This is a genomic window from Pseudoalteromonas byunsanensis (assembly GCF_001854475.1).
Lineage (GTDB): Bacteria > Pseudomonadota > Gammaproteobacteria > Enterobacterales > Alteromonadaceae > Pseudoalteromonas > Pseudoalteromonas byunsanensis.
The window spans coordinates 57,672-115,342 of the sequence record NZ_MNAN01000026.1; the positions used below are offsets into that span (position 1 = coordinate 57,672).

Here is a 57,671-nt window from a genome sequence, read left to right on the forward strand (position 1 = left end):
CATGGTTTTACACTTAATCATGTATTGCAGGCTGTCTGGGGATACTGGCTCAGCGTATGTTGTGACAAAGACTACGCATTGTTTGGACAAACTATTTCGGGTAGACCCAGCGACCTTACTAATGTCGAACAAAAGGTTGGTCTGTATATCAATACTCAAGCGGTGAAACTGGACATCCCAGCCACTGGCACGGTTGTTGACTATATAAATTCGGTTAAGCAAAATCATTTACAGCTTGCGCAATACAGCCATAGCGCTCTAACTCTGGTACATGATTGCAGCGAGATTGAAAATGGCACCGAACTTTTTGATGCGCTATATGTTTTTGAAAACTATCCAACGGATCCATTAGATAGTACTGAGCATACACCGTTCAAGGTTACTCAGCAGTCCCATAAAGATGAGACACATTACCCAATTACCTTTGTAGTGGGCACAGGGCAACGTCTATCTCTGACGCTCGGATATGACATAAGCTTATTTAGCCATAGTACGGCCAAACAAAGCTTAGAAACAATACAATGGCTGCTAAGTGCCTTTGTTAGTTCACCACAAAGCCAGTTAAGCACGTTGCCACTCGTTGCTAATCATGATTGCTTTTTAGAGATAGATACGTTCAACCTAGGGACTGAGAATAGCTCAGACTTTATGCCGTTCAGTACAGCAAAAACCTTACAACAAAGGTTTGCTGATATTGTTCAGCGCTACCCACATGCAAAAGCTTTAGAATTTTATCGTGATGATCAATTACAGAGCATAAGTTACAAAATGCTTGATCAAGAGGCGACAAACCTGGCTTGTTATCTCAAAGCACAATTGGTAAATAGCAAATCTCATCAGCCAATTTTAGGGGTGTGTTTAGCGCCAAGTTTTGATTTGGTCACGGCTATATTGGCATGTTTAAAGTTGGGGGCAGCATATTTACCCATTTCACCGCAGCTGCCATCTGAACGTCGCCATTATATGATTTCAGATGCCAATGTGTCTGCCCTCATTACCGATAAAAACGGCTGGCAAGGGGCACTGCCTGAATGTCAGTGCTTTGATATGCAGGCTATAAATACAGAGAATTTAGCGAGCGCAGAGTTGCTTGAGGCAACACATCACAATCAGCAACTGTGTTATGTCATTTATACCTCGGGTACTACAGGTGTGCCCAAGGGAGTGATGGTAGAGCAGCGAAGTGTGATTAATTACGTGTCATTTTTAAGTCAATGTTATGACATTACAGCGCAGGATAACTATCTGCAATTCGCCAGTTGTAGCTTTGACGTATTTGCCGAAGAAGTATTTTGTACGCTCCTTAATGGGGCCACTTTGGTTATGAGTGACTCTAATCAATTGCTATCTGCCAGAGGTTTGGCACAGGTAGCCAAACGCTGTGCTTTGACGCTTATGAGTTTGCCTACTGCATATTGGCATCAACTTGCACTTGAACAGGTTGAATTCGGACCACAACTGCGGATGATCACCATCGGTGGGGAGCAAATGCAATTATCTGCTTTGTCATCTTGGCAACGCAATTATGGCAGTCAAATTCGGTTGATTAATGCTTATGGCCCGACGGAAGCGACAATATCAGCGACTTTACAAGATGTAACTCATCACCACGAAGGAGACATCTGTATTGGCAGACCGGTTGCCCAAGTGCAGTTGGCGGTACTAGATAGGCATTTGAGAGCCTTACCTGATTACATTGCGGGCGAACTTCACATCAGTGGCCATGCATTGGCTCGTGGTTATTTGGGGGATACTGAAAAAACAAATCGTGCTTTTGTTGTTCTACCTTATTCTAACAAAAGGCTATATAAAACTGGCGATAAAGTGCGTTTAAACGAAAGGCGTGAGATTGTCTTTATTGGCCGGTTGGATGAACAGGTTAAGATCAGGGGTTATCGTGTCGAACTGGCTGAGGTAGAGAGAAATCTGCTGTTGGATGACAAAGTGACAGCGTGCGCCGTGGTGATACGTGAGGATGTGTCAGACTCTAAGCAATTAGTGGCGTTTTTGGTAACCCATGTGCCCGTAAGTGACGCGCAGATCTGTTCTGCACTGGCTTGTAAGGTGCCAGATTACATGGTGCCCCAACACATTATTTTCGTGAATGAGTTGCCTTTAACGACCAATGGTAAAGTTGATCGTAAGTCCTTGGTCGCACAGGCCAGCAAATTACAGCTACATCAAGAAGCTACCGGCGCTGAAGTACATACTCCGCTACAAAGTGCATTATCAAGCCAGCTTAAAGCTTTGCTAAATCTAGATCATATCGCCTTAGACGATGATATATTCACTCTAGGTGTCCATTCTTTGCTGGCGATGCGTTTGGTGGGTCAGCTAAGTCATAGTCTCAACTTGTCCGTGCCAATTGATTTTGTGTTCCAACATCGCAGTATCAGAGCACTTAGTGAGGCAATTGAGTTACTTTCGCAGACAAAAGCTCAAGGCAATGAGCCATTACCACTCACATCATTACTATGTTTACAAACAGGGCAAGCGGGATATGCGCCTATCGTATTAATAGCTGGTGCTGGTGGCTTACTCATCGCATTTCAAGCGTTGGTACAAAATATCGATGAACGGATCCCCGTTTATGGGCTACAGCCTGATGAGATAGCCTATGAACATCGCATTACAGCTTCAATTTACGCCACTGCCGAGCACTATTTAGAAGCGATCAATCAAGCCGGACTATCAGAGCAGATACATTTGGTCGGGCATTCATTTGGTAGCTTTATTGCTTATGAAATGGCGAAAAGTCTACATCGAAATCACGCTCAGAGCGTCACTCTAACTGTTTTGGATACTCCCGTGCCCAGACAACAGCCAGAGCTGGTTGATGATAAACAGTGTGCGCTGTTTATCCTTGAAAACTTTAGTCAATTCTTTTCGCTACAGGTAACGCAAGAGCAGTTTTTGCACTACCAGTCGTTAGACTCACAGCAACAACTCCAATGGCTTAGCGATTATTTATCTCAATATGGTTATCGGTTTTCAGTTGAACAATTAGATAGATTCAAATGTGTGTTTAACGCTCAGGTAAACGCGCCAGTACAGTTGGGCAATTTGCCTTGCGATATACCGACATTGGTTATCAAGGCCAGCCAAACATCAAGCTTTGACGGAGAGCCATTAAGCTCTGACTTGGGGTGGGCTCGACTTTGTAATCAATTGCAAGGGGTTGAATTGTCAGGTAATCATTTAACAATACTTCAACACGGCAATGCCCGTGAGGTTGCTCTGCTATTGGAAAAGAATTATGTACTCAATTAACAAGTGTAAAAATTATGTTCTACAGTGTAGGCCTTATCTAACAAAAGGATGGGATTAAAATGGATCAATTACTATCAGTAAAGATGGGTAGAAGCTCTGGGGTTATCGATCATCGGATCCATGACCTATCGTCACAAAAGCAAAGTGGTTTAGCTTGGGTTAAGGACCATGTTGAACAGATTAATCAATGGGTAAACTCGGATGGTTTTGCGCTGCTAAGAGGGTTGAACATTGTTAGTAGCAACCAATTTAGTACCATATTAGAGACTATTTTTGGTGAGCCTTTGAGTCAGTATGTGTATCGCTCATCACCTCGTACTGCAATGAGAAACAATATTTACACTACGACTGAGTATCACGCCGATCAGGTGATCTTGCAGCACAATGAAAATGCCTATTCTAATCGTTGGCCAATGCGAATGGGGTTTTTCTGTGTTGTACCAGCGAAAACAGGGGGTGACACACCTTTGGCAGATAGCCGAGTCGTATATCAAAACATTCCTAAGACCATCCGTGACAAGTTCGAGCAATTGGGTGTGATGTATGTTCGAAACTATGGAGAGATTGACTTGCCCTGGCAGGAGGTTTTTCAGACACAAAGCAAGGTGGAAGTAGAAGCTTACTGCAAGGAAAATGAAATAGAGTTTGAATGGGATGGAGAAAGATTACAAACACGCCAACTTCGCCCTGCTGTAGCGATTCACCCTCAAACCGGTGAAAAGGTCTGGTTCAATCAGGCGCATCTATTTCACAGCTCTAGCATTGATGGCCAAATGCCCGACTTAATGCGCTCAAGTATAGGTGAGCACAAGCTACCTAGAAATGCCTATTACGGAGATGGTAGCCCAATCGCTGATGAAGACATCCAAGTGATTAACCAAGTTTATAAAGAAGCTACATTCTCATATTCATGGCAAAGAAATGACATCTTACTGTTAGATAACATGTTGTATACGCATGGTAGGCAGGCATACAGCGGTGTGAGAAAGGTACTAGTAGGTATGGCAAAAATTGTTGGTTAAATATTCGCGCATAGATTTAACGCGTGTTCTGCTTGTTCACTCAAGCTAGGTTAGGTTTTGTTAGTAGTTTTGTGGTTAGCAAAGAATAAATATTCATTGAAGGAAACTAAAGAAATGAAACGGCTAATGCATTCACGATTTAAAATTATGGTTCTGTGTTTTATCAGCTTGATCCTGGCATCTTGTTTACAAAAAAAGAGTGTGGCAAAAAACACCACAATTACAGCCAGTCAGATAGAAATGATTGAGACAACCGTAAATGATTATTGTAATAAGATGGTCTTTTTCGGAACCATCTATGTTACCGCAGCTGATCAAGTTGTCTATGAGGCAAATTGTGGACCACAAAACATGCAGTATGAGGTTGATAACACAATAAAATCTAAATACCGCATAGGCTCTAATACCAAAGCTTTCGCCGCAGCAATTTTGATGCGGATGCTCGAAGGCAAAGATTTACGTACACAGACGATTGGTGATTATTTACCTTGGTTTCCTAAAAACCAATGTGCTGACGTATCTGTACATCACTTGCTGACGATGTCATCAGGCATTGATAACTACAGTGACAATGAACAGGTTTATGACAACTATGGTTGGCGACCATTTCTATATGATAAAACCACTGATTTAAATGGCCCTGAAGGCTTTAGTAACCGCTTTTGTACATGTACAGAGCAAGGTGATGCGCCTTCATTTACACCCGGTTCTCAGTATCAGTACAGCAACTGTAATTATTATTTGATAGGGAACATCATTGAACAGTTGGCTGCAGGTCAACAAGGTGACATCAATCGCGAGTTCTGGTTCGAGAACATCCTTAAGGAGCAGATCCTAGACCCTTTAAATATGACTGACAGTGGCTCATTCAGCGCGATAGGTATCTACAAAAACATGACGACGGGTTATATCTATAAAGGTAATCAATACTTGCCATTGGCAAATGGTCGACCCCCAGAAATTGGAGGACCTGCGCCGTATGAAGATATTTTAGTTAACCCTTACAGTAATCCGCTGGTGTTGTATTCAGCTGGTGAGATGTATTCAACGGTTGAAGATATGCATAAGTGGGATCAGGGCTTGTATGGTACCCAAGTCTTGGACGATGTACAAAAGCTAGCTGCATTCGCGCCTTATTCAAATACTGGTAGTACAGAGTCGTGTGAATACTACGGTTATGGCTGGTTTGTCACTTTTATCGACCCGAATCAATACGGAAAGGTATCGGATTGTCCACAAAATCCAACTGATACCAACTTAAGAAAATACGAAAAATTCTTACAGTATTCAGGAAGCTACCCATATTCATGGGTGACTAGTTTTAATCGACTGTTAGAGCGCGACCAATCAGTCATGGTATTTAGCAATTATGTTAAAACCGGTACTGAGTCAGACTGTATTTCAAGTGAGATCAGAAACATCATTTTCTACAGCGATAGTCACCGTACCACGGCCTGTCAGGGCGTATTAGATGAAGCATGATTTTTAATATTTTATGAAAAGGGAATAGCGCAGTTGTATTTCGTTTTCAAAACATGTGCTCAGAAGTTTTTAGTACATACAAAGGATTACTGTTCATATCTTGCTGGTATGAACAGTGAAAAAGGGCAAGCTAAAGACTAAGCTTAAACGGCTTTGACGTAGTTTGGTAAGTTTAACAACTGTTTAATTCTAACTCATAGAGGACTTAATATGACAGCGACAAAAACAGCAAAGGAAGAAAAGGCAAACGAGGTGAAGACCGAGCAGGACGCCAATCATGTCGAGGTTGAAAATCGTGAAGCCATTGCACAGCTAATTGTCGATAAGTATACCAAGTGGTCGTTTGGCAGCGGATTGATCCCAATTCCAGCGGTCGACTTAGTCGCGTTGACAGGTATACAAATTAAGATGATCGGTGAAATAGCTAAGGTATATGGTCAATCGTATAGTGATAACAAGCTACGCGGTACGATCAGTGCGGTTATTGGCGGTTCATTTCCACAAACACTCGGCGGCGCAGGTTTGAGCAGCTTTTTGAAAGCTGTACCAGTACTTGGCACTTTGAGTGCGTTGGCGTTTATGCCAGTCGTTTCAGCGGCATCTTCACATGCTGTTGGTACTACTTTTATTAGACACTTTGAACATGGCGGAACTTTGTTAGACCTTAATCTTTCGAGCATTAAAGGCGACATTTCTGATATGGCAGCGAAGTATCGTAAAGATAAAGGTAATGATGACGCTCAAGTGAATGCTGCTAGTTAGTAGTAACTTGATAAGCCAGCAGGTTTCTGCTGGTTTATTTCTTATACACTTGTTAATTTAAGGAATTGAAGATGCTGGTAATACTGTATTTGGGTTTGTGCATTTTATCTGGTTACTGGGGGCGAAACACGTTTGCAGGACCTGTCGGGTTCTTTTTGATCTCGTTGGTATTTACCCCTTTAGCTGGTTTGTTGATCCTATTTTTGGCCAAACGAAGAGACCCCATCCAAGAGGAGGAAGAAGAATAGCCAAACGGTGTGTACATAGTTTGTAGTTATGAAACGCCAAAGCGTAACACCTACATAAATTACATGGAATTTAGACTTAGTCTCAAGCACTTAATAATTTGCTGAGTACAAAAACAAGAAAAGATAATGAGATGGTATTATACGATTTAATTAGTCGAAATATAAAAATAAAGAGAAGGACCTTTGTTGCTTTAGGCTGTATCTCTGGCCTTGCGAACGCTTTGGTTCTTGCTTTAATCAATAACGTAGCTGAGAACATTTCTGATATAAATCGCGAAAACCACATACTTTACTATCTGGTTTTATTCAGCTTAACAATCACAATTTATGGACTTACCCAGCAACGCCTCATGACTAAAGCAGCAAGAACGGTAGAGCGGGCCATTGCAGGTTTACGTGTTGAGTTATTTGAGTGCGTACGTTACACCGAGCTATCAACGCTGGAAAAAATCGGTAAAGAACGTATTTTTAATACACTTAGCAAAGAATTGCAGACTATCTCTCAGTCTGCTCAGTTGTTTGTGATCATCGGTCAATCCATCACGCTGGTATTTTTTACTTCATTGTATATTGCTTATCACTCTTTCGTAGCATTTTTGGTCATTTCAGTGTTGATCATGCTTGGTGCAAGTATTCACCGGTTGCGTGCTAATGAAATCCAAAAAAATATGCAGCTGTCTTTTGAAAGTGAAAATATGCTGATCCAGAGACTGTCTGATTTATTAGATGGCTTTAAAGAGGTGAAATTAAGTGTTCCTCGGGCGGATGATTTGGAGCATGAGTTTATCGCTGATTCTACCCGAGCTAAAAAAGCAAAAACGACCACACAAACACTGTTTGCGACGGACTTTGTGTTGTCACAAATCACTTTTTTTGCTGCGACAGGGGCTATGGTGTTCATAGTGCCTATGTTATCGAACATTTATACCGAGGTGGTGATTAAGGTGACTACTGCGTCGCTATTTTTAATAGGCCCGATCACCAGTATTGTGGGTGGCATTCCAATTTATACCACAGCCACGGAAGCGGCCAATAACGTATTAGCGCTTGAAAATGAGCTAAAACAAGCGACGCAACGCACTAAGCAAAAAGGGGCGCGCGGTGGCTCAACCGATATGCGAGCATTTGAAGAAATACGTCTAGAAGGGGCGTATTATCAACATAACCGTCCAGCAGGAGATAGGCCCTTTTTTGTTGGTCCCGTAGATTTATCCATTAAGCCTGGGCAAATCACGTTTATTACAGGTGGTAATGGTAGTGGCAAAACGACCTTTATTCGTATGCTAACAGGTTTGTACGAACTTCAAGGTGGTCAGATTTTACTCAATGGTAGAAGTGTTACAAGTGGTGAGTTAGATACCTATCGCAGTTTGTTTACAGCTGTGTTTTCAGATTTTCATTTATTTAAGCAGCTATATGGGATCAAAGTAAGCTCTGAGCAGGAAATTGATGACTGGTTAGTCTTTTTAGAGATGAACAATAAGGTCAGTGTGGAAAATTCTCAGTTTAGTACCACTGATTTGTCAACGGGCCAGCGCAAGCGATTGGCGCTGTTGAGTACCATCTTGGAAAATCGACCAGTGTATATTTTTGATGAATGGGCAGCCGATCAGGATCCAATCTTTAGACGTAAGTTTTACGAGCAAGTATTACCTAAGCTTAAAGCCAGAGGCAATACTGTAATAGCCATTACCCATGATGACGCATACTTCCATTTGGCAGATGTACATTTAAAAATGGTAGAAGGACAATTAATGGAACACCATACCGTTGAAAATGAGGGGTCGCCCTCATGAACATAATTATTCCACCGGATATTGGTTTATTGGTACTAGGCGGCGTATGTCTGGTAATTGTTATTTCAAATTTAATAATGCGTGTGTTGAAGCGTTACTACCCCAAGTTACGCAAGCGCATTCTATCTTGGCGTTTTAGAGCAGGTGTTACATTATTGATCATGCTGTTCTTGATTATTGCTTTGGTACCTGTGGTATTTATCAAAGTTGATTCAGGGGAAGTCGGGGTATTGTGGAAGCGACTAGGCGGCGGTACATACCTAAATAAACCCTTTACTGAAGGTACAGTACTTGTGATGCCATGGGATAAACTCACTATTTATTCCAGCCGTTTCCAAACCGCGGATAGGCAAATACATGCTATCACCAACCAAGGCTTGAAAATCACTTTGGATGTCACAGTGCGTTATCGTCCTGTGGTTGATCATATGCCTTTTCTTCATCAGCTCGTTGGGCCTGATTATGTGAATGAGATGGTGATCCCAGAGGTAAGTTCTGCAGTGCGTGTAATTGTTTCAAATTACACTGCCGAAGAGGTGTATGGTCAACAGCGAATGGATGTTCAAGGGCAGTTGCTTGGCAAAGTATTGGAAGAGTTAAAATTACAGGAGCAAACCATACTCAAAGAGGTTGCTGGCGAAATGAAAGGCCATGCCTTGGTTAACTTGGATGACGTACTGATCCGCAGAGTTAATGTACCAGATAAAGTGCACAATGCGATTATTGCTAAAGTGAATCAGCATTATCTCCAGCAGGAGTATGACATGCGTCTAGAAGTGGCCCAAAAAGAAGCGCAACGTAAAGAAATGGAAGCTCAGGGTATCGCTGCATTTCAGAAAACAGTGGCAGGTGGTATCTCCGAAACTTATCTAAGGTGGCGAGGTATAGAGGCGACCATTGAGCTTGCAAAGTCTAACAATAGTAAAGTGGTAGTGATCGGTGGTGGAAAAGATGGTTTACCGCTTATTCTAAATACCGAAAACAGCCTTGCTGCTCCCCCCGTAGCCCCTAGCTCAGAACATGATGCATCACACTCACATGCTATTAAGCAAACCAAAGACAAAGAGGCCGATCCTGAGAAAATGAATGAATCAGATGGGCGCATAAAGACGAGCGCAAAAGAGAGTTTGTATCGTAGTCCTACCGCGAGTGTTCATATTCCGCTTGAAGAAGTTAGCGAACCCCACTAAACGTCAACAGCCACCGGGCATTATGTCTCGGTGGCTTTGAATAGTTTTTTCATAAGCTGCCTAACACATGGAACTGTTCAAACAAATCATATAATTAAATAAAAAACAATTTAATTATAAATCCTTCCCTTGTAAATGTAAGCGCTTACATGTTACATTTTTGTAAGTTGACTGGTCGGTTTCGTTACAGTTTTGCCTAAAGTAGCCAGTTTGGCGATGTATCAACAATATGCGTTGGCAGTAAGGTGTGGTTTGCCTAGGCGCGAAATTTACAACATGTTAAGGAATCAAAGAATGAACAAGTTTGTTTTACGAAACATTCACCTTGTAGCTATCTCAAGCGTTGCTATGACGCTGTGTGTGGTTACACCAACGTCTGCATCTGTGGGAAAGTTGTTGTGGCAAGACAATTTTGATTCGTTTAATAACGAAATCTGGAATGTCGATATTGGTGATGGGTGTGATCAGGGAATTTGTGGCTGGGGTAATCAGGAGCTACAGTGGTACCACTCAGACAATGTGTCAATTACCGATATCGTAGGTGAACCGGGTAACCGAGGGTTACTAATTGAAGCACGCAAAGAAAGTATTGGCGGCAAAGGGTTCTCATCAGGGAAGGTTCATAGCAAAAACAAAGTATCTATCCAATATGGCATGATAGAAACGCGCATGAAAGTATCGAGTGTAGACACGGGCTTATGGCCAGCCATTTGGATGTTGGGTACTAGCACCGCATCTTGGCCTGCAAAGGGTGAGATAGATATCATGGAAATGGGCCAGTCTGAACAAGCCAGAACAGATGCGGGTTTCCCAAATTCAGATATAGACAGCTACACTGGTTCTAATTTGATTTTTTACAGTGATGATGCGTGTAACAGCGGCAATCCGACCTGTGCAGCAAGTGTGGCATGGCAAACTGACAACGCACACTTGTCTACAACTGTGCTAACAGACCGTTTTGTGACTTACCGTTTATATTGGACCGACACCACAATTCGTTTCACGGTTGAAGATCAAGGCGTAGAATACTCTATGTTTGATCAGCCATTTAGCATTAGTGAAGAGTCTGATGAGTTTAACGCTCCGTTTTATTTACTGATGAATCTAGCCGTAGGTGGCAACTTCACAGATGCTAAAATGAATCACCAAGTCTCAGCTCCATTACCTGGTAAAATGGTGGTCGATTATGTGAGAGTGTATGAATACAACGGGCAAGGAGAAGTAAAAGTAGGTAATAGCACTGAGCCAGAGCAGGGCACATTTGGGGTATATACAGATTTAACACAAACAAACAACAAACTCACTGTAGGTGTCGATTCGGATATTTATGTTTGGAATCAGAACTCACTGTCTTTGGGGAACATTACGCCGTTTGAAGGAGAGCAGGTAATAGCGTGGGATTACAGGCCAAATCAATGGTTTGGTGGTGGCATTCAAGCACGTCAGCCAACTAACATGAGCGAATTTGCTGATGGTGAACTGCGCTTTAGAATCAAGATCCCTAAAAATGTCGCTTTTAAAGTCGGTATAAGTGATACCTACTCTAATGAAAACTGGCTTACCTTTGCTGCAAATGAAACTCGCTATGGATTGACCAGAGATGGTGATTGGGCACAAGCAGTTGTACCTATTGATGAACTCGCGGGGCCGTTAATAGCGCTCCAATCACTGAAAAGCCACTTTAGTATAGCTTCGGTTGATGGACAAATTCCCAGAGCGCCGTTTTCGATGGCTATTGACGACATCATTTGGACAGGTGGTGGAGTAAGCACAGCACCTGATAGCGATAATGATGGTATAGCCGACGAGGTAGATCTGTGTCCAAATACACCAGCCAATACCCAAGTAGATGAAAATGGCTGTGCTATCGTGGCCGGTGAATTTGGTATCTCGCAACTTAGCACGAAAAGTATTCGGTTTTATGTCAACAGCAACCAGTGGGCAGACGTTCACTATCAAATCAATGGTGGTGTACAACAAAATGTGCGGATGAACATGAATTCTGGGCAAAATGAGTTGGTGATTAATGGTTTGAATATTGGAGATGAAATTAGTTACTGGTTCACCTATTTAAAACCTAACGGCGCTGTTGATACAAAAGAGCAAAGGTTTATGATTTCTCCCGCAACTTGGATGTAATCCTTCTGTAACTCCCCAAGGCAGCACAGTGAGCTGCCTTTTTCTATCCGCATCAAGATGTTAAAAACGACCATAAATGGTACATTAAGTCTGTGTGCCTATTTACTAGGCAACTATCTTCAGTCTATGCTTAACGCAACAAGGACAAATTATTTGGTAAAGAGTGGGAGTGCTTTGATTTAGGTATGAAATATGGTTTGTTGTTAATATTACTTTTTGCCAGTAACTATTCGTTCTCAGAACAAATGCTTGAGCGCAAAGAATTTGTGATCAGTTATGTAGAGCATGAAGGTATTATCAAATACTATGTGCCGCTACTCAATCGTGCTTACCAAAAGATTGGCATTAAACCTAAGTTTGAGCTTATCAATGATAAAAGGGCGCTAAAACTACTCGATAGTGGGGTCATTGATGCTGATACGGCCAAGTCTTTAGAGTTTATCGACGATTATAAAAATATAATCGTGGTGCCTACCCCAATAAGTCAAATTGATGTGGTCTTGCTATGCCAAAAGGCGCTGCCATGTGATTTGTCAGTATTAAAAAATGCGAACCGCTCTTTAGGGATTATCGCGGCGGATGAGTTTTATGCGCCGTTGCTCGCTGATAGCGAAATTAATATTGTAGAATTGACCAGTTTTGAAACGCTTCTAAAAATCTTTGACCAAAATAAAGTGGATTATGCCATTGCTGTATTTGATGATTACACCAAAAGTACCCAAATCAAATATCACAATCGGTTCTTGATTCAGAAGAAAATTGGCTATCACTTGCTCAGCAAAAAACATCAAGATTTAGTACAGAAGCTGGATCAGGCAATTATACAAGCTCGCGCGCAGGGAGACTTTTTAACTCCGAAGTAATGTGTTTAGAAAATACAGTTAAAACTGCTACAATGTTGCGCTTTATTATCGTTTGAGGTTGTGGTTTATTCATGGAATGTCGTTTACATTGTGGTGCCTGTTGTATCGCGCCAAGTATTAGCTCAAGTTTTCCTAATCATCCAAACGGTAAAGCAGCGGGTGAGCGTTGTAAAAACCTCACTGAGGATAATCTTTGTAAGTTGTTTGGTAAGCCAGAGCGACCTAAAGTATGCCACGACTTTAAAGCGACCGAGTGGGTGTGTGCTAACAGTTCACAAGAAGCGCTTAACATACTTACTGAGCTAGAAAATCTTACCAACTAGATGCAATCACTGCCATTGCACCCATCAGTTCAAACTATAACTTATTAGTTTACCATTACGTAAAAGCATGAGAGCTATATAAATCATAACGTTTACGTAAAAGAAATTGGCTGTAAGCGTGAATTTTATTTTGCTGTTTCATAGTGCTTTGCTCACAACTAAGAGCATTCTCTACAGCTAAAATCATCCGTTATGCAGTACAAAAGATCACCATTAGTGAACTCTTAAACGGTGACAGGTTTTTATACCCACTGATTTTGTTAATATGTCCCGTGACAACAACCTTGTCTGACTGAGTCGCGAGCATGCTTATGCTTAGCAACTCAGTACAGATAGTCATCATAACCCGCTAAGCGCTATGGCTTATTTTTATCACGACGGATAAACCATATAAATATGATTGCAAAGAGCAGTAAGCAGAACAGCAAAATAGCGGTGGTATAATGGGTGTCTTGCTGCGGCTGTTCTGGTACTTGGTATTCAGGTTTAAAGTCAAATAATAGAGCTGGTCCTAGCGCAAACTCCTTAAGTTGACCAGATTTTGTGCCGAATTGCGCTGAAGCAATGGTAATATGCGCCAAACCAGTTCGGTTGATTGACTTTAATTTCACTCCAGCGATACGGCCACTGCCTTTAACCTCATTAGCCGGTGCTACTTGGCTCACAACATAAGCGGCCGTTCCTGTCACTGTCTCAGCTGAGTTATGAAGTACAAATATGCTGTCGTTGTCAAAAAAGTTACCATGTTCAATTTGAACGCCTTCTTTATTTGGGTTTTGGTCAATGAATTCAAATTTGTTGGCGTCAAACTCAAGCTTTAAATCTACGCCATATAAGGCTGGCAAATTATCACCCTGTATATCGACATAGAACTCGCTACCCAATTTAACCTGTTCACTTGGTGTCACTAAGTACACTCGGCCTTTTTCAGTTGCCCACGCATTAACCGCTGTTATTAGTGATAAAATAAATATTATGCTTTTCATAAGATTCTCGTTCTGAAAATATGGGCTTTTGCACGTATGCGCAAAAACCCAAATTCAGATTTATAGTTTGAAGTTACAACTGTTGAGGGCCAGACTTACCGTAATTGTTACCCAGAATGGTTAAATCCTGAATATTTATTTGCTCGTCGCGGTTATAGTCAGCTTCTAAGACATAATTTGGACCGTCGGCTTTTGTACTGCGATATGAGGCTAACAGCAAGGTTAGGTCTGCAATATTTATTTGTTTATCTTTGGTTATATCTCCGCCAATCAGACTTATAGTACCTAACTCGGTTGTCAAATCACTTTCAGCCAACTGCAAGGTTTTTTCAGCGGGTAAAAAACCATTAACTTCTATGCGAATGATTGCTTCGCCAGGTCTAGTATGTGCTTCAAAACTCCCATCAGCGTTTATCTGTACAAGTACGTCATTCATATAAACACGAATACCGTCATAATTGCCGTCAATAGCTAAATGTGAGACATTTCCCATAACTCGCAATGCTTCTTTGTCTTCATAATGTGAACGTATAATAGTTATTAGCGTTTGTTGTCTTATCGCTGAAGTACGCCTGTTGTATAGAAAACTATTTGAGTCATGTTGTGATTGGCTGGTGTACAGGCATTGGACGCAGTCCATTGTTTAGGCTATTTTTTCGTGCCACACTGCTAGGCAGTATAAAGAACATAAAGGAAGTCGTTATGCATCAGATCAAAGCATTACTTTGGTGTTGTACAGTGTTGTTGTGTGTGGGTGAGGCGCTAAACAACACGGCATTTGCTGATGAATCACCGATTTATAGCTCAATGGCGACCGCACAGCCTGTTTGGGCTGAACATGGCATGGTGTCGAGTCAAGAAGCATTGGCCAGTCAGGTTGGTGTTGAAATACTTAAGCAAGGCGGTAACGCCGTGGATGCAGCGGTTGCTGTTGGCTTTAGTTTGGCTGTAACGCTACCTAGAGCAGGGAATATAGGTGGCGGAGGCTTTATGTTGGTTCACTTGGCTAAAGAGAATAAAACTATTGCTATTGACTACCGAGAAATGGCGCCAAGTTCTGCACATAAAGACATTTTCGTAGACGAAGAAGGTAATGTAGACCCTCAGCTTAGCTTAGCTCATGGCCTAGCAGTCGGAGTGCCCGGTACAGTGATGGGCATGGAATTGGCCCTCAAAAAGTATGGCACTATGACACTTAGTCAGGTTATTCAACCTGCTATCCGTCAAGCTAAAAAGGGGATAAAAGTTACTTCCAGTCTCGCTAACTCCCTTTCACATCCGTTTATTAAAAAGCGCATGCTAGAAGTCCCAGCTTCAAAGGCGATATTCTACAAGCAAGATGGTAGTAGTTATCAGCCAAACGAATGGCTGGTTCAAAGGGATTTGGCCCATTCGTTGGAGCTTATTGCCAAACAAGGCAGTGCAGGTTTCTATCAAGGAGAAACGGCAAAAAAAATCGTTGCAGCAGTCAAGGCTGCGGGTGGCATAATGACTTTGGAAGATCTAAAAAACTACCGAGTGGTTGAGCGCAAGCCAGTAACAGGCAGTTATCGTGGTTATGATGTCGTTTCTATGCCACCACCATCATCGGGTGGGGTGCATATCATAGAGATGCTTAATATGCTTGAGTTCTACCCTGTGAGTAAGCTTGGTCATAACAGCGCGGCCAGCATTCATTTATTGGCCGAAGTGATGAAACGCGCTTATGCCGATAGAAGTGAATACCTTGGCGACCCAGACTTTTATGATGTGCCCTTAAAAGCACTCACAGATAAAAGTTATGCAAAGAGCCTAACTAAACAGATTAAGGCCGATAGAGCTACTCCTAGTAGTAAAATAAAGCCCGGCAAATTACAGCCTTATGAGAGCGATCAAACTACACATTATTCGGTCGTTGATAAGTGGGGGAACGCTGTAAGCAATACATACACACTCAATTTTAGCTATGGCTCTGGTATCGTTGCCGATGGAACTGGGATTTTATTAAATAATGAGATGGATGACTTTTCTGCCATGCCGGGCGTCCCCAACGGCTTTGGCCTTATTGGTGGAGAAGCTAACGCAGTTGAAGGCAACAAGCGTCCACTTAGTTCAATGACACCAACTATCGTGATGAAAAACGGCAAACCGTTTTTAGTTACAGGTAGCCCCGGTGGTTCACGGATAATTACCACAACCTTGCAAATAATTAGCAATGTGATTGATCACGGATTAAATGTTGCTGAAGCAACAGCGGCACCTCGTATTCATCACCAGTGGTTACCGGATGAAATACGGATTGAAAAGAGTCTAAATGTTGATACACGTAGATTACTGGAAGCAAAAGGCCATCAATTGGCCGAGAAAAGCTCCATGGGTTCAACGCAAACCATAATGCTCACTGATAAAGGCCTATTTGGCGCGTCTGACCCAAGGCGAGCAGACAGTGCTGTTGTGGGTTACTAATTGCTGAAATATTGGCATGACTAGTTTGCCTGAAGTTCACTGTTTATTATTGAGTATTTTACATTTGTTATTATAATAGGGCGCTTCAAATAATAGGGAATATCAAACAGTGAAAAAGCTATCGATAATGTTGGTGTCAACACTAATGCTTGGATGCGCGTCATCTGGCAATGAGCCAATGGAATTAACAACAACAAATTATGATGATGACAGTTATGCAAGACGCATCATGCGTGGCATAAATATCAACAACCTTGATGATAAAGAAGTCCCCAAGGATGCGATGCAACAAGTGATAGGTCACGGCGGAAGTTGGGCGCTTTTCTCTTACGCAAATGGTTCGTCAGGCTCAAGTGCTGCATTGACGGGGATAGCTGGGTACTTATTAGAGCCAGAAGACCGCGCCAGTAGAATTTCTATGATTGGTTTGGCGGAAGTTGACAAAGGTCAGCCAGCTACTCAAAAAGATGTGGCAGGTATGTTTGATGAAGAATTACGTCAGCTATATATCGCGATGTATGATTTGCCAAGTGAAAAAATATCGGCAATCGAGCCAACGAGCTTTAATGAATATTTTAGTTTTCAAGGACGTACGTTTCTAGTCAAAGACAATGAATACTGTGAAAATCGCCTAGATATCGCCATTAAGGGTAAAACCTTGAAAGGTCCTGGGATCTGGATTAAAAAGACGGCAGATGAGCGTTATCAAAAACTCAAAGAGGATTATGACGCGTATTACAAAAAAGAGATGGAAAAATATGGCGGATGTCTAATCTCGATTTTAGTTTCGACTAAGAATTCAACCAGAGTGAGTGGTGAACAATACCCTTGGCTAAACAAAGATAAAGATTACATTACAGCTCATTTTGACTACTTGATGATGCCTAACGAGATTCTTACAAAGGCAATAATAGACTCTAAAGTAAAGAGCCTATATATATACACACCAGCGGTTTCATATTCTGTCGGTAAAGAGTTTGAAAAGATGGAATCTCTTGCATACCCAACAGTAACTTCAAACTATGGCCAGTTCTTATTTGTAAAACCAAAACTATAAATATTTGCTCGCTTTTATCTGAGCTTTGCCGCAATTGCGAATAGCTCAGATGGTAAAATTCGTCGCGCAGAGATATATTCTGCGTGACTTTAATTTAGATGTTTAACTAGTTATATATTTTTGGCGGGTTACCTGGAGTTGGAAAAACTCAGTTGGCGAGATATTTAGCCAGTGAGATTGGTGCTGTCTATCTGCGCATCGATACCTTAGAGCAAACGATAAAAAATATCGGTTTTGACGTCAATTGTGACGAGGGTTATCAGGTCACTTTTGCGCTGGCTGCTGATAATCTCAAAAATGGTGTATCGGTCGTGGCAGATTCTATCAACCCAGTAGATGAATCCAGAAGAGCGTGGTGCGACGTTGCCTCAAAGGCCCATAGCGCATACAAAGAAATTGAAGTATTCTGCTCAAATCAAAGTGAACAACGAGCAAGAATCGAAACTCGCAAATCCGATATACCGCATTTAAGGCTCCCGGATTGGCAAAGTGTGCTCGATAGAGATTATCAACCTTGGATAACCGCTCAATATCGAATAGACACCGCAAATCAAACCCCTGTGCAAAGTAAAGCTCAGTTATTACGTTTGCTTAATATCAATACTCAGTAATTAGTTATGGATCATCTGCGCGTGAGCCATCTGTAGCGCTTCTTTTAGCTTATTTACTGTACTCTTTGGTGTACTTAAGCTTGCAACCACATACAACTCTTGATGCCTAACAACTTTATTGTGGCGAAAGTAACTTATTTTACTTGCTGTATGTTGATGATCTGGGATGTGAGAGGCATAGATGGTTTGAACTCTTCGCTTGTCTAGCATTTGCCATGCGCTGCTCATGTCCGTAACCAGTACTAAATTAATACCGGTAACAAACCCCATGGATTTTAAAATCGTTTCTTCGTAACTGCCTCTAATGGCAACAGTGGTGTAATTAAGGGCTTCTTTTGTTGAACTAATTTCAATGTCATTATCTCGGTTTGAATAAAAGCTATACTCCAGTGTCGTGAATTTATACAGCCAGTTAAACAAAGGGGCACGCTGAGTGGTTTTAGCCATCGAAAAAAGTACAGTATTGGGTTGAGTGAGTGTGAGCTCGTAGGCGCGTGCCCAAGGGATCACATCTATTGAGCTATTAATGTTCGCTATATCTAACGCATTTTTTACCAACTCATAAGCAATACCTGAATGGGCTTTACCATCGGTAACGACTGTGTAGGGTGGAAAATGTTCAGTAAACACGCTCACTGTTGCGTTAGCAAAACAACAAGGAAAAATGCTGAAACTAAGCAGTAGAGCACTGATAAATCTGCACATAATGAACTCACAATGTTTAACATCAACAAGTGTAGCGTGCGGTTTTTAAGTTGGCGAGTTTATCTCTCGTTCCTACAATGTGCAGTAAGCGCTTTCAGGTAAATTAGTTTGGTACATGTGGATAGTTTTGACTTGTAGGTAGGTCAGCCAGACCAAATGGACTGACTGACGTTACTATTTAATATTGTGTTTTTGGCGGGAAGTTCTCTAGTATTTCAGCAACCGTTTTGTTAATTTCAGCTTCTCGTTGTTCAGGCGTTTGTTTTGTACGTAATCGACCTTCTTTAGCCCCGCGCCACACTAACTGTTGTGAGGCGTTGTCAATTACGTCAATGATCAGAGTACCAACATCATACTCTCTGGTTGTAGTATGTGTTTGTACACCCCAGCCCCAATAGTTCCAACGAACGCCATAGGTGGTATTAAGGGTGTTGGCCTCCAATTTGCTTTCAACGGATGCATGGTAATTCACTAGCATATCTGCTTTGTCGCCCTCAACCAGAGTAATCCCTTGCGCTGAAAGGTTTTGGGAGATAGCGCTACGCACTCGTTTTTCCATCAAATCATTTATTTGATAGTCATTAATTGAGCCTTTCAAATCAGCATTAGGCGCCCAAGCAAAGGTTTTGTAATTGGCAAACTCGACTGATTTGTCATAGTCCCAGTCGGGTACGCTGGTACAGGCACTGAGTAGTAACAATGCCGACGTCATAAATAATTTTTTAATCATAATGATATCTCCTTGGGTCAGCGCAACATTTGAAAGCTGACCAAAATAACCTTGCCTTGTATGATCAGACTGCTTGCGCGGTGCTATGTTCCACTTCAATCCAGTCTTTTTCGTCGACCCAGTTTTGGCTGCCATTTTTAACGCTACGAATAGGCACAATATAATCGCAACTGATCTGCGGTTTAACGGACGCAAAAATGGGCACAAACCCAAAGCTCAACGCCGTTTCAATAATGGCTTTTTGGTTTTGTGGGTCAATATCAGCGGCCTCATCAATATAAATCGGTATACGATAAAGTGCTTGTTCTTGGTCAGATAACAAATATCGTATGAACAACATACCACATAACAACTTGATTGTAATACGTGTACCATTAGAACCCGCGGAATCAATCTTGTCGAAATGTTCCGTTTCGCCTGCGCGGTTAACCACCTCAAAGCGAATATCAAACAAATCAGTAAGTGTTAGACCTGCTTTATCACTAGCAAGCTTAATCAAATGATCTTTAGCTTCATTGACCGCCTTCTCATCACTTGGCTGCGAAGATAACAGATCAAAGTTATCACCTTGCTCGTAGTTATCAGAAGTACTTATGATGGTATCTATACTGTCTACCAGCATCTTACGAGGGATAACATTAATTTTAAATGACTGTAAATTTGAGATGCGATGTTGGCTGATCCCACGGTTGAAGCTGTTCATTTCGCGTCGCAATCGATCTAAGTCTTCACGCAGCCCTTTGATTGTTGCTGCGACCTCTGTCAAAGCGACTCGCGCTTGCCTGTCTACCGCATCACGTTCATTATCAAGATTGTGATAGGCGCTTATCAGTTTTGCGTACTTACTGGTGTCATCAGTTTCATTATCAAATTTGGTTATCCCAGCGTTATAAATGTGCAAATATGTGTTGCGTACATTAACGCTTAAGTTTCTCAACTCATTGCAGTCTTTGTTAAATTGATGAACCACCTCGGCCAAATTATCAAAATCGAGTGTCACATCGACAGGATAGAGTGCTTGTTTACCGCTGAAAATATCTAATGTATGGTCAATACGCTCCGACTTAACCTGTCGTAAACGGTCGCTCTGGCGCGATAACAGATCTTGCTTACTCTTAATGATTGAGCGTCTATCAGAGATTGACCCAGCGTTGCGTTGAACATCATGTAAATACTCATCAACTTGTTCTCGCTCTGCATTGAGTTGCTCACGCAACAATTCCTGTGCCTCAACAGATTGCAGCATAGTTTGATACTGTTCAAAACGTTTGAGTGCGCTTTCTAGGCCCATTAACTCTTCGTACAATGCATCGCGTTCTTGTTGTTTTTGAGCCACGTTCGCTGCCACATCACGCTGTTGCTTGAACTCAATAAGCGATTGTTGCAACGCATCAAGCTGCGCCTTAAGCTGCTCTTTGTTTTCGCCACTTTGCATCTGAACGGGGCTGAGCTTTTTGAGCTTGATGGTTGCACCAGGAACCGTCAGTTCGCCACCTTTTACATTGGCAGAAAGCTTTTCTAAGAATTCGCCAAACGCGTCATCATCTGTGATGGTGATATCACCTTGGTTGGTGGTTGCGAAAGACAAAAGATCGGGATTTAGAATGCGAGAGATTTCTTCAACTTCTTTTAAAGACAAGTCTTCACGCATGCGTGTAAACAGATTGAACTCAAGGTTTTTAAGTTGTAGCTTTAGGCTTTTAATCTGTTTTTGAGTTTCATTGATACGGTAATCAAGCGTATGAAGACTCTGTCCCTGTGCGCTATTTATTGAAAACGATAGTTGCTCATATTCTTTTTTCAATAACTGCAGGTTAGTTTTTAATGTTGCATGATTAGTTAGTTCAAACTCTGACTTTAGCGCATGGTAGTCAATGAACCACTGCTCAATTTGGGTCTGTCGACGCTCAATGTCGCGTGATTGCTGTAAATAAAGTTGCTGCTTTTGCTCAAAATCATGCTTTTCTTGTTCAATATCTTCTAATTGTGCATTTAGTTCAGCCATATGCTCTTGTTGATAGTGATCATATTCGACTAACGCTATGTCAATTTTTGGTGCATAGGCAGCAAGTTTGCCCTTAATTGTGGCTTCACTTTCTAGCATGGTTTCAAGCGCGCTGATGGGCTCTTGCATTGACTCTAGGGCAGCCAGTTCTCGACGGGAACGATTTACTTTATCAAACGCTCGTCGCCAAACCTCATAAAAGTCGACGCGAGAATTAGACATATGGCGCTCAAAAACCCTTAACATAAAGCGTTTTACATCGCTTGCACCAAGTTTATGCAGATTCAGGATACGGCGGAAGATTTCTTTATAGATAGCCGCATCTTGAACGTTGTTAAGTGGGATCATTTTAAGGTTTACATCACCATCGAATGGCGTTGCGCCTCCAGTTAAAAGCGCGTTTAGCTCTTGAGCTTTGAGCTCTATTGGTTTTTTGCCTTGTGCTTCTAAGTGCTTAAACAGTTTTGTGTATTTAATGATGCTTTTGCCTTCGGTAAAGTCATCAAGAGATAGTTTACCAGGGAAGCAAAAGAATTGATGGGCAAATCCGGCAATTTTGCCAAGTCCAGCAACACCTATCACCACATCGCCATGAGGGAGATTAGCTTCTAGCAAAATATAGGATTGGTCGGTAGAGAAATAGAACTTTCTGGTTTCTTCTAAGTCATGTCCATCCCATTCAGTTAATCGTAAGTCGTTAATTAAAGGAAACTGTAGGGCATTGATGACAGAACTCTTACCCGTATTATTTGGTGCGCAAATTGAAGCACTTTTGTCCAGTGGGATAACGCATTTGGCATAACCTGCTGTATTTAGCAACGCTAATTTACTTAGCCCATATAACTTACTCATACTTCATCCTCGAGTCCGTCAAAACTATCTTCATTTACTTCCATTAGTGCATCTATGTAGCGATAGATAGGCGCTAAATGCATAAAACCTTGTTCAACCTCTTTTGCAAGACCCAACCTCACCATTCTCAAATACACGTCTTTGCGTAAGTCTGAGCCAGAGAAGATTTCTAGCTGATCAAACAAGTGTTTATTTAACTGTACTAAGGTCTGCATCAATTCCAGATCTGCTGTTTCGTCAAATAAGGCGCGTAATGGGTCTTTACCCTGATTCGCATAGTATTCAATAAGAATAAAAACAGTCAACGCAATGGCGCGCGAAATTTTACCCATATTCGGGGTGCTCTCATCACTTGCGAGATAATAAAATCCGCGTCCGTCGTGTTGTAAGTCGTGACCTAAGGCACTGAATAGTGCTTGGTAAGCATCTATATTTTGGTCGAGTTGTTGCCAAAGAGTGGTGTCTTGTTCGCTGATATGATAACCGCTCACTAATTTCTTATTAATAGCTTGCAATTCAGTCAGCTCTGATAAGTTAATCTGCGTCATAATGTGTTTCTTGTACTGTATTTGCGTTGAACGGATAAAGTGCAAAGGTATGCTCGTTGATTGTTACCTTAGAGCGTTCGTTATCTTGTTGTAATTCAAAGTCAGAGTCGCTAACGAGTTTTTGATACAAAAACAGCATTTCGTCTGCGTCTAGGCTAGGGTATTGTGTTGTTAAAAATCCGAGTAAGGCCTGACGCTTGCTGCCGTTATCAGCAAATGTACGAGCAAATGCTGTGCGCACATCTTGATAATCTGGAATGTTAGGGCTTTGATACGCGGGCACGTCGGTTTGGTCGGGTAGCTGATAGTCGTCGTGTTCGAACTGGGCTAAGCTTGCCATATAAGCAACCATATGACGCTTTTGCCCAAGAGAAAAGCGTTGTATATCGGAGACAAACTCAGGTTGAACGGAGGTGAGCATACGATCGACGCCGTTTTTACGGATTAGCCCTAATACTTTGGCTGCCTGTCTGGTTATTAAGGTGTTACGGCGTAGTTCTTCACGTAGTGGCATCAACATATCGGCACTTTTACGCAAGCTTTCACGTCCGATCAGATGCATATCAAGAATACGTGTGCGCAACTGTTCAAGCATACGCTTATCGTGAGCACCGCGACCAAACAGCTCGATACTTTCTATTTGTTTACTTATTTGCGACTCGATCACCGCAAAGCAAGCGTGAAACTCGCCACGAATATCCACCATTTCTAACATAGGTTCAATGTATTCATCAAACGCTTCCATCACCGCACGGTAGCGTTTTTGTAGGGATAGATTGCTATTATCAGACTTAGCTTGCTCAACAATATTGAAAATGGCGCTTTCGTTATGCTGAAATAATTTCACTATCTTGCGTACACGTTCATCCATAATACGGCTAAAACGACGTAATTCACTAAAATCACCTTCGTCTCCGGCCTGCTGTAAACGAGTACCAAGGCGCTCTAGATCTTTGACCAATACGGTAATTTCTTCGGCTAATCCAAGATCTTCTTCTTGTAACAAAAAGCTGGCAAAATCAGCGATTGCACGGTTGATTTCTAGTTGAGAGGACTTCGCTAAAGGTATAATTATTTCTTGATTTAACAAGCGATTAGTTTCTCTGAAAATACGCTCACTGGTCCACTGTGGATTTTTATGCTTTATGATGTTTTGAACATCTTTTAAGCTGAAATCGGTCATTTTAAACCGTTTAAAAAGCAGCTCTAAAACACCCCAATGTTCGTTGAGCGTGTTTAATACTTTTTTTGCTGGGATCATAACTTTCCAGTTTGTATCTATTTTGTGACATGCAGGGTAAATTAATTACGACTTGCCGTAGCGCATACACGCAGCAAATGCTATTCTTCGCGCCGATTTACACGTTACCTTCAAACTTATTTACTTTTACTTACAGGTTGTTTACGCAATATGGTTACGCCCATTATCCTTACCCTGATAGCGATTGCGTTCTTGCTTATCGTTATAGAGGATATCATCCATGTAAACAAGGCCAAAACTACCCTTTTTTTTGGTACTTTATGTTGGATTATCGCTTTTATCTCCCCAATTCATGGTCAAAGCCCAGAAACTGTACAACATCAGCTAGATCATAACATTCTTGAAATCGCTACTCTATGGCTTTTCTTGATGGCAGCAATGACATTTGTAGCCTATTTGAACTCCAAAGGTTTTATTCAAAACATCGTACATCGTGTAATGCCCGCACAGATAAGCGAAAGAAAGTTGATGTTTTTGGTGGGGATCTCTGCGTTTGTGTTTTCGTCTATTTCAGACAACATTACTGCAACGCTAATTTCATTGGCAGTGGTGATGTCGTTAAAGCTAGACCCTAAGAAGTTGATCAAATATGCAACATTGATCATTTTTAGTGTCAATAGTGGGGGCGTGTCGCTCATTACCGGTGATGTAACTACGCTGATGATATTCTTAGCTGATAAAGTAACTATTCCAGACCTGCTGCTATTGATAGCCCCTGCATTGGTCAGTGTCATCGCACTTGCTGCAATGTTATCAGTGGGCATGAATAAAACCCTAGAGTTTGAGAAGAGTGAATTAAGGCGCATTGAAAAAACCGACATTACAATTGCTGTGATCTTTATGTCGACCATTTTTGCGACCTTATTTCTAAGCGTCCAATATCAAGTACCACCTTTACTTACATTTTTATTCGGTCTATCGCTGATGTTTTTGGTAGCGCAGTTCTTGATGCGCAAAAAAGACGTAAATAAAAAAATCATTGATTACATCCGAGAAATTGAGTACGACACGTTACTGTTCTTCGTAGGGGTATTGCTATTAGTTGGAGCGTTAAAAGAAGTGGGCGTCCTTGCTATGTTCACTGACTTGTATGTTTATATGAGCCCAGAATATGCAAACTATTTGATGGGATTACTCTCAGCTGCCGTTGATAACGTGCCACTTACTGCAGCGTTGTTAAAAGCTGATATCACCATGACCGCGCAACAATGGTTGATGTTTACCTATGCGACGGGGGTAGGTGGTTCTATGCTCGTGATCGGATCAGCTGCAGGTATTATCGCGATGAGTAAAGTTAAAGCATTGACATTTATGAGTTATTTACGAATGTCTCTATACTTGTTGGTTGCTTACAGTATTGGCTATGTTGGTGCTTATCTATCAGGCCAATTTATTTGATGTTTTTTAGATGTCTCGATAATTAAAACTTGACACCTAGACGGCTAAAAGATATTTTCTACAAGCCCGCTCTTTGAGTGGGCTTTTATTTTGCTGTTATTCAGGTTTGATAACGCAAAATAAACAGAAGAGGTGCGATGCTTAGGTATTTAACGGGAGGTGACGAAAACCTGTGACCGTTAAAGAGGGAAGTACTCGCCGAGGAAAGTTGTAGTACGTCGCTATGGCTTTTCGGTTTACGAGGCTGAATCCTCGGAACTGTCACCGTTTTAATGGTGGAGAGCTTCTGGCAAAGGTCATGTCACTTATTTTTTGTACCTTCAATTGCCAAGTTCTCCTTTTTTAATTGACCCATGATAGATGTGGTCACAAGGAGATATAATGAACTCGCAGTACACAGTCGCAAAGTTTGGCGGAACCAGTGTAGCCGATTATTCAGCCATGCAACGCTGTGCAAAAATCATCAAAGATGATAGTCATGTTCGCGTTGTGGCGGTCAGTGCCAGTGCCGGCGTAACCAATCATCTTGTCACACTTACCCAACAAAAAGCCGATGAACAACAGCGTTTAGAGCTAGTTCAAGCCGTGCTTGATATTCAAGATTCGATTTTGGCGCAACTCTCCCTTGATGCTGATTTAGCTCAAGGCTTCGAGCAGACAATCTCCGAATTTAAAATGTTGGCTATATTGCCAGCGCTAAGTACCCAGCAATGTGACGAGATGCTTAGTTTTGGCGAGCGCTTGTCTTCGTACTTATTCACGCAAGTTCTTAGAAACCAGAATATCGATGCAGAGCGCTTTGACGTGCGTAAGGTGCTTAAAACAGATAATCGCTTTGGTAAAGCGACTCCCGACATTGCCGCTACCGCGGTTGCAGCGCATAAACACCTGATCCCAATGCTAGATGATAAAGTTATCGTTACTCAAGGGTTTATCGGAAGCGATCAATACGGGCAAACGACTACTCTTGGTCGAGGAGGCTCTGATTATAGTGCTGCTTTGTTGGCAGAGGCTATTAAGGCCCGTAGTGTCCATATTTGGACCGATGTGGTCGGTATCTTCAGTACAGACCCAAGGCTGTGTAATAAAGCCACGCCAATTGCGCGATTGAGCTTTGATGAAGCTGCAGAAATGGCAACATTTGGTGCTAAGGTGTTACATCCCGCCACAATTTTACCAGCAAGTCGAAGTGGAATTTCCGTTTTTGTTGGCTCTAGCAGAGACCCTCAGGCTGGAGGAACTTGGATAGAGAAAGAGAAATCTAACAAGCCAGGTATTCGAGCAGTGACACAGCGTAAAAATCAAGTCTTATTGACCCTTAAGAGCCCTGAGATGCTCCTAGCAAGTGGTTTTCTAGCACGCATATTTACAATTTTAAGTGCTTATAATATTTCAGTCGATTTGGTTACAACCTCTGAGATCAGTGTCGCCATTACCCTCGATAATGCACAGAATGCTTCTCGTCCAGAGTTGGACCAAGCATGTTTGGAGGAGCTGAGTGAGTTTTGCCATGTAACGGTAGAAAATAACCTGACGCTTGTAGCGCTGATTGGTTCCGAAATACAGTTAAGACAGCATGAAATGAATTTGATGCAGGTACTGAGTGATTTCAATATACGTTTGATATGTCATGGTGCAAGTAAACATAATCTATGCTTCCTTGTTGAACAGACTGACTCTGATCACGTTGTACAATCAATTCATGCAAGGTTGTTGGAATCTGCCTAACAATAAAAAACTGCTGATATGGCAATCGTTTGCTTGCCATATCTAGTATTTTCATGAGTGTCATACAATGGCTGTACTAAATAGGTTATTATTCAAACTATTAGCGATTACAACGAGACATAAGTAAAGCACTGATATGGACCTATTTTATTCGCATTTTTTAACAACATGAGTATAATCGGCCACCTAAAATAATAACTAAATTTGACTTTCTATGGCTCAATTACGAGATGGTTTTCAAAGCCGAATAGGCTTTGTACTCGCTGCGGCGGGTGCTGCGGTAGGACTTGGTAATATATGGGGATTTCCCACACAAGCTGCCAATCACGGTGGTGGGGCGTTCCTACTTGTTTACTTTATTGTTATATTTTTGTTAGCGTTACCTGCACTGTACACTGAACTTTATCTTGGTCATCAGGCACAATCCAACCCAGTTAATGCGCTTCGCCAAGCCTGGCAAGAAAAGGGACCGAAAATCGGTGCTACGGCGGGCTACCTTGGTCTTAGTGGTGCAATCGTCATGCTCAGCTTTTATTCTATTGTTGCAGGCTGGATGTTGGCTTATTCTTTGGAACCTATTAGTCGCGCGTTAGGCTTGGAGCAAGTCAGTGCATTTTTGCAAGGCGACTCTATGGCTCGTAATTTCGTTTTTACGCCGCTAATGTTGTTACTTACTGCCAGCATTATTCTCAAGGGGGTTAAATCAGGAATAGAAACTTGGTCAAGACGCTTAATGCCAATGCTACTTTTGTTGTTAATTGCCTTGATAGGGTATATCGCTACATTAGATGGTGCTGCTGAAGGGTTTAGTGCTTACTTAAAGCCTGACTTTGCCAAAATTACGGACCCTGATTTAATAATTGCAGCTATGGGGCAAGCTTTTTTCTCTTTATCTCTAGGGGTGGGGTGTATGATGATTTACGGCTCTTACCTTAAACCGAATGAAAATTTACCTAAGCTAACGCTAAGTGTCGCAGCGCTAGATACTGGTGTTGCTTTTCTTGCGGGGCTATTAATAATTCCCGCGGTATTTGTGGCGCAGCATAACGGCGTTCAAGTTTTCCAAGACGGTAAGCTAATTGGAGAGGGCCGTTTGATCTTTGCGGTATTGCCCGAGCTGTTTGCAAGTATGGGTGCTATTGGTTTATGGGTCGGCTTGACGTTTTTTGTGTTGATGTCTATCGCATCGCTCACATCTACCATATCTTCTACCGAGATTCCGGTTTCATTCTTAGTTGAAAACCACGGGCTAGAACGAAAGACTGCGACTTGGTGGGTTACCTTGGTTATCATGCTAGTTGCCTCAGCCATTATCCTCAATTTTGAATGGATGTTTGCTTTGGTGATCAGCCTGTTCACACAATATCAATTGCCTTTGATGGGCCTGTTTTACTTTATTACAGTTGGGTGGATGTGGAAGCGTGGCAACCAGCTTCGACTTGAGTGCAAAGGCGCACACTATTGGTTTGCTCAGTATGTACGTTTTGTATGTCCAGTACTGATGACAGCAGTATTTCTTAATGTAGCGTTTAAGTAAAAGAACGTTGGAGGTAGGCGCCAAGATGGCGCCTATTTTCTTTCATTTTTAACTGCTCACTACCAGCGCTTGGTATAGTTAATTTTGAAGGTTTTCTCGTCAAAATATGTACTGCGTTCATGCCACCCTTCGAATAAATCGTACCCTTTATTAATACTGATCTGGTAGAGCTCATCAGGAGCACTTTGATAACGCAGGCGACTAAATATCGAAAGCGTATCAGCACGCGTGTTGTGTTGCACTAAAGTGCTCCATGACCAATCTTCATTGAATGCGATATCCGCCTTAAAACGGGTGCTGTACATGTTGTCTTTGATACCGTCTCGTTTGTAGTAGTGATTTCTACGACTCAGCGATAGCATAATATGTTTATTCGGCTTGAAAAATAGCTCGCCCAAAATTTGCTTTCTGTCACTATCAAAGAACTGACCCGAGGTAAGTTTAATGTAGCCTGAAATCATTTGATCCGAGGGGGTTTCATAAAATATGGACCACTGATCAAAATCATAGTCTTGTGCGTCGAACTTGATGTTTCTACCCATGGCATATTGGCTTTTTAACCGCTCTTTACGTGATTCGTATTGTACATATCCACTGGCATTGCTTGTTGTTAACCAATGAAAAGGTCTAATAACGTATTCTTTACTCAGCCAGTTATTGTCTGTGTCATTACGCTGGTAGTACAAATAAACAAACTGGTAAAGAGTGAGGTAGTCGCTGAGAAGCCCTGTTTTAGGGCGCTCTCGAAACCGTGTTTCTAGCTCATAGTAGTTGATCCCATTGCGGTTAACAAAGCCTAAATCGGGATTAAAGTCGTCACCTAAATAGCGATACTTAGCTTTAATGTTTATGGTGTCATTGGGTAGATATAACTGAGCGCCATATGCTTTGGTGTCTTCCATGGCGTTCTTTTTTTGTGTTTCCTGATACCAAGCATGCGCTTGTATTTGTTGATCCGCTAAGAATTCGGATGCAAACCGATAATCAACCCCGTAAAGACCACTGTTTTTTTCATCATCACTGCTGCCGTCTGTTACGATAACGCCAATTTGATGATTGTCATTAATCTGCTGTTTAACTCGTGCGACGGTAAGTTGAGTGTTGTCATCTTTGGCGCCATCTTGTTGCTGGTTTACGCTTAATAAACCAAAGCTGGTGCTTTGCACTTTACCCGTCAGTTTGCTACCCCAGTTTATATCCAATACACCACTGTGTTGCCCTTGACCAATGCGGCGAGAATAAAAAGGCATACCATTGTAGTCGTTATTACTAAATCCGCCGAAGCTAAATACCTGTGTATCTTGAAGAAAAAAGTCCCTTTTTTCAGAAAAGAACTCACTGAATCGAGTCATATTGATATTAACTTCGTCAACATCGGTGCCTGAAAAGTCTGTATTTAGTGTCAGTACACCAGTAATGCTTGGCGTAAACTTGTAAAAAGCATCAGCAGATGGGGTCCACTTACTTGCTTCTTGATTTTCTTTGTAACTGAGCCCGCCTTTTAACTCGATGCCTTTACCTTGATTAAGTCCGTTAATATTGGTTATTTTACCCACTTGTGGCGCGGTCCAGCCATCGTTTTCTGGGTCGTTAAGGTTCCAATAGATTTGTTTATTTGGTTGTGAAAGTTTATGCCTCAGTTGCAAGCCCCAATCCTGCTTATTCGGGTCAAACGAGATCGATTGCACTGGGATTGCCATTTCTACGCTCCAGCCATTATCAGTGCGCTGTGTTTTGGCATACCAAATTGTACTCCATTCACCTATATACCCAGTTCCATCAATCAATCCATCTTCGCGCACACCAGAGGGGGTTACATGAAAAAGGTATGCGTCGCGTTTATCAAAATTTGTATCTAGGCTGATCCCAAAATAGTCTTCGTTCCATATTGTTTGGCCCTGAGTAAGTACCCTGTCTATGATGGTGTTTTGTGGTTGAAAAATTTCGGCCGCAACATAAAAAAACGCATCATCATAAGCAATTCTGGCCTTAATGGGGTAAAGGGGTTTATCACCAAGGTTGGGACGAAATTCTACAAACTGCTCGATGAGGTTGGCTTCTTGCCATTCATGTTCTTCAATATGGCCGTCTATGGTTGGTGCTTGTGTGATTTTAGTGATAGCTACGGGCGCGCGTTGATACATTTGCTCAGCATTTGCCGCTAGGCTTGGCAATGCAACTGCCAGACATATGTAATTTGCATACTTCATATTATTATCCTGCAAAAAAAACTTGTCGGCTATCTTCTGGGTAAATGTACAAAAAGGCATGATAAAGGCAGGAAATCAGGTGACAAAAAGGTGATAGTAATTTGTGTCTATAGCTAACTATATGAAAAATATACTTTGTTTGTTTTTTTGAGACAATTATAAATATTTCAAGCGGTGAACTTTATTCATTATTAGAGCGTATAAATACACAGGTATTATAAGCGGCTATCTGAAGGAGCAAAGTTATCATGAGTAAGGCGCTTTACTGGTTTACGCAGGATTTAAGGCTTAACGACAATGAAGGGGTTAAGTGGGTAGCGCAAACGCACAAAGAGGTCGCTTTTGTGTACGTGATTGATCCTAATTGGTTTGCGCAAAAAAACTATCATCACTTGCGAGTTGGCGAGCACCGCTGGCGCTTTATCTGCCAATCCTTAATCGATTTGAATGAGCATTTAAGCAATCTAGGCCATCACTTACAGCTGTTGGTGGGTGAGCCCAGCGAAAAAATTACTGAGTTTGTTAAAACTTATAGTGTCGATACATTGGTGCTAGCACACCAATTTGGTGTGGATGAACAACGTGCCGTAACCCGAATATCCAAATGCAATAGAGCGCTATTAATAAAGCAGTTTAATCAAACAACATTATTCGATAACAGTCAGATTAGTGAGCACGACATACCAATGAAGTCATTTTCTACATTTAGAAACTATGTTGAAAAACGGTCATTGGTAGTGCCTGTGGAATGTGTATTTGAAATTGAGATATCCTTGCAAAGGGTTACTCCTATATTACAACTAGCCAGCACATTACTTAAGGATATTTTATCTGAAGTCAACGATGCAATAGTACCTTTTGGTGGCGCTGGTTTAGGATTTATTACAGGGGGGGAGCGCGACGCGCACAATCACCTTAGTACGTATTTAGCCTCCTATGCTCCATCAAGATATAAAAATACAAGAAACGACTTAGAAGGCTTTAGTAAATCCACAAAACTTAGCGCATATCTTGCCATCGGTAACCTTTCACCTAGGCAGGTTTGGCATGCAGTTGAGGATTACGAGCGCACTACAATTAAAAATGACTCAACATATTGGATTAAGTTCGAGCTATTATGGCGTGAGTACTTTCAGTGGCTTTTAAAGCTAAAGGGCAAATCATTTTTCTTGTTCAAGGGAGATGGTAGGAGTAAGCCCATGACAAGTTTCTACTCGCAACGTTTTGCTGCTTGGTGCGCTGGTAAAACCGTGTTTCCTTTAGTCAATGCCTGTATGCACCAGCTTAATGAAACTGGTTATATGTCAAATAGAGGGCGGCAGATTGTTGCCAGTTGTTTGGTCAATGAACTCAGCGTTGATTGGCGCTATGGTGCGGCGTATTTTCAACAGCAATTGATTGATTATGATGTTGCTTCAAATTGGGGGAATTGGCAGTACATAGCGGGCGTTGGTGTCGACCCTCGTGGAGGACGCCATTTTAACATCCCCAAACAGGCCCAATTATATGATGCTGATGGCCGGTTTGTTAAAAAGTGGCAAGGCCATTGCCATAACGCTTTAGCCTATGACGGTGTAGATGCAGCTGATTGGCCGTTGCAAAAATGAAGAAATCTTTTCTGCCAGTCAAGGTATGCGCTTGTTGTCAGCGTCCGTTTATGTGGCGAAAAAAGTGGCAAAGAGATTGGGAAAACGTTAAATATTGCTCTAAACGCTGTGCAAGTAACAAGAATTTAAAGAAAAAGGTTACCGGTGATGAATAAAACCTCGTATAAATGCATAAGGCTTATCCTTGGTGATCAGTTAAACCCTCAGCACAGTTGGTTTAAGGAAAAGGACGAGGGAGTTCTTTATGTCATAGCTGAGCTTCATCAAGAAACCTCTTACGTTAAGCATCATATTCAAAAGGTTTGTGCCTTTTTCAGCGCTATGCAAAATTTTGCACAAGCATTGACTCATGCGGGGCACCATGTGCTTCATTTAACGCTAGATGATACCAAGCCATTCTCGTCTTTACCGGATTTACTCACTTACTTGATAGAAAAATATGAAGTACGTCATTTTGATTATCAGCTACCTGATGAATACAGGTTAAGGAAACAGCTTAGGGAGTTTACTTTGGGCTTAAATGCTACGAGTTCACATTTTGAAACTGAACATTTCTATCTAGATGAAAAAGAATTAAAAAAAGAATTTAAATCTGGAAAGCACCACCGCATGGAGGCTTTTTATCGTCGTATGCGAAAGCGATTTGACATTCTGATGGATGGTAGTGAACCAGAGGGTGGCCGTTGGAACTTTGATACAAACAATCGAAATAAGCTAAAACCTCAGGATTTCAACACAGTACCTTCACCTTTGCAATTTGAAAACGATGTCAGTGACGTAATAACGAGGCTAGAGAGACATTCTGTTGAGACCATCGGGCAGATGCAAAACTCAATCGTGTGGCCTGTGAACAGAGCGCAGGCAAAGCAACTTTTGGCGTTTTTTTGTGAACAATGCCTACCGCAATTTGGTGAGTATCAAGATGCTATGACGTGCCAGTTAGACAGCGCTTTTGATAAACGCCAGTGGAGCTTATTTCACTCTAGATTGTCTTTTGCAATGAATACTAAAATGATCAGCCCAGCTTATGTGGTCAATACTGCGCTGCAATATTATGAGCAACATAAGGGTCTAATCTCTTTATCACAAATAGAAGGGTTTATAAGGCAAATTATTGGTTGGCGAGAATTTGTTAGGGGGATTTACTGGGTGAATATGCCCCAATACTCGCAATTAAATAGCTTGTCAGCAAGTCGCGCATTACCAGACTTTTTTTGGACCGCAAAAACACAAATGAACTGCTTGAAGCACGCGATCTCCCAGTCTTTAGAAGACGCCTATGCACATCACATCCAGCGTTTAATGATAACAGGAAACTTTTGTCTGTTAACTGGAATAGACCCAAACATGGTGGATGAATGGTATTTAGGGGTTTACATCGATGCGATAGAGTGGGTCGAGATGCCAAATACTCGTGGTATGAGTCAGTTTGCTGATGGCGGCATTGTGGGCTCTAAAGCCTATGCAGCAAGTGGTAACTATGTAAAAAAGATGTCAGATTATTGCTCTGGGTGTCGTTATCAAGTGAACGCAATCACAGGTCCAAGTGCGTGTCCTCTTAACTCACTTTACTGGCGGTTTATGGCTTTAAACCAACGGGACTTTTCAAACAACCCAAGAAATAAGATGGTATATGCAAACTGGTTGAAAAAATCAGACACAGAGCGTGGAGAAATTATTTCTCAAGCTGAACACTATTTAGTAAATATCGAGAGTTTGTAACTTTTAGGGTTCTTACGTATGTCAACAAAGGTGTAAAGGGGCTTTACAGTGCATATGGGCGGTCATATAGTCAGAGACTGTTTTCTTAGCGTAAAAAGCTGATTTCCTGTTGAAAATCACTTACTATGTGATTTTTTATTAAAGGGAATACTATGGAATTGTCAACTTGGCTGAGTTTGGCCACTATCTGTGTTTTAGGTGCTATGTCACCTGGCCCAAGTTTAGCGGTAGTACTTAGGCATTCATTATACAATAGTGCTTTGCATGGTATCGTTGCAAGCGTATCTCATGGTATGGGCGTTGGGTTATATGCTGTTTTATCACTGCTTGGTTTGGCAGGGTTAATCACTCATTATCCTCTGCTATTTCAAGCTTTGGTAATAGGTGGAGCAATTTATCTAGCATATATGGGAATTAAAATTCTTACGAGTTCATCGTCGGGTGTTAGAGTACAGCAATCCGTTAGCCAAGTTAACTTTAGGCAAGCTGCGCAGGATGGATTTGCGATTGCATTTTTGAATCCCAAGCTTGCGATATTTTTTCTTGCACTGTTTTCCCAATTTATAGACCCTGATAAACTAACGATTTACACTGCTACAATTATGTGTGCCACAGTATTAGTAATCGATACTCTGTGGTATTTTTTTGTTTCCGTATTGACGGCAAAAGCTAAACAAAGGTTTGACCTAGCATCAAAGCAACGCATAATTGATAAAGCATTAGGTGTTGTATTTTTATTATTAGCGTTAAGAGTCGTTGTAACTCAATTCTCTTAGAATATGCAAAGCTAAGTTAAATTTTTACTGTATAACTCAAAGATAACTTGCTTGAGTGCCTCTAGACCCTCGTGAATATTCATTATCTCTAACGACACTGCGGTGTCGTTAACTATTTTTGAAATCTCTACTTCAAACTGAGCCTGTCGGTTATTAGGTAGGTAGAGTGTGACTTTATCTTGGATCAGTGCATCATAAAGAGAGATTGCCATAAAAGGGTGTGTGCGGATAACCAGACCAGACAGTGATAATGATAAAACACTAAAAGCAGGCCTTACAGAATCAGTTTTAAGTACGATACCGGTCAGCCGTTCTGTGATCCAATGACGATTACTTGATTCTGCCGCAAAAATATTTGGCAAGTCACAAGAAAAACTAGGTATTCCAGCTTCTGAAGTGTGTAAATGCGTCGGAAAATAGACAACTTCAGAATTAACTTTGGCAACTAGTTGGATGTCGCTGGCTTGGCGTAGAGTCTGAAGCCAAAGCTTTAACTGTGATGCATGTTTTTCTTCAAGGCAAATATCAAAATGGGGCGTGCTTTCTTCTCGTAACACTTGAAAAATAAATTTAGTTTCTTCCTTTGAAAGCTTCATGATGTAGGTCCATTAAAAAGTGTTATAGGTAAAAATATGCATACTTTGTACCGCTTATACCACACAATTCGAGTGTACGACCATTTACAATAATTGGCGATTACAGTCAATTACAGACATCAAAATGTCAATATTACTCATTAAATCTTAGTTAGTTACAATCTTATCGGCAATTACTGATTAATATTTAGCTTCATATTAGTCTAAAATTAGCAATAATAAAGGGTGTTCTGATATGAATTAGCAAGGTAGCCAATAAATGATTAATGCATTGTGTTACTGAAGATCATCGTAGTTGGTTTTTCTTTCGAAGACTTCATTTTCAGCACGCTGAATAATTAGTTCTAACTCACCACTTTGTTTAAGCTCCTTGAGCTTATCATCAACTTTTTGAATCAGTTTAGTGTGCTCTTTGCGAATGTAGTGGTAAAGGGCTTGCTTATCTAAGCTATGCGGATGTGCTTCTATATTTGTGATACCGAGATTTTTTAGAACAATAAGCCCGTCCATTTTGTTAGTTAGTGCAATATCTGCTAACCCATCCCCAACTAGCCTCAACATTTGTACCGTGTTGTCAGTATCAGTAACATTTTCCATGCCGCGAGTAACATTTTGTGTATGTTTAACACCTCTGACTCTAACAATCTGATATTTGCTCAAGTCGCTTGCTTTATTTATGACAATGCCACTATTTTTACGAGTAAATACCATGGTTTCTAAATTGTAGTAGGGGGTCGGAACTCGTGTTGTGGCTGGATTTTCTTTACCATAGCTGTATATGCGCATAATTTCACCATCGTTCATCCCAATCGACGCTTCATATTGAGCTCGTTTTCCTGGCAGTGGAGTAATAACAATGTCGATACCAAGCTGATCGTACACCTCAGTTAGAATAATTCGTCCAACTTCTTGTTCAATCAGGTAATTTATGGAAACAAAATTATACTGCTGAGCAGAACAAGAAAAGGGAATATATAAAAGTAACAACACTACATACTTCATGAAGATGTGAATATTTTAAATGCAATTGTCCGAATTATAGCTTAAATATGCAAAGAATCTTAGTGTGTTTAGGACAATCATTTGACTAATTATTTGAAACTTAACGAAAAGCAATAATCGCCGTGTACTTCTGGCGCTTCAAATGGACTAGAGCTATCCGTAGAATCCCTTATAAAGTATAATTAAATCAGTTTATTATCTTTTTTTACATGGCCGGCATGGAAGGAATATTATTGGCAATGATGGCGTGTGAACACCATTTAGTGGCGCCTATTGTATTAGGGTAAATAATAAAAATGCATAGCAATAAATAATGCGCTATTCACAATTTCATACATATTTACGTTTGCATTAAATTTTTAAAAACCTACTATGCTAATGCGCGCGATATAGAACTATAAGAAAGATAGATGTCAGTCATACAATTTGGTGAATTTCAGTTTGATTTAGCCTTATCTCAATTAACACACAATCAGCAACAGATTGCGCTTGATCCAAGGCAGCAAGCATTACTTGTTTTCTTTATAAAAAACCCGCAACGAGTGATTAATCGTGACGAATTACAAGAGCACATTTGGCAAGGCGTCATCGTCACCGACAATGCGATAAATAAGCTTGTGGCAAATTTGCGAAAAGTACTAGGGGACGATGCCAAAGAACCTAAGTATATTCAAACAGTTACTAAGTCTGGGTATAGATTTGTGGCTCCGTTGTCTATTGCTGAGTATACTCATGATACTGTCTCGCCACCTGTTTCTAAAAAGCCAAACTCCCACTTCTCATTAATAGCTTGGCTGTTTCTGTGTGCCATCATTGTATCAGGCTTGGTGATGTTCATATTACATACCTTCAACTTTAGTAAAACGTATGGTGACACCGCTACGCTTACCAGATTTCATGGCTCAAAGTTGACCCCTGTTTTTCTAAACAATGAAGGGAGTTTGTTGTTTTTAAATGTGACGCTTAGAGAAAGAGAGCTTTGGCTAAGCCATGGTGTTGCAAACTCAAGAACTTTGCCAACCCAGATTGATTCTCAGAGACACACTATTGAGCAACTTATTGCTTATCATAGCGGCAGGTTAGTGTATTTTGGATATGAATCAGAATGTGGCTGGTATAGTGCAGAATTTGACCCTCAAACTAAACGTTTAGGAGGAGATATAAAAACGTTAGCATTGTGCGCTGATTTAACAGTACACCAAAGTATGCTAAATAAAGCAGGGGATAGGTTATATGTCCTAGCACACCCAAAAAAACATGAACACAAAAACCAGCTATATGTTACTAATTCAGAAAAAATATTAGAACAGGTCGCCATTGAACTGGATAAACAGTGGCGTATGACGTCAATTGATTTGCACCCAGGTGATGAACAAATTTTACTCAATGCCCAATCTTTTGATGGCAGAACGGCTGCGTTTGTATATGACTTTACTGATAAACAGCTAACAAAAGAGAAAGAGTTCGAGACGGTAGTGGAGCGAGTTATATGGGATCACAATGGTGATGGTCTCGTTTTTGTAAGTCCTGCGCCGAATAGCCGTTTACTTCATCAACCTTTGGATAGTGACAAAGTAACTCTACTTGGAAGTGTGAATGAAAGAATTTGTTGCGCTATCGTGAGACATCCTAATAAACAAGATTATGTGTTCACAAGTAGCGATAAAAACATTGACTTGAAATGGCTTTCGCCTAACTATGCCCTTGATAATAGCAGTGTGATAGACCGCTCACCGTTGTTTGCCCACACTAGAGAAGGTCACTACTTCTTGTCTAATCGCGCGGGTATAAGTCAAATATACTTTCAGGCGCCTGGACAAACATCTCTTTTAGTCACTGAACTTGAGCATAATGTTCAAGTTGAAGCAATGAGCTTGTCCAATGATGACGCATTTTTGTTGCTCAGAGAAAAACACCGTCTTTGGATTGTGCCGACCAGCGAACATAACGAAGCTAAGAATATTTTTGTTGACGGTTATGTTTATAAACAGCATTGGTTAAGCAATACTTTATTTTCCGTCACGACCAAACATCAAAATTCTAAACAAGTCATTATATATAACAGTGATTTACAAAAAGTTGCGCAGTTTGGTGATGGGGTAGTGATTGTTCTGGCAGACCAGCTAAACCCGGCTAAACACTATTATGTCGACACACAGAACCGATTGTTTCAAGCGTCACCCGATGTTTTATTCTCGTCACCATCATTAGAAAGTTTACAAGAGATTGGGGATATACCTGATTTTTCTCAGATATTGATAGAAAATGATGTGCTATATGTAGTCAGTAAATATGGTGAGACATTAACTACTTATAAGATCACTGATTCACTACAACTTCTATCTAAGCAACCGTTAAATGCTTATTTGGGATTCGATGTTGACGAGGGAAAAGCACTCTACTCTGGTAAAGCTAATTACCGAAGTGAAGTGTACCGAACGGTAGCGCGATGAAATTAAGAGGAAAATTTTATGGATAAAATCCTTGTAATTGGCGCAAGTGGAGCAACGGGGAAGCTTGTTGTAGAACAGTTACTCGCCAAGAATATTGAGGTCATTGCGATTGTTAGGCCAGTTAGTTCACTACAAAACTCATATGGTCATTATAAAAACTATATAGAGGTTAAAGCTGAGATCTCACAAATGAGCTCGGCACAACTAGCTAATCACGTTGTGCAGTGTCATACGGTTATTTCATGCCTTGGTCACAATCTAAGCTTTAGTGGAATATACGGCGTACCACGTAAGCTGGTAGCCGACTCGATTAAGAAAGTAACCACTGCTATTTGTTCAATTGACAGGCGAGCTAAAACAAAAGTTATTTTGATGAATAGCACCGCGGTGAGTAACCTCAATATCCAAGAATATATTCCTCTATCACAAAGAATTGTTATTGCTGTACTTAGACTACTGTTACCACCTCAAAGTGATAATGAACAAGCTGCGGATCATCTTCGTGTTAACATCGGTAAAGAGCATCCATGTATACAGTGGGTCAGTGTAAGGCCTGATTCACTCGTAGACGAGCAAGAAGTATCCTCTTACTATGTAGAGCATTCGCCAACTAGTAATGTAGTGTTTGATGCAGGCAGAACAAGTCGTATTAATGTTGCAAACTTTATGATGAGATTGACAACAGAAGATGCGCTTTGGCATCAATGGCAAGGAAAAATGCCGGTAATCTACAACGGCTGACTATGTTTTTATTACATTACGTTCTTTAATAAACTGAACTGTAGTGCAAGTGACTACATCTCCAAGCACATTGACAGATGTACGACACATATCAAGGATCCGGTCTACACCGAGAATAAGTGCAACACCAGATGCTGGAATACCCACACCTTCAAGTACCATACTCAGAATAATGATGCCTGCACCGGGAGTCGCTGGTGAGCCGATAGATGCGGCGACTGACATAGTAACGATAAACAAATAATTTGTAAGGCTTAAATCAACATTAAATACCTGTGCAAGAAATACGGTAGCAATACCTTGATACATAGCGGTACCGGTCATGTTTATAGTAGCCCCAAGAGGAACTAAAAATCGTGCAACATCGGCTTTGATACCAAGTTTATTCTCTGTTACATCTAGTGTAAGCGGCATGACAGCAGCCGAACTGCTTGTTGAGAAGGCTAACAACAGCAGTTCTCTGACGTGTGTTATGAAAATACTGATACGGCCTTGCCACGTTAACTTAGCAACAAGTAAATACAAAAGGGCTATCAGAAAGATACCAGATATCACGGTTGCTACATAGATCACCATACCTGCCAATACGTCTATACCTAAGTTTGCTACCAGCCGAGTGATCAGTCCAAATACAGCTAGAGGAGCTAACAGCATAGCCCACGAAACGATTCTCAAACTGACCTCTTGAAGAGCACCAAGTAAATCAAATAAGGGTTTAGATTGGGTAGCGGGAATTGACAGCAATGCAGCCCCCAGTACTGCTGCAAATAAAATAACCTGTAACATCTCGCCTGAAGCCATAGAAGCAAGAGGGTTCTTCGGGATCAATGACGAAACTTTATCTGGCAGCTCTGATAATCCTGGAAATCCAGATACACCAGCACTGGTCAAGGGGGCAATATCGGTATTGATTAAGGCGCTTGCATCAATGTAGTTTCCTGGCTGAATGTAAAGGGCAAGGACAATCCCGACAGACGCAGCAATGGCTGTAGAGATAAAAATGAAGACAAGGGCAATAATGCCATTTTGTTTAAGTGCCTCAGGGTTGTTGTTTGCTGCAAGCCCCCTCACTACTGAAGCTAGTACCAAAGGCACTACTATCATCTGTATTATGGCTAAAAACAACTGCCCAGGTAGTGCAAGCCATGCGGTTATAATTTTTACATTATCACTTGAAACCCAATGTAGATCCGGGCCAAGTACAATTCCACACAGTACCCCTAGGAATAATGCTATAAGCACCTTAAGCCACAATCGGCCTGTTATAAATCTGTCAAATTGTGCTGTTAGTTCAACCAGAGGCTGAAAAAATAAAGGTAGGCCGCGCATGCTAGTTTTATCATTTATAAAATGTTTTAGCGATTCTAGTTCAAACAGCTAGCTACTGCTAAATTAAAAGCTTACTAATTTGATCTAAAGCAAATGGTTGGTGTGATAGCTGCAATGTCTCAGGTTGATAATCAACTTGTGGCGGGGGCCTACTTGGGGTGAACATAGGTTAAGATGAATGAGGCTTATAGGAACTACATGAAACAGCAAGGAGTAGAAAACGTTGTGTCTGTATTTTTTGGTGTAATTATTTGTAATTTTTGAATTGCTTCATTATCAGTGTATTTAGGTTAAACTATTACGATGTATGCATTAATTGTGTTTTAAATGCCGTGTTGTATAGAATTATTCATTTTTGTAAAAGCTTTGTAGTTATTGCTTTGCTCTTTAGCGCATGTTTATCAGCCGAAGAAACTTGGCAGGCGTTAGAACAGCAGTTGAAAAAGCAGCTCAACCAAGATCCTGAAGTTTCTTTGACGCACGCACAAAATTTACTTAACGACCCACAATATAGCTTTGAGAACAACAGGTCCGCATGGTTTGCTTTTAATCTTTACCTGACCTATTCACAAATCAATTTAGGGCAGTTTGACCAAGCGAAAGAAAATGCACAGCTGCTGTACAAGTTGAATGATGCTGAGCAATTTCCAATCCGCCACGCTGAATCTGCATTACTAAGAGCCATGGTTGCTGATAGACAGAGTGATGCTCAGCTTAGTAGAAAAATGTCAGAAGAAGGATTGCAACTGCTAGGAGAAGATAAGGCTAAACATGCGGCGCTAGCTGCTGATCTTTACTCTTTGTTAAGTGGTAGTTATCGTAGTGAAGCTGACTATGGTCAAGCGCTACATTACGCAAAACTAGCACTAGAATATAGCTGGGATGACAAGCCCAAAAGAGCCACGATGCACAATCAAATCGGGGTTCTTTATGACTATATGGGTAATATGGAGCTTGCCCTTGAACACCATGAGTCTTCACTTGTGATAAGGCGTGAGAACTCAAATCAGCAAGGATTGTCGGACTCGCTCTATAATATTGGCGAGATCTATCGTGATATGGAGCAATATACTTCGGCTTTATCACACTTCAAGCAGGCATTAAAGGTTGACGAATCATTGGGCAACCCTTACCACATTGCAAATAGCCACGGAAAGTTAGGACAAGTTTATTTAAAGACTAATGAATTTGAGCTCGCGAAGGAACACATAAAAAAAGGGCTGCAACTGACCCGTAAGATGAGTGCAGATAGCGATACAAGTTGGCAGTTAAGTAACATGGCAAAAGTGTATGTTGCTGAGCAAAACCTCGATGAGGCCAAACGCTTGTCAGAAGAAGCCTTACAATTGGCTTTAGAGTCAAATGCAAAACGAACCGAACATACTGTTCGTATGACTTTGTTGGATATTGCTGTCCAGCAACAAGATAAGGAAGCAGCTCAAGAGCAAATTTCAACTTTATTATCTATGAAAAACTTGGGCTTGCAGTACGAACAACAGTTACACAAAGCTCGGGCTCAACTCTACGAGAATTTCGGAGACATCCATGGCGCTTTACAAGCAACAAAAGATTTTTTAAACGCTAAGCAAAAGTTGTATGACTATCTGGATAAGCAACAGACCGATAGGTTAAAACAAAATGTTGAAGTTATTAGACAAGAACAAGCCCTTAGCTTACTGAAAAAGGAAAAAGCACTACAACAGGCCCAACTCGACAATCTAAAATTGCAAAGAGGAGTTGTGCTGCTATTGATGTTGCTAGTAGTTGGTATACTGCTGATGATATATTTCAGGCAAATTGCCAAGCAGCGCATGGCGAGTTTGAAAGCGCAAATGCTAGCTACCAACCTAGAAGAAAAGAACCAACTACTGTCAGATGTTGCTCATGAACTGAGAACACCACTTACGGCGCTCAAGCTTTCTATAGAGTTACTAGAACACAATATTGAACCGGATAAAGACAAAGCTTATGCAAAAGTCCACGGTAAGATTTCGCAACTAGATAATCTTATACGAGATATTTATCACTCTGCACAATATGACAACAATGTAATGCAGCTATGCAAAGAAACTTGTGACCTTACATTGCTGATTGACGATGTGATTAGTGATTTTGATGAGCAGTTTAAGGAAAAGCATCAATCCTTACTGGTAGATAGACCCTCAACGCCTGTTTTGTGTAACGTAGACCCAGAGCGCTTTAAACAAATTATTATAAATTTATTGAATAATAGTTTGGCATATACCTATGAACATGGCCAAACACACGTTTCTTTAAAAGCGATTACACAAGGGCATAAGAACTGCGTGCAATTGACTGTATCGGACTCCGAGCCTGGGCTTGAAGAGTCGGAGCTCGACAAAGTATTTGATAGGTTGTATCGCGTAGAGTCTTCACGAGCCAGAGATTTGGGAGGCTCAGGACTTGGACTGGCGATTTGTAAGCAGATTGTTCTTGCGCATGATGGTACTATTTCCGCCAAACAAAGTGAACTTGGTGGCGTTGAGTTTGTGGTATCTTTTGAACTCTAGAGCGATGAGACTTTGATACCCATGGCCGCGGTGAAGGTCATTATAATTAACCACTTCCAGTTTCCTTTTTTAGGTAATGTGGTTAGAATTCAGCTTTAATATTTTTGGTTTATAAAAATAAGAGGAAATTATGCAATTAAAAAAGAAAATCATTTCGACGTTTTTTATCGCTTCGACATTGTCACTAGTGGCTTTTGTTGGCGTTTCTAAGCAATCTGAAACTGTCCATATGACTAACCTTAGCGATGCCAAACCATATGCGCTTTTGTCTGGTCGTTCACAAAAAGGCGGTGAAGTGCAAGAAACATTTTCCATTGAAAGTATTTTTGACTTTTTCTTTGCCTAACATTCTCGATGTTTATGGATTTTATAGTTCATTTTGTCAATAGGCTATTAATTGAACTCGATGAGGCCACTATGCAGTGGCCTTTTTTGCTCGGGGCTCTTTCAATGGCAATTTGCTTTGTATATCTTTACAAAGATAAATCATTACTTGACTCTTTTAAATTCATATTTTGTAGAAAGATTTGGTTTCATAAGTCCGCGGTAACGGACTACAAAATCGCTATTATTAATGGCTGTATTTATGCGGTATTACTTCCTACATCACTATTTTCATCGTTTGAGATATCAACTGTTGTACATGAGACGCTAACTACCTACTTTGGCGAAAGTAATATTGAGCAACATACACAACCTGCACTTTGGGCTACATTACTTTTCTCTCTTTTTATAATACTCATTGTTGATTTTGTTAGTTACCTTGTTCATTTTTTATATCATAAGGTTCCATTTTTGTGGGAATTCCACAAGGTCCATCATTCGGCGCGAGTGCTGACTCCAGTCAGTTCGTTTAGAACTCACCCTGTTTCAAATTGGCTTGGATTGATAGTGAATGGGATTTTAATTGGTATGGTGTTCGGGTTACTTAAGTATTTTGTAACGTTCCCAGTTTCTGAACTTTCATTATTCGGATTAAACGTGTTTTCTTTCTTTATAAATCTATTTGGCGGCCTGCTAACACACTCACATATACGTATTCAATGGCCTGCAAATATATCCAAAGTCATAGTTAGCCCGTTAAATCATCAAATACATCATAGTAATAATCCCGCGCATTTTGATAAAAACTTCGGCTTTTGGTTTTCTATTTGGGATGTTATTTTTGGTACTTACTATAAGGGAACCGAACAAGACAAGTTTGCTTTTGGTATTGGTAAAGAAACAAAGGATTTTTACTCGTTGAAAACAGTCTACTTTAGGCCGGTAAAAAATGCTTTGCAAATAGCGAAACAGTTTTTTAAATCTAGGCAGGCAAGGTAAGTGCTTCAGTAGTTTATCAGCTAAAGAAAAGGCGTGTGCTGGGCGCATTCAAGTGACAAATACAACTCTAAAGACATTACGTTTAAACCGCCTTACACAGTGGGTTTTAAGGTAATGTCTTGTTGCGTTTTGCGCCAAGAGGCGGGTGTCATGCCGTAGGCTTTCTTAAATTGGCGTATGAAATGCGTTGTATCGCTCCATCCAAGTTCGTAAACAATGGTGTTCACAGCTTTGTCTGTATGTAGTAATTTGGCACACGCCTGCGTGAGGCGTGTTTTTATGATCCACTGTCCAACCGAAAATCCAGTTTCCATTTTAACCTTGGTTGCGAGATAGGAAGGACTACAATGAACAGCCTGAGCGACATCTTTGAGTGAAATACTCTTTATGTAATTAAGTTGAATGTAATCCAGTGCAGCAGTCACTTTATCAGAGCGAATATGCGATAAAAGCCCTAGTTCGTTGGCCTTTTGAACTTCGTATAGCAGCAAGTTCAGCAGACTTTTTATTACCTCGATGTTATCAGCCCCATCAAGTGTCATCATAATCTGTAGTTGTGTTAATAACGAAATGGTCCAATTTACTCGGGCTTTACTAAGCTGCAGTGCGGGAATTGCGCCTAATCTTACTTGCCTAAATGGCGTCATAAGTGGGTCTTTTTCGCTCATTCCCAGGCAAGTAGGGCAAAAGCTTACCCACCAGATTTCCAGATTTTCACCACCAATCAAACTGTGTGGTACGCCCGCAGGTACTAACGTGAACATATTTGCTTTGAGTGTTACCGGCTCTTTGTGTTGCATTGTTAACGTACCTGCGACAATAAAACTCAGAATATACTGAGTCTGTGAACCATGAGCTTCATGACCAATGTGGTTAAATAGCTCATGACCAACACTAATAATATGGTCTGAGTGCATAGAAGAACACCAAAAAGAACAATAGGCCGATTATAGCGAATTATACGCTCTATAAAAGCACATATATAGAAGTCATAATTTACAAATGAAACAATAAGCCGATTGGCTCATTGATAAGTTGTTGATTTGGAGAATATATGAATTTAACTTTGGTAGTAGTTGGCTTGTCGTTACATATCTTGATTTGGGAAAAACTACCGGATTGGGGAAACTGGTTCAATTGGCTTGTAGAGCGTTTGCCTAAACCATTAAGATATCTCTACGATTCATGGCGCTGTCCATATTGTTTTGGTTTTTGGGTTGCTTTGTTACTACATGGATTGACTGGAGAGTATACCCTTGAAAGCTTAAGAGACATGCCAGCATATCTTGATGTAATAACAATGCCAGTCGCATGGCTGCTAGATTCTTTAGCAACCGCATTGTTAATCATGTTAGGTAGTCTGACTATTAAGGCTCTAGCGGGGCCTGCGATAAAAGGACATGAGATGACTCAAGCATTTCGTAACGCAAAAACAAAAGAGTAAGTGATGGTAAAATTGAATGTTAATAAAGAAATAATGTCCTCAAGATTGCTTATAGCGCTTGCCAGGCCGCAATATGATGAAAGCCCTGATGAGTTTGCAAAAAAAATCCAACATGTATTGCAACCACAGACATGTGTTTCTTTGCCGAAAAGTTGGCAAAACATAAATACGCTCGAAGATACTCATCGCTGGTTACATTTACAATTGGCCCAAGCTCAGCTCTATACGATTTCTAATAGGCAAACTAGTGACCTGCTAGGTGTAGCTGTGCTACATGAGCACTCAGACGAAGCTTATATTGGATATGTTATTGCAAACGAATATTGGGGGCAGGGCTTTGCAAGTGAAGCACTTCAAACACTAATTGCATGTTACAAAGAACAAACCACCATTAAAACGCTTGTGGCGGGAGTTGACAAGGACAACATTGGTTCCATAAAGGTGCTAACAAAGTCAGGTTTTACTCAAGTTCATTGTGAGCATAACGACTCAAATACACTACATTATACCTTTTCGCTTATAGATTAAGGTATCAGGCCATTGTTGGAAAACCACAATGGCCTGATACATTTATTGCAAATTTCAAAAAACTGACCTCAGTTGCTCGTAGTAAAGATATCGGAGCAATGCATTTTTTTAACGACTTGAATTCATGTTCACATACATCTTCACGGCTAAATATATTATTTTCAATTGGTTATAGAGCATTTTGGTGTCGAGCTTAGTGCTTTTGCGTGTTGTTCTGAAGTTATTAATAAAAAAACTACAAATATATTGTATACAATATATTGAATTTAACTCTATTGAGGCGTTACTATAGCGGTGAGTTTTAATAACAATAAAAGTTCAAGGGGAACCCAAATGAACAAAAACACCAACAGAATGTGGCAACGAAGCTTGATTGCCGCAGCGGTCGCAGGCTGTTTAAGCTCACCAGTAGCCATCGCTCAGGGCAAAACTACAGGAAGTATCGAAGGGAATGTGCTTGTGCAAAGTGGTCAGACACTGGCAAATGTACAGTTAACGCTTAAGCACAATACTAAAGGGTTTGTAAAAAAAACCACCACCAATGACAGAGGGGAATTCGACTTAAAAGGGTTACCAATTGGTTCGTATACCGTTACTTTCACAAAAGATGGCTACCACAGTGTTTCGGAGTCTGAACTAGAAATTGTGGCGGGCAACACGGCCTCGTTTGACGTGTCTATGTTTAGCAGTGATATAGAAACTATACAGGTGAGCGGTACAGCAATACGCAACATCGATATGCAAAGTTCTACGGCGCAGATGACCTTCACAGCGGCAGAGCTTGATAGACTGCCTGTGGCGCAAGACCTATCCTCTGTCGCGTTATTATCACCAGCTGCATCGTTGGCAGCTGACCCAGAGCAAGACTATGGCCGCGGCGTGTCTTTTAGTGGTGCTTCTGTTGCCGAAAATGGCTACTTTCTTAACGGCTTAAATATAACTGATATTCGTAAAGGCCTTGGTTATCTTGAGTTTCCTTGGGAAGCAATCGCCCAAACCAACGTGGTAACAGGTGGTGTACCAGCTGAGTATGGTAATTTTATTGGCGGCGTAACTGACGTGGTTACAAAATCGGGTGATAATGAATTTAAATTTGGTGCAAAATTTGACTATCAACCCGCTAACTTTCTGCGTAGCCGCAGTCCTGATATTTGGGGCTATGATATAGGTCACCCGGAGACCGACGAAGAAGGTAACGTAACAGGTTATCCATATGCGATAAAAACATATAATGGTGAAGACTCAATAAAAGATTCTCGTTATAACGTGTGGGCGAGTGGCCCAATTATCGAAGATACTCTTTTCTTTTATGCGCTTTATAACCCACAAAAAGTTACTAAGCGCTATGCAGACAAAACAACTCTAACACAACGAGTTGATGAAGCAGACTTTTGGCTCGCGAACGTTGATTGGTACGTCACTGAAGATCATAGTATTTCTTTTACTGCGATGAATAATGAGTGGGAGCGTAACGAATATCATGCTGATTATCACTTCAGTCCAGTGGGGCGACAGCAGTCCTATCAATCAGGCGAGTTCGGCGAACCGACAAAAAGTGAATGGGGTGGCTCTGTAATTACCGCTAACTACAACGGTTATATTACCGATGAACTCAGTGTTTCAGCCGTTTATGGTGTAACTAAACAAGACACGCTCGAAGCTAACCCTGTTGCACATTTAAGCCGTGTCTGGGACAACCGAAGTGGTAGTTGGGAGCGCCGAGGTGACTGGCAAGGTTGGTCAAAGGGCGCGATAAGTGAAGACAAGCGCACACAGGCTAGAATTGATTTTGACTGGGTGGTTGGCGATCATACAATTTCATTTGGCTACAGCCATGAGAAAGTAGAAACTTCTGATTTATCAGAATACTCGGGAGATGGTTGGCGCTACGATATTTATGTTGCCACAGAATCTCGCATAGAGAATATTAATCAGATAATTGAGCTTCAGGCCAACCGACAAGGGATAGCCTATCAGCCATCTCCTCTTGAAGTTGGGGATGCCTACTTTTGGACCAAGCAATACAAGAAAAGCGGCAGTACAGAGCAAAACTATCGCTCTATCTATCTAGAAGACACATGGGAGGTGACTGATCAGCTTACGCTTAACCTGGGCGTTCGTAACAGTGCCTTTGACGCCTTCACAGGAACGAATGAAGAATACGTTTCCATGGAAAACCAATGGGCACCAAGATTGGGTATCAACTATGACTTGTTTGCCGACGGTGCTACCAAGCTATTCGCAAACTATGGCCGCTACTACATGCCTATTTCTCCTAACACTAGTGCTCGCATGACACTGCCAGAAGTTAATATAACCGGTTATGGCTTATTTGATGGCACGTTTAACGAGGAAAATAATACTCCCAACAGAATTGGCGATTTATTTGCTGTTGAAGTAGCGAGCGACGGTGAATTAGCGCAGCCGGTTTCTACTTACGTCGATAAAGACCTTGAACCTATGTATAGTGACGAGTTTGTGTTGGGTATTCAGCATGAGCTCAACGACGACTGGGTGCTTGGTGCGCGTTATATTTATCGCGATCTTAAATCGTCAATTGAGGATACCAACTTACGCTTTGCGCTTGTTGAAAAATGGGGCCGAGAAAACCCAGAACAACTAGCTGTATTGCAGGATTTGGGATTAAATACTAATGTCGGCTGGCTGGCACTGGTTATCAACCCAGGTAATCCTATTAAGCTTGCCTACGATAAAAACCAAGATGGCGTAGTTGCGGATGATGAGTATGTTCAGTGGGATGCAGATTATTTAGGCCTGCCAAAGGCTGAGCGTAAATATCATGCGTTAGAATTCACAGCCAAAGGCCAGATCTCTGATGGGTTTATCATAAATGCGTCATACACATGGTCGAAAAACGAAGGTACAACTGAAGGTTTGGTCAGTGGTGCTCACTCGCAAGCAGACCCAGGTTGGTCGGGTTCTTATGATGCACCAGAGCTTACAGATCATAGCTATGGTCGTACATCCAATGACATTCCACACAAAATCAAAGTATTTGGTTCGTACGAAATTAATGATGAATTTGCGATTGGTTTCAATGCACAAGCTCAGCAAGGTCGTCCTATCAACAAGTTTGGCTATCACCCACAAGGCGTTGGCGCATGTTCAGAACCTATGTGGCTTGACGCTGACAAAACTCAGTTCAACCCAAATGCTGTAACGGATTGTACGGACATACGTGGTACTGACTTCTATTACAACGGCGAGCCTTCTCCACGAGGGTCTCATGGCCATAGTAAGTGGATTTATAATCTAGATCTAAGTGCAAGCTACAACACCCAAGTTGCAGGTGGCGACTTACTCATTTCAGCGACGATATTTAATGTCTTTAATTTGGCATCCCCCACGTCTTACTTCGATGAAGCGGAGCTGGAGCAAGGGGTAGATAATCCTAACTATCGTTTGGTTGAAGAGTATCAAGCACCGCGCAGTGCGCAGCTAACGGTACGCTATGAGTTCTAAATCAAAAAGATAATAATTATTTGATGATAAAAGCCCTACACGCTACGTAGGGCTTTTTTTATATTGTGGATAGTTGGTTGTACTTCCACTGTGTCAGCGCTATTTGATCTCTATTCTGACTTGGGTGTTATCATTTGGAATGTCTACGCTGCCTTTTGATGCCACTGCTTTATAGTTTGCACCTCTCACCTTTCTGATATATGCGTAATCACCACTAACAGTACTATCGTATTTCCACGCTCCATTAGAGCGAGAATAGTAGTTTATATCACCACCAAAGTACGGCTTTGCATTATTGCCATTAACTAATACGCCACTTATAGTCCAGGCAAATCTGTCAGTGATATAAGTTGCTGCGGAGTAGTTGTGATTGACCTCAGTGATGGTACTGAGTTTTATATTGTCGTACCTTTGGATATCTAGATCCTTTGTAAATCTTGTTCCTTGTGTTGGGTCATAAGATGTACTTTCAGTAAACAATACATGTACGCCACCACCTGTGCCACTTTCTTCAACAACTATATCTTTCATGTAGATGTACGTGCCTTTGGCTTCGGAGTTATATACCAATGTTCGAGGGTCGTTTTCAGCCAGTGGTAGGGTTAGTTTTTCGCCCTTAATGTTATACCAAACGGATGGGTTCCAAGTGTAGGATTTGATAACGTGAATATTTGAACGTCTGTCTAAATTGTAACCTGGGTGATAGTTGTAGGCTACGTATAGTGCCCCATCATCATTTGTGTCACTTACGGCATAGTGTCCACCCTCTGCCAGTTTAATTTCAGAGCCGTTATTGTCTACCCAAAGAGTACGAACAGACTTTTGACCTGCGTATTCATAACGAGAAAATATCGCAAGTCGTTTAGACGTATTATCCAAGTGGAGTTGGGGATATGATTGATTGAGGCTGCCGTGAGAAGGAGCACCTTTAAGCTTTACAAAGTCAGTACCGTAAGGCGTTGATGATTTATATAGGTGGCCACTGCGGAACTTGTGAGATAGTCCGCGAGAAGATAGTTGTACGTAAACATAGCCGTTACGGTCAATGTCTACCACCGCATTGGTGTGCGGGTCATCCCAGCTTTCTTCGGTATGTACTTTTACGCGGGTATTGTAGTTCTTAATAATATAGGTAACTAGATTACCGCCTTCATTTGCTGAGTAAACTTCAAAATGGTTGTTGCTCTTTTCAACAGCCACGGGAATATGCTTATAGCTATAAGTTCCAGTAGCGCCACAGTATTTTGGGACACCATTATATAGTTGCTTGGTTAAACAAAAGGAGCTTGACTGGTAACCGCTGTCATTAACTTCAATATTTGCAGCGAGTGAAGAAGTACTGGTAGCGAGCGCTAGCAGAGCTAGTTTTAATTTCATAAATATCCTTTTTTAATAGGTGTAGAAAGCAAGTTTGCTACGCTTCTAATGCTATATTGTTTCACTGACTGTGTTAATACTTCATCGAAAATTATATTAACTGGTATTACACCTATGGCTGTGGGGAGCTGATTTTTACTCTCATAAAATGACTTAACTTTGATGGGGGTGTAATAAAGGATGTTGAACCCACGTGGCGCAGATTCAACATTGTAGCTGGGTTATAGAGCGATGGACTTTAGCAGCTTAATTGGCTCTCCATCTACCTCCATCACAGCGCTCACTACTAACAAGCCCTGTTTTAACTTGTTGATATTTTTAATGTTTGGCTCCCATAGTTTAGCCTCGTAAGGCGCAATTTCGATTTTTTCGGACCATAGTTGCTGGCTATTTGTTGCTTTTTCAAATGAATAAAAAGATACCTCAAGTGTACCGTGAGTTTCTCCAGAGTAAGGGCCGGTTATCTTGATTGACAGGGCATCATCATGGTTAACATTCAAATAAACCCCATCGAAGGACTCAGAACTACTTTGTATCTTGTAATTGGTAATAAGCTCAGCGTCATCAGGAAGCTGTTGACTCCAGTCTTTCGATAGACGTGCTATATCTCGTTTTAATTGTGCGTGCTGTTGCGGGTTTTGAAGTTGTGGTACAACTTGTTCAAGTTTACTCTTGCAATTCTTGATATAGGCCTGATATTGAGCGCATTGATTTAGCAGCGCTAGCAGTTCATCTGCTGTATCGAAATACCAAGGGTTGGCGTTATTGGCAGACAGCTCAGGTAGCTCAAATGTATGGGCCTGAATATACGGAGTGACTTTATGATTCATTCCTTTACCTAATAAGCTGAGTTTATTGGGGTTAACGGTAAAGTTATTAGGCAGGGTAAACACCATCGCTTGCGTTTTCGTTTCAGTACTAAGTTTAACCAGCAGTTGATTTGAATGTTGTTGTAAGGCAAGGGATAGAGCCGAGCCTGCAACGATATCCGCATTCATGTTTGGGGTGAGCGCCAGAGTTTGCGTCTTGCTTGCAATATCACTAAAACGCAGCGTTAGTCTATTGCCATCAATTAACGTTAGCGAAGCATTAGCATTTGAACTTGTGTGATAAAGTGATAACCCAATTTCTCCACGGTGCAGCTGTGAGGGCTCAAAATCAATTTTCGCAGCTAAATCCCAGTTTTTATCATGCAATGCAAAGGGAAGTGACGCTTTGGGAAAATCCATAACTGGATGGTTTAATTGTGCGCTTGGAAAAATATCTAGCTGATGCAATGTCTGTGCGTGGTCACTACGCAGCCAGTAAGCGTTACCATCTTGCTCCCAAGGGCCAGAAATTATATTAAAAGTCGGCTTGATGTTAGCAACAAACTGTGCAAACTCTCTTTCAAGCTTTTGCCAGTCACTGAATACTGTTTTGAGAAGCTTATTAGCAACAGGCAGTGTTTTTTGTGAGTGTGGATTAAGTTTCATCAGTTCTGTTAGGTAGCGCTTGAAATAGAGCTGTCGCATCGGGTCATTCATTAAAAAATGAACAATGAAAAAGTTTAAACCGCGCTTTAGAGCTGGGTCATCGTTAATTTCCTCAATACTAGGAGAGTTGCCTTGTTGGTATTGTTCAAGTCCTGTGATGATGTAGTTCATAGGCGCTCGGTCAAATACCATGACGGTGAGCTGTTTCTTATCTGGATCATAAACATGGCTGGCGATAGAATCAGCAAGGCCCTCTGTTATCCAATTTGGTGCCCAAGTGGAGTGGCCGTTCAAGGCCATATGAAAAGCATGCATAGTTTCATGGATCACGATATATCTTTGATGGTGCTCTCTGTGACTAGGGAAATTGTAACCAGCTCGGTTGTAGAACATGGTTTCACCACCAGCATTTTCATGGATACCACGTAAGAAACCATCATCTAACATTGCTTCTTTTACCCGCGTGCGGGAGCTGCCATATACAACGGCAATGCGCTGCTTGTTGATATTTTTAGGTTCCATAGAGAACAGTTCAACATAATGAGGGTAGGACATTTCCAACAGCTCTAGATAAAGTCTGACCTTTTGCTCTGGTAAGTCGCTTTTTAACGCAAAATGCTTACTCGCCCACCAGTTGTAACCTCGACTATTACCAATCTTTCCATCACTGTAAGTTCGTGGCACCGTTTTACCAAGAAACGCGATATCAATATGATTGAGGGTACTAGTACGACCGATGACAGAAATATCGACCTGTAGATTGTCCAAATTGATATCAACTTCGTTGCGTTCTATAGGTGGATTTGTATGCGCGCATCCAGTTAGTGCTAGGGCGCAAATTAACAATATTATTCGCATTTCATCTTCTCATTGTTATGGTTAAAGTATATTGTATAAAATATACTTTAACTTTTTGAGGCGCGATAATCAAAATGAAAAATAACAATACAGGACAGCGCGAAACATTTGGCTCACTTTTCTATGTTGCAAACCTAATGGAGATCTTTGAGCGTTTAGCTTGGTATGGCTTTTTTGCTGTGTCTTCTATTTATATGACAACACCCGTTAGCCAAGGAGGGGTTGGCTTTTCAGATGCTGAGCGAGGCGCTATTCAGGGCATTATCCCTTTCTTTTTATACTTATTGCCAGTAATTACTGGAGCGCTGGGCGATAAATTCGGCTATCGACGAATGTTTATTTTGTCTTTTTGTATTATGACACCAAGCTACTTTTTGCTGGGGCAAGTGACGTCGTTTAGCTTATTCTTTATCGTCATGAGTTTTGTGGCATTTGGTGCCGCGTGCTTTAAGCCCATAGTAGTTGGAACTATTGCGCATAGTACCAACGATCAAAACCGAGGACTGGGTTTTGGTATTTTTTACACAATGGTCAATATTGGTGGTTTTTTGGGGCCATTGATTGCTGGGGCAATGCGCGCGATTAGTTGGGATGCAGTATTTATGATGTCGGCATTTTGGATAGCAATTAATTTTATTCCGGTGCTGTTGTTTTATCGTGATCCTGCAACATTAAAGAGTTCCTCCAATAGCTTGAAACAAGTACTAAAAGAAGCGCAAACGGTACTGGGGAACAGTCGTTTTGCATTACTCATGTTTGTTGCCATTGCGCTTTTAATGGCCGCTGGCGTAGGTTGGCTAAGCTATAGTCAGAGCTTTGTTGGCATAGGTATTTGGCTGGTTTTAAATCTTGTTTGGCATCTGCTAGCAAAGCAAAGTTCACCGCGTTGGTGGCAGCAAAAAATAGTGATTAGCAATGGTAAATTCACCGTTTACATACTCATTTTATCGTTATTCTGGACAGTATATAATCAACTATTCTACACCTTACCTTTATTTATTCGTGACTTTGTCGATACTCGAGACTTGGTCGCGCTAATTGGCGTATTTGGCAGTGGAGCAGTTGAGTTTTTTGCATATGTTGACCAGTCTGCATTAAAAGAGGCACTCATCCAATTGTTTAGCAGTCTATCAGCTGATCAGAGTGTGGATATTGCCGCACTTCGTCTCGAGTGGGTTCATTTAAAGGTAAATGTTCCTGTTGAACAACTTGCCGATATGGTCAGCCAGTTAAAAGTTTTAGCTTTAACCCAAAGCAGTTTGACCGACGCTCAGTTGCTCGGGTTTACACAGACACTTTTGGTATTTAGGCAAATAAATCCTGAATACTTAATCAATTTAGATTTTGCAGCAATTGTGGTATTGCAGATTGCGGTGAGCTATTTTTGTCAAAGATTCAAACCAATAACAATATTGTCTGTAGGTCTTGTGATCATAGCGTGTGCATTTTTGCTGTTAGGCCAAGGAGGCACAATGATCAGTGGCGCTGTCGTGACTATGGTTATTCTTCTTATAGCGATGGGAGAGATGTTTACTTCTCCTAAGAGCCAAGAATATGTGGCTTTTATTGCACCGCGTGAGCAAAGTGCTTTGTATATGGGTTATTACTTTGTGTCTATGGCGCTGGGCTTTTTATTCGCAGGCTTTTTATCTGGGTGGAGTTATAGTGAATTAGCACTTAAAGCGCAAAAACCACAGTTAATGTGGGGTATGTTTGCGCTGATTGCTTTGATTGCTTGCGTATTGATGCTGGCGTTTAGAGCCTATACCACAAAACACGGTTATAAATTAGCGCAGCAAAGCCACTAAAACGAGCAAAATATCATCAAATGTCTATTGATTGTATACAATATACAGTGTAAGGTTGTTATGCGTTTCATGATTTACAATAGTCGTAAAAATAAAATGGTTTAAAAACCGAAATATAATATCGCTCATTGTTAATTTTATGAATCGAATAGCTTTGTGTAAGCAAAGTGTTTAGTTATTATTTTCCCTGAGTTGTGAAGCCCAGCCTAGCTGGGCTTTTTTCAGGTCATTTATGGTCGGTTAGCGCTGAAATTGATATACGCTGCCAAGGGCTAGAATTTTGGTCAGTTCATCCAGAGCTACGTGGCTTTCGTGTAAAAGCTGAGGGTCGGCTAAGTCAGCGTCGCTTAATCTATCTCGATAGTGCTTATCTACCCAAGTGATCAGCGCAGCAAATTTCTCATCACTCATCATCACTTGGGGGTTTACTGCATTTAACTCATCTAGTGTCAATGCAACGCGTAAGCGCAAACACGCAGGGCCTCCGCCATTTTGCATACTTTGCCTCAAATCGAAAAATTTGACGTTATTAATAGGGTTTGAATCACTGAGCATACTTTCAATGTAGCGGCTAACGCTGGTATTATTTTTACATTCCTCAGGTGCAACCAACATCATAGAACCATCTGCCAGAGTGACTAATTGGCTATTAAATAAATAGCTGCTGACGGCATCTTGGACACTGACTTCACTAGTTGGCACTTCAATGATGTGTAGTGGCTTTTCACCAAGGTAGGCATGTCTAATTCGATTGAGCGATTGAGCTTGGTCAATAAACGCCTGTTCATGGCACAGCAGCACATTCTCATTACCCACTGCAATCACATCATTATGAAATACACCTTGATCTATAACATCAGGGTTTTGTTGTAAAAATAATACTTGATTGTCGTTTATTGCGTGTAAACGTGCGACAGCCTCACTGGCCTCAAGCGTTTGGCGAGCCGGGTATTTTACTGGGCCTTTAATGCTATGATTGAAACTGCTTGCACCATAGACAAACACCTCTAGCCCTTTATCGTTATGGCTATCACATAATCGTGTGTGATTTGCTGCACCTTCATCACCAAAAAATGGCTGTTCAGGTAAATGCAGGTGGTGGGTAAAAAAGCCATTATTTGGGAACATTGCTTTTAGCAGGTTTGTGGTCGTAGTCGGTTCTAAAGAACGATGGAACTTGTTGTTCAGATTAGCGCTGGTAAAGTGAACTTTTTCGTCAAGTGTGTCCTTTGACGGCGAAACCGTTGCTGCATTAGCTGTCCACATTGCAGAGGCAGAGTAGACAGTTCTCAGTAAAACAGGGGATTCCTTAGCGGCTTTGTTGAGAATTTGTTTATCATTTCCGGTAAATCCAAGCCTTCTGAGTGCATCTACATCAGGCCTTGCATGAGGAGCAAAAATACCTTGCTTTAAACCCATATCATGCATGGCTTTCATTTTAGCAAGGCCT

Annotated in this window: 44 protein-coding genes and 1 riboswitch (2 of these 45 cut by a window edge); of the genes, 29 read left to right on the plus strand and 15 right to left on the minus strand. The window is 41.2% G+C overall.

Translation table 11 applies throughout. The features are described 5' to 3' along the window. From BIW53_RS03945 to BIW53_RS03985, 10 genes are all read left to right on the plus strand, one after another. Nucleotides 1-3,270 carry the 3' end of a non-ribosomal peptide synthetase gene (locus BIW53_RS03945; RefSeq protein WP_070990517.1) on the plus strand. 8,811 nt of this gene lie to the left of the window's left edge, so the window shows 3,270 of its 12,081 coding nt (coding positions 8,812-12,081); the start codon falls outside the window, past its left edge; its stop codon occupies nucleotides 3,268-3,270. A 59-nt stretch (nucleotides 3,271-3,329) separates the two neighbouring features. Then, the gene (locus BIW53_RS03950) at nucleotides 3,330-4,292 is read left to right on the plus strand and encodes a TauD/TfdA family dioxygenase (RefSeq protein WP_070990518.1); all 963 of its coding nucleotides are present in this window, start codon (nucleotides 3,330-3,332) and stop codon (nucleotides 4,290-4,292) included. A gap of 201 nt (nucleotides 4,293-4,493) precedes the next feature. Further along, nucleotides 4,494-5,774, plus strand: a complete 1,281-nt coding sequence (locus BIW53_RS03955; protein WP_245699349.1) for a serine hydrolase domain-containing protein — start codon at nucleotides 4,494-4,496, stop codon at nucleotides 5,772-5,774. A gap of 210 nt (nucleotides 5,775-5,984) precedes the next feature. Then, nucleotides 5,985-6,536 carry a YcjF family protein gene (locus BIW53_RS03960; RefSeq protein WP_070990520.1) on the plus strand — a complete coding sequence of 184 codons (552 nt, stop codon included), beginning with the start codon at nucleotides 5,985-5,987 and terminating at the stop codon, nucleotides 6,534-6,536. Between the two features lie 71 nt (nucleotides 6,537-6,607). After that, nucleotides 6,608-6,784 (plus strand): hypothetical protein, encoded by a 177-nt coding sequence (locus BIW53_RS20835; protein ID WP_175442087.1) that lies wholly within the window; start codon nucleotides 6,608-6,610, stop codon nucleotides 6,782-6,784. Nucleotides 6,785-6,915: 131 nt separating this feature from the next. Further along, nucleotides 6,916-8,580, plus strand: coding sequence for a cyclic peptide export ABC transporter (locus BIW53_RS03965; protein WP_070990521.1), 1,665 nt, complete (start codon nucleotides 6,916-6,918; stop codon nucleotides 8,578-8,580). Then, entirely contained in the window at nucleotides 8,577-9,770 is a 1,194-nt protein-coding gene (locus BIW53_RS03970; protein WP_084228064.1) for a prohibitin family protein, read from the plus strand. The genes BIW53_RS03965 and BIW53_RS03970 overlap by 4 nt, the downstream gene beginning before the upstream one ends. Nucleotides 9,771-10,064: 294 nt before the next feature. Continuing rightward, nucleotides 10,065-11,909 carry a glycoside hydrolase family 16 protein gene (locus BIW53_RS21195; protein ID WP_084228065.1) on the plus strand — a complete coding sequence of 615 codons (1,845 nt, stop codon included), beginning with the start codon at nucleotides 10,065-10,067 and terminating at the stop codon, nucleotides 11,907-11,909. Nucleotides 11,910-12,094: 185 nt separating this feature from the next. Beyond that, nucleotides 12,095-12,772, plus strand: a complete 678-nt coding sequence (locus BIW53_RS03980; protein ID WP_070990522.1) for a type 2 periplasmic-binding domain-containing protein — start codon at nucleotides 12,095-12,097, stop codon at nucleotides 12,770-12,772. 71 nt (nucleotides 12,773-12,843) lie between these two features. Further along, nucleotides 12,844-13,095, plus strand: coding sequence for a hypothetical protein (locus tag BIW53_RS03985; RefSeq protein WP_070990523.1), 252 nt, complete (start codon nucleotides 12,844-12,846; stop codon nucleotides 13,093-13,095). Nucleotides 13,096-13,451: 356 nt separating this feature from the next. Here BIW53_RS03985 and BIW53_RS03990 read toward each other — a convergent pair whose 3' ends face one another. Both BIW53_RS03990 and BIW53_RS03995 read right to left on the minus strand, forming a co-directional pair. After that, nucleotides 13,452-14,081 carry a cohesin domain-containing protein gene (locus tag BIW53_RS03990; protein WP_070990524.1) on the minus strand — a complete coding sequence of 210 codons (630 nt, stop codon included), beginning with the start codon at nucleotides 14,079-14,081 and terminating at the stop codon, nucleotides 13,452-13,454. 73 nt (nucleotides 14,082-14,154) lie between these two features. Continuing rightward, on the minus strand, nucleotides 14,155-14,574 hold the full coding sequence (locus tag BIW53_RS03995; RefSeq protein WP_070990525.1) for a dockerin type I domain-containing protein: 420 nt from the start codon (nucleotides 14,572-14,574) through the stop codon (nucleotides 14,155-14,157). A 209-nt stretch (nucleotides 14,575-14,783) separates the two neighbouring features. Here BIW53_RS03995 and ggt point away from each other — a divergent pair, with 209 nt between their 5' ends. From ggt to BIW53_RS04010, 3 genes are all read left to right on the plus strand, one after another. After that, on the plus strand, nucleotides 14,784-16,526 hold the full coding sequence (ggt, locus tag BIW53_RS04000) for a gamma-glutamyltransferase (RefSeq protein ID WP_070990526.1): 1,743 nt from the start codon (nucleotides 14,784-14,786) through the stop codon (nucleotides 16,524-16,526). Nucleotides 16,527-16,704: 178 nt separating this feature from the next. Then, a complete protein-coding gene (locus BIW53_RS04005; protein ID WP_175442088.1) occupies nucleotides 16,705-17,583 on the plus strand; it encodes a hypothetical protein in 879 nt (292 codons plus the stop codon). A 116-nt stretch (nucleotides 17,584-17,699) separates the two neighbouring features. Then, nucleotides 17,700-18,194 carry a P-loop nucleotide/nucleoside kinase family protein gene (locus BIW53_RS04010; RefSeq protein WP_070990528.1) on the plus strand — a complete coding sequence of 165 codons (495 nt, stop codon included), beginning with the start codon at nucleotides 17,700-17,702 and terminating at the stop codon, nucleotides 18,192-18,194. On the opposite strand, the gene BIW53_RS04015 is transcribed toward BIW53_RS04010, so the two are convergent. The 5 genes from BIW53_RS04015 to BIW53_RS04035 form a co-directional block, all read right to left on the minus strand. Beyond that, nucleotides 18,195-18,899: a substrate-binding periplasmic protein gene (locus BIW53_RS04015; protein ID WP_070990529.1), complete on the minus strand. Its 705-nt coding sequence runs from the start codon at nucleotides 18,897-18,899 to the stop codon at nucleotides 18,195-18,197. Between the two features lie 178 nt (nucleotides 18,900-19,077). After that, on the minus strand, nucleotides 19,078-19,626 hold the full coding sequence (locus tag BIW53_RS04020) for a DUF4136 domain-containing protein (RefSeq protein WP_175442094.1): 549 nt from the start codon (nucleotides 19,624-19,626) through the stop codon (nucleotides 19,078-19,080). A 67-nt stretch (nucleotides 19,627-19,693) separates the two neighbouring features. Then, nucleotides 19,694-22,486: a coiled-coil domain-containing protein gene (locus BIW53_RS04025; protein WP_070990531.1), complete on the minus strand. Its 2,793-nt coding sequence runs from the start codon at nucleotides 22,484-22,486 to the stop codon at nucleotides 19,694-19,696. Beyond that, nucleotides 22,483-23,034 carry a condensin complex protein MksE gene (locus BIW53_RS04030; RefSeq protein WP_070990532.1) on the minus strand — a complete coding sequence of 184 codons (552 nt, stop codon included), beginning with the start codon at nucleotides 23,032-23,034 and terminating at the stop codon, nucleotides 22,483-22,485. The genes BIW53_RS04025 and BIW53_RS04030 overlap by 4 nt, the downstream gene beginning before the upstream one ends. Beyond that, nucleotides 23,021-24,295 carry a hypothetical protein gene (locus tag BIW53_RS04035; protein WP_070990533.1) on the minus strand — a complete coding sequence of 425 codons (1,275 nt, stop codon included), beginning with the start codon at nucleotides 24,293-24,295 and terminating at the stop codon, nucleotides 23,021-23,023. The genes BIW53_RS04030 and BIW53_RS04035 overlap by 14 nt, the downstream gene beginning before the upstream one ends. Nucleotides 24,296-24,445: 150 nt before the next feature. Between BIW53_RS04035 and nhaD the strand changes: the two genes are divergently transcribed. From nhaD to BIW53_RS04050, 3 genes are all read left to right on the plus strand, one after another. Then, a complete protein-coding gene (nhaD, locus tag BIW53_RS04040; protein ID WP_070990534.1) occupies nucleotides 24,446-25,693 on the plus strand; it encodes a sodium:proton antiporter NhaD in 1,248 nt (415 codons plus the stop codon). Nucleotides 25,694-25,812: 119 nt separating this feature from the next. Beyond that, nucleotides 25,813-25,987, plus strand: a riboswitch (Lysine riboswitch). A gap of 87 nt (nucleotides 25,988-26,074) precedes the next feature. Further along, nucleotides 26,075-27,421, plus strand: coding sequence for a lysine-sensitive aspartokinase 3 (gene lysC / locus BIW53_RS04045; protein WP_070990535.1), 1,347 nt, complete (start codon nucleotides 26,075-26,077; stop codon nucleotides 27,419-27,421). Between the two features lie 214 nt (nucleotides 27,422-27,635). Continuing rightward, entirely contained in the window at nucleotides 27,636-28,958 is a 1,323-nt protein-coding gene (locus BIW53_RS04050) for a sodium-dependent transporter (protein WP_070990536.1), read from the plus strand. Nucleotides 28,959-29,017: 59 nt separating this feature from the next. Here the strand turns inward: BIW53_RS04050 and BIW53_RS04055 are convergent, their stop codons facing one another. Further along, a complete protein-coding gene (locus BIW53_RS04055) occupies nucleotides 29,018-31,168 on the minus strand; it encodes a carbohydrate binding family 9 domain-containing protein (RefSeq protein ID WP_070990537.1) in 2,151 nt (716 codons plus the stop codon). 248 nt (nucleotides 31,169-31,416) lie between these two features. Between BIW53_RS04055 and BIW53_RS04060 the strand changes: the two genes are divergently transcribed. From BIW53_RS04060 to BIW53_RS04070, 4 genes are all read left to right on the plus strand, one after another. Then, entirely contained in the window at nucleotides 31,417-32,775 is a 1,359-nt protein-coding gene (locus BIW53_RS04060) for a DASH family cryptochrome (protein WP_070990538.1), read from the plus strand. Then, nucleotides 32,772-32,930, plus strand: a complete 159-nt coding sequence (locus tag BIW53_RS20480) for a DUF2256 domain-containing protein (protein ID WP_084228066.1) — start codon at nucleotides 32,772-32,774, stop codon at nucleotides 32,928-32,930. The genes BIW53_RS04060 and BIW53_RS20480 overlap by 4 nt, the downstream gene beginning before the upstream one ends. After that, nucleotides 32,923-34,497 (plus strand): cryptochrome/photolyase family protein, encoded by a 1,575-nt coding sequence (locus BIW53_RS04065; protein ID WP_070990539.1) that lies wholly within the window; start codon nucleotides 32,923-32,925, stop codon nucleotides 34,495-34,497. The genes BIW53_RS20480 and BIW53_RS04065 overlap by 8 nt, the downstream gene beginning before the upstream one ends. A 152-nt stretch (nucleotides 34,498-34,649) precedes the next feature. After that, nucleotides 34,650-35,273 carry a LysE family translocator gene (locus tag BIW53_RS04070; RefSeq protein WP_070990540.1) on the plus strand — a complete coding sequence of 208 codons (624 nt, stop codon included), beginning with the start codon at nucleotides 34,650-34,652 and terminating at the stop codon, nucleotides 35,271-35,273. An 11-nt stretch (nucleotides 35,274-35,284) separates the two neighbouring features. Here the strand turns inward: BIW53_RS04070 and BIW53_RS04075 are convergent, their stop codons facing one another. Continuing rightward, a complete protein-coding gene (locus tag BIW53_RS04075) occupies nucleotides 35,285-35,869 on the minus strand; it encodes a hypothetical protein (protein ID WP_070990541.1) in 585 nt (194 codons plus the stop codon). A 276-nt stretch (nucleotides 35,870-36,145) separates the two neighbouring features. Then, on the minus strand, nucleotides 36,146-36,859 hold the full coding sequence (locus tag BIW53_RS04080; RefSeq protein ID WP_245699351.1) for a substrate-binding periplasmic protein: 714 nt from the start codon (nucleotides 36,857-36,859) through the stop codon (nucleotides 36,146-36,148). Between the two features lie 422 nt (nucleotides 36,860-37,281). Here BIW53_RS04080 and BIW53_RS04085 point away from each other — a divergent pair, with 422 nt between their 5' ends. Continuing rightward, nucleotides 37,282-39,324, plus strand: coding sequence for a winged helix-turn-helix domain-containing protein (locus BIW53_RS04085; protein ID WP_070990543.1), 2,043 nt, complete (start codon nucleotides 37,282-37,284; stop codon nucleotides 39,322-39,324). 18 nt (nucleotides 39,325-39,342) lie between these two features. After that, a complete protein-coding gene (locus BIW53_RS04090; RefSeq protein WP_070990544.1) occupies nucleotides 39,343-40,065 on the plus strand; it encodes an NAD(P)H-binding protein in 723 nt (240 codons plus the stop codon). Here the strand turns inward: BIW53_RS04090 and BIW53_RS04095 are convergent, their stop codons facing one another. Continuing rightward, nucleotides 40,066-41,394, minus strand: coding sequence for a dicarboxylate/amino acid:cation symporter (locus BIW53_RS04095; RefSeq protein ID WP_070990545.1), 1,329 nt, complete (start codon nucleotides 41,392-41,394; stop codon nucleotides 40,066-40,068). It abuts the gene before it with no gap. Nucleotides 41,395-41,774: 380 nt separating this feature from the next. Between BIW53_RS04095 and BIW53_RS04100 the strand changes: the two genes are divergently transcribed. The 3 genes from BIW53_RS04100 to BIW53_RS04110 all read left to right on the plus strand — a co-directional run bounded on the left by BIW53_RS04100 (nucleotide 41,775) and on the right by BIW53_RS04110 (nucleotide 45,248). Next, nucleotides 41,775-43,925 carry a tetratricopeptide repeat protein gene (locus tag BIW53_RS04100; protein ID WP_139158776.1) on the plus strand — a complete coding sequence of 717 codons (2,151 nt, stop codon included), beginning with the start codon at nucleotides 41,775-41,777 and terminating at the stop codon, nucleotides 43,923-43,925. Nucleotides 43,926-44,055: 130 nt separating this feature from the next. After that, nucleotides 44,056-44,271, plus strand: coding sequence for a hypothetical protein (locus BIW53_RS04105; RefSeq protein WP_070990547.1), 216 nt, complete (start codon nucleotides 44,056-44,058; stop codon nucleotides 44,269-44,271). Between the two features lie 71 nt (nucleotides 44,272-44,342). Then, the gene (locus tag BIW53_RS04110) at nucleotides 44,343-45,248 is read left to right on the plus strand and encodes a sterol desaturase family protein (RefSeq protein WP_175442089.1); all 906 of its coding nucleotides are present in this window, start codon (nucleotides 44,343-44,345) and stop codon (nucleotides 45,246-45,248) included. A gap of 92 nt (nucleotides 45,249-45,340) precedes the next feature. Here the strand turns inward: BIW53_RS04110 and BIW53_RS04115 are convergent, their stop codons facing one another. Continuing rightward, entirely contained in the window at nucleotides 45,341-46,165 is an 825-nt protein-coding gene (locus BIW53_RS04115; RefSeq protein WP_070990549.1) for an AraC family transcriptional regulator, read from the minus strand. Between the two features lie 137 nt (nucleotides 46,166-46,302). Here BIW53_RS04115 and BIW53_RS04120 point away from each other — a divergent pair, with 137 nt between their 5' ends. The 3 genes from BIW53_RS04120 (at nucleotide 46,303) to BIW53_RS04130 (ending at nucleotide 50,703) form a co-directional block, all read left to right on the plus strand. Further along, on the plus strand, nucleotides 46,303-46,692 hold the full coding sequence (locus tag BIW53_RS04120; RefSeq protein WP_070990550.1) for a hypothetical protein: 390 nt from the start codon (nucleotides 46,303-46,305) through the stop codon (nucleotides 46,690-46,692). Between the two features lie 3 nt (nucleotides 46,693-46,695). After that, nucleotides 46,696-47,220, plus strand: a complete 525-nt coding sequence (locus tag BIW53_RS04125; protein ID WP_070990551.1) for a GNAT family N-acetyltransferase — start codon at nucleotides 46,696-46,698, stop codon at nucleotides 47,218-47,220. A 333-nt stretch (nucleotides 47,221-47,553) separates the two neighbouring features. Beyond that, nucleotides 47,554-50,703, plus strand: a complete 3,150-nt coding sequence (locus BIW53_RS04130; protein ID WP_070990552.1) for a TonB-dependent receptor — start codon at nucleotides 47,554-47,556, stop codon at nucleotides 50,701-50,703. Nucleotides 50,704-50,802: 99 nt separating this feature from the next. On the opposite strand, the gene BIW53_RS04135 is transcribed toward BIW53_RS04130, so the two are convergent. Continuing rightward, nucleotides 50,803-52,080: a hypothetical protein gene (locus BIW53_RS04135; RefSeq protein ID WP_070990553.1), complete on the minus strand. Its 1,278-nt coding sequence runs from the start codon at nucleotides 52,078-52,080 to the stop codon at nucleotides 50,803-50,805. Between the two features lie 221 nt (nucleotides 52,081-52,301). Then, on the minus strand, nucleotides 52,302-54,413 hold the full coding sequence (locus BIW53_RS04140) for a hypothetical protein (protein ID WP_070990554.1): 2,112 nt from the start codon (nucleotides 54,411-54,413) through the stop codon (nucleotides 52,302-52,304). 74 nt (nucleotides 54,414-54,487) lie between these two features. Between BIW53_RS04140 and BIW53_RS04145 the strand changes: the two genes are divergently transcribed. Continuing rightward, nucleotides 54,488-56,221, plus strand: coding sequence for an MFS transporter (locus BIW53_RS04145; RefSeq protein ID WP_070990555.1), 1,734 nt, complete (start codon nucleotides 54,488-54,490; stop codon nucleotides 56,219-56,221). A gap of 240 nt (nucleotides 56,222-56,461) precedes the next feature. On the opposite strand, the gene astB is transcribed toward BIW53_RS04145, so the two are convergent. Next, on the minus strand, nucleotides 56,462-57,671 hold the 3' portion of the coding sequence (astB, locus tag BIW53_RS04150; protein WP_070990556.1) for an N-succinylarginine dihydrolase. The gene runs 143 nt beyond the window's last position; 1,210 of the gene's 1,353 nt are visible here — the last part of the coding sequence; its start codon lies off the right edge, out of view — the gene reads right to left on this strand; the stop codon is at nucleotides 56,462-56,464.

Excerpts from the sequence above, each read along its gene's own strand:
- BIW53_RS03950 (WP_070990518.1), top strand. The coding sequence starts at position 3,330 with ATGGATCAATTACTATCAGTAAAGATGGGTAGAAGCTCTGGGGTTATC.
- BIW53_RS03960 (WP_070990520.1), top strand. The coding sequence starts at position 5,985 with ATGACAGCGACAAAAACAGCAAAGGAAGAAAAGGCAAACGAGGTGAAG.
- BIW53_RS20835 (WP_175442087.1), top strand. The coding sequence starts at position 6,608 with ATGCTGGTAATACTGTATTTGGGTTTGTGCATTTTATCTGGTTACTGG.
- BIW53_RS03965 (WP_070990521.1), top strand. The coding sequence starts at position 6,916 with ATGGTATTATACGATTTAATTAGTCGAAATATAAAAATAAAGAGAAGG.
- BIW53_RS03970 (WP_084228064.1), top strand. The coding sequence starts at position 8,577 with ATGAACATAATTATTCCACCGGATATTGGTTTATTGGTACTAGGCGGC.
- BIW53_RS21195 (WP_084228065.1), top strand. The coding sequence starts at position 10,065 with ATGAACAAGTTTGTTTTACGAAACATTCACCTTGTAGCTATCTCAAGC.
- BIW53_RS03980 (WP_070990522.1), top strand. The coding sequence starts at position 12,095 with ATGAAATATGGTTTGTTGTTAATATTACTTTTTGCCAGTAACTATTCG.
- BIW53_RS03985 (WP_070990523.1), top strand. The coding sequence starts at position 12,844 with ATGGAATGTCGTTTACATTGTGGTGCCTGTTGTATCGCGCCAAGTATT.
- BIW53_RS03990 (WP_070990524.1), bottom strand. The coding sequence starts at position 14,081 with ATGAAAAGCATAATATTTATTTTATCACTAATAACAGCGGTTAATGCG.
- BIW53_RS03995 (WP_070990525.1), bottom strand. The coding sequence starts at position 14,574 with ATGGGAAATGTCTCACATTTAGCTATTGACGGCAATTATGACGGTATT.
- ggt (WP_070990526.1), top strand. The coding sequence starts at position 14,784 with ATGCATCAGATCAAAGCATTACTTTGGTGTTGTACAGTGTTGTTGTGT.
- BIW53_RS04005 (WP_175442088.1), top strand. The coding sequence starts at position 16,705 with ATGGAATTAACAACAACAAATTATGATGATGACAGTTATGCAAGACGC.
- BIW53_RS04015 (WP_070990529.1), bottom strand. The coding sequence starts at position 18,899 with ATGTGCAGATTTATCAGTGCTCTACTGCTTAGTTTCAGCATTTTTCCT.
- BIW53_RS04025 (WP_070990531.1), bottom strand. The coding sequence starts at position 22,486 with ATGAGTAAGTTATATGGGCTAAGTAAATTAGCGTTGCTAAATACAGCA.
- BIW53_RS04030 (WP_070990532.1), bottom strand. The coding sequence starts at position 23,034 with ATGACGCAGATTAACTTATCAGAGCTGACTGAATTGCAAGCTATTAAT.
- BIW53_RS04035 (WP_070990533.1), bottom strand. The coding sequence starts at position 24,295 with ATGATCCCAGCAAAAAAAGTATTAAACACGCTCAACGAACATTGGGGT.
- nhaD (WP_070990534.1), top strand. The coding sequence starts at position 24,446 with ATGGTTACGCCCATTATCCTTACCCTGATAGCGATTGCGTTCTTGCTT.
- lysC (WP_070990535.1), top strand. The coding sequence starts at position 26,075 with ATGAACTCGCAGTACACAGTCGCAAAGTTTGGCGGAACCAGTGTAGCC.
- BIW53_RS04050 (WP_070990536.1), top strand. The coding sequence starts at position 27,636 with ATGGCTCAATTACGAGATGGTTTTCAAAGCCGAATAGGCTTTGTACTC.
- BIW53_RS04055 (WP_070990537.1), bottom strand. The coding sequence starts at position 31,168 with ATGAAGTATGCAAATTACATATGTCTGGCAGTTGCATTGCCAAGCCTA.
- BIW53_RS04060 (WP_070990538.1), top strand. The coding sequence starts at position 31,417 with ATGAGTAAGGCGCTTTACTGGTTTACGCAGGATTTAAGGCTTAACGAC.
- BIW53_RS20480 (WP_084228066.1), top strand. The coding sequence starts at position 32,772 with ATGAAGAAATCTTTTCTGCCAGTCAAGGTATGCGCTTGTTGTCAGCGT.
- BIW53_RS04065 (WP_070990539.1), top strand. The coding sequence starts at position 32,923 with ATGAATAAAACCTCGTATAAATGCATAAGGCTTATCCTTGGTGATCAG.
- BIW53_RS04070 (WP_070990540.1), top strand. The coding sequence starts at position 34,650 with ATGGAATTGTCAACTTGGCTGAGTTTGGCCACTATCTGTGTTTTAGGT.
- BIW53_RS04075 (WP_070990541.1), bottom strand. The coding sequence starts at position 35,869 with ATGAAGCTTTCAAAGGAAGAAACTAAATTTATTTTTCAAGTGTTACGA.
- BIW53_RS04085 (WP_070990543.1), top strand. The coding sequence starts at position 37,282 with ATGTCAGTCATACAATTTGGTGAATTTCAGTTTGATTTAGCCTTATCT.
- BIW53_RS04090 (WP_070990544.1), top strand. The coding sequence starts at position 39,343 with ATGGATAAAATCCTTGTAATTGGCGCAAGTGGAGCAACGGGGAAGCTT.
- BIW53_RS04095 (WP_070990545.1), bottom strand. The coding sequence starts at position 41,394 with ATGCGCGGCCTACCTTTATTTTTTCAGCCTCTGGTTGAACTAACAGCA.
- BIW53_RS04105 (WP_070990547.1), top strand. The coding sequence starts at position 44,056 with ATGCAATTAAAAAAGAAAATCATTTCGACGTTTTTTATCGCTTCGACA.
- BIW53_RS04110 (WP_175442089.1), top strand. The coding sequence starts at position 44,343 with ATGCAGTGGCCTTTTTTGCTCGGGGCTCTTTCAATGGCAATTTGCTTT.
- BIW53_RS04115 (WP_070990549.1), bottom strand. The coding sequence starts at position 46,165 with ATGCACTCAGACCATATTATTAGTGTTGGTCATGAGCTATTTAACCAC.
- BIW53_RS04120 (WP_070990550.1), top strand. The coding sequence starts at position 46,303 with ATGAATTTAACTTTGGTAGTAGTTGGCTTGTCGTTACATATCTTGATT.
- BIW53_RS04125 (WP_070990551.1), top strand. The coding sequence starts at position 46,696 with ATGGTAAAATTGAATGTTAATAAAGAAATAATGTCCTCAAGATTGCTT.
- BIW53_RS04130 (WP_070990552.1), top strand. The coding sequence starts at position 47,554 with ATGAACAAAAACACCAACAGAATGTGGCAACGAAGCTTGATTGCCGCA.
- BIW53_RS04135 (WP_070990553.1), bottom strand. The coding sequence starts at position 52,080 with ATGAAATTAAAACTAGCTCTGCTAGCGCTCGCTACCAGTACTTCTTCA.
- BIW53_RS04140 (WP_070990554.1), bottom strand. The coding sequence starts at position 54,413 with ATGCGAATAATATTGTTAATTTGCGCCCTAGCACTAACTGGATGCGCG.
- BIW53_RS04145 (WP_070990555.1), top strand. The coding sequence starts at position 54,488 with ATGAAAAATAACAATACAGGACAGCGCGAAACATTTGGCTCACTTTTC.